This is a genomic window from Agriterribacter sp. (assembly GCF_035445465.1).
Taxonomy (GTDB): Bacteria; Bacteroidota; Bacteroidia; order Chitinophagales; family Chitinophagaceae; genus Agriterribacter.
The window spans coordinates 1-52,930 of the sequence record NZ_DAOMQT010000031.1 but is presented as its reverse complement, the minus strand read 5'-3'; the positions used below and the strand labels follow the sequence as shown (position 1 = coordinate 52,930).

36 protein-coding genes are annotated in these 52,930 nt (G+C 42.4%); 21 read left to right on the top strand and 15 right to left on the bottom strand.

Translation table 11 applies throughout. The features are described 5' to 3' along the window. The 6 genes from PLE34_RS14765 to PLE34_RS14740 form a co-directional block, all read left to right on the top strand. Positions 1-984: hypothetical protein (locus PLE34_RS14765; RefSeq protein WP_324558183.1), on the top strand; the 984-nt coding region annotated here is incomplete at its 5' end. 484 nt (positions 985-1,468) lie between these two features. Continuing rightward, positions 1,469-1,912 (top strand): 50S ribosomal protein L13, encoded by a 444-nt coding sequence (gene rplM, locus PLE34_RS14760; RefSeq protein WP_324558182.1) that lies wholly within the window; start codon positions 1,469-1,471, stop codon positions 1,910-1,912. Between the two features lie 51 nt (positions 1,913-1,963). Next, entirely contained in the window at positions 1,964-2,353 is a 390-nt protein-coding gene (gene rpsI, locus PLE34_RS14755; protein WP_324558181.1) for a 30S ribosomal protein S9, read from the top strand. 84 nt (positions 2,354-2,437) lie between these two features. Continuing rightward, entirely contained in the window at positions 2,438-3,376 is a 939-nt protein-coding gene (rpsB, locus tag PLE34_RS14750) for a 30S ribosomal protein S2 (protein WP_324558180.1), read from the top strand. 51 nt (positions 3,377-3,427) lie between these two features. After that, positions 3,428-4,267, top strand: a complete 840-nt coding sequence (gene tsf / locus PLE34_RS14745) for a translation elongation factor Ts (RefSeq protein WP_324558179.1) — start codon at positions 3,428-3,430, stop codon at positions 4,265-4,267. A gap of 177 nt (positions 4,268-4,444) precedes the next feature. Next, entirely contained in the window at positions 4,445-6,172 is a 1,728-nt protein-coding gene (locus PLE34_RS14740) for an FAD-dependent oxidoreductase (RefSeq protein WP_324558178.1), read from the top strand. Positions 6,173-6,185: 13 nt separating this feature from the next. On the opposite strand, the gene PLE34_RS14735 is transcribed toward PLE34_RS14740, so the two are convergent. Further along, positions 6,186-6,362 (bottom strand): helix-turn-helix domain-containing protein, encoded by a 177-nt coding sequence (locus PLE34_RS14735; RefSeq protein WP_324558177.1) that lies wholly within the window; start codon positions 6,360-6,362, stop codon positions 6,186-6,188. A gap of 107 nt (positions 6,363-6,469) precedes the next feature. Here PLE34_RS14735 and PLE34_RS14730 point away from each other — a divergent pair, with 107 nt between their 5' ends. The 8 genes from PLE34_RS14730 to PLE34_RS14695 all read left to right on the top strand — a co-directional run bounded on the left by PLE34_RS14730 (position 6,470) and on the right by PLE34_RS14695 (position 24,138). Continuing rightward, the gene (locus PLE34_RS14730; RefSeq protein ID WP_324558176.1) at positions 6,470-7,066 is read left to right on the top strand and encodes an RNA polymerase sigma-70 factor; all 597 of its coding nucleotides are present in this window, start codon (positions 6,470-6,472) and stop codon (positions 7,064-7,066) included. 227 nt (positions 7,067-7,293) lie between these two features. Next, entirely contained in the window at positions 7,294-8,523 is a 1,230-nt protein-coding gene (locus PLE34_RS14725) for a FecR family protein (protein WP_324558175.1), read from the top strand. A gap of 218 nt (positions 8,524-8,741) precedes the next feature. Further along, positions 8,742-12,170: a SusC/RagA family TonB-linked outer membrane protein gene (locus PLE34_RS14720; protein ID WP_324558173.1), complete on the top strand. Its 3,429-nt coding sequence runs from the start codon at positions 8,742-8,744 to the stop codon at positions 12,168-12,170. Between the two features lie 11 nt (positions 12,171-12,181). Then, positions 12,182-13,714, top strand: coding sequence for a SusD/RagB family nutrient-binding outer membrane lipoprotein (locus tag PLE34_RS14715; RefSeq protein ID WP_324558171.1), 1,533 nt, complete (start codon positions 12,182-12,184; stop codon positions 13,712-13,714). Positions 13,715-13,957: 243 nt separating this feature from the next. Further along, positions 13,958-17,233 (top strand): glycosyl hydrolase, encoded by a 3,276-nt coding sequence (locus tag PLE34_RS14710; RefSeq protein WP_324558169.1) that lies wholly within the window; start codon positions 13,958-13,960, stop codon positions 17,231-17,233. A 378-nt stretch (positions 17,234-17,611) separates the two neighbouring features. Beyond that, positions 17,612-19,009: a neutral/alkaline non-lysosomal ceramidase N-terminal domain-containing protein gene (locus tag PLE34_RS14705; RefSeq protein ID WP_324558168.1), complete on the top strand. Its 1,398-nt coding sequence runs from the start codon at positions 17,612-17,614 to the stop codon at positions 19,007-19,009. A 153-nt stretch (positions 19,010-19,162) separates the two neighbouring features. Then, a complete protein-coding gene (locus PLE34_RS14700) occupies positions 19,163-22,198 on the top strand; it encodes a PVC-type heme-binding CxxCH protein (protein WP_324558166.1) in 3,036 nt (1,011 codons plus the stop codon). 200 nt (positions 22,199-22,398) lie between these two features. Then, positions 22,399-24,138, top strand: a complete 1,740-nt coding sequence (locus PLE34_RS14695) for a neutral/alkaline non-lysosomal ceramidase N-terminal domain-containing protein (RefSeq protein ID WP_324558164.1) — start codon at positions 22,399-22,401, stop codon at positions 24,136-24,138. A gap of 52 nt (positions 24,139-24,190) precedes the next feature. Here the strand turns inward: PLE34_RS14695 and PLE34_RS14690 are convergent, their stop codons facing one another. From PLE34_RS14690 to PLE34_RS14680, 3 genes are all read right to left on the bottom strand, one after another. Further along, positions 24,191-25,486 (bottom strand): M28 family metallopeptidase, encoded by a 1,296-nt coding sequence (locus PLE34_RS14690; protein ID WP_324558163.1) that lies wholly within the window; start codon positions 25,484-25,486, stop codon positions 24,191-24,193. Positions 25,487-25,562: 76 nt separating this feature from the next. After that, positions 25,563-26,309, bottom strand: a complete 747-nt coding sequence (locus PLE34_RS14685) for a LytR/AlgR family response regulator transcription factor (RefSeq protein ID WP_324558162.1) — start codon at positions 26,307-26,309, stop codon at positions 25,563-25,565. A 108-nt stretch (positions 26,310-26,417) separates the two neighbouring features. After that, on the bottom strand, positions 26,418-27,479 hold the full coding sequence (locus tag PLE34_RS14680) for a sensor histidine kinase (RefSeq protein ID WP_324558160.1): 1,062 nt from the start codon (positions 27,477-27,479) through the stop codon (positions 26,418-26,420). 206 nt (positions 27,480-27,685) lie between these two features. Here PLE34_RS14680 and dxs point away from each other — a divergent pair, with 206 nt between their 5' ends. Both dxs and PLE34_RS14670 read left to right on the top strand, forming a co-directional pair. Further along, positions 27,686-29,623 (top strand): 1-deoxy-D-xylulose-5-phosphate synthase, encoded by a 1,938-nt coding sequence (dxs, locus tag PLE34_RS14675; protein WP_324558159.1) that lies wholly within the window; start codon positions 27,686-27,688, stop codon positions 29,621-29,623. 107 nt (positions 29,624-29,730) lie between these two features. After that, on the top strand, positions 29,731-31,914 hold the full coding sequence (locus tag PLE34_RS14670) for a S9 family peptidase (RefSeq protein WP_324558157.1): 2,184 nt from the start codon (positions 29,731-29,733) through the stop codon (positions 31,912-31,914). A gap of 9 nt (positions 31,915-31,923) precedes the next feature. On the opposite strand, the gene PLE34_RS14665 is transcribed toward PLE34_RS14670, so the two are convergent. Next, on the bottom strand, positions 31,924-32,547 hold the full coding sequence (locus PLE34_RS14665) for a transposase (protein ID WP_324558156.1): 624 nt from the start codon (positions 32,545-32,547) through the stop codon (positions 31,924-31,926). 113 nt (positions 32,548-32,660) lie between these two features. On the opposite strand from PLE34_RS14665, the gene PLE34_RS14660 reads away from it, so the two are divergent. Next, positions 32,661-35,189, top strand: coding sequence for a ligase-associated DNA damage response DEXH box helicase (locus PLE34_RS14660; protein WP_324558154.1), 2,529 nt, complete (start codon positions 32,661-32,663; stop codon positions 35,187-35,189). Between the two features lie 3 nt (positions 35,190-35,192). Here the strand turns inward: PLE34_RS14660 and gdhA are convergent, their stop codons facing one another. Genes gdhA through PLE34_RS14645 form a run of 3 tightly spaced genes read right to left on the bottom strand, consistent with a single transcriptional unit; the run spans position 35,193 to position 39,023 of the window. Next, on the bottom strand, positions 35,193-36,533 hold the full coding sequence (gene gdhA / locus PLE34_RS14655) for an NADP-specific glutamate dehydrogenase (RefSeq protein WP_324558152.1): 1,341 nt from the start codon (positions 36,531-36,533) through the stop codon (positions 35,193-35,195). Between the two features lie 56 nt (positions 36,534-36,589). Further along, positions 36,590-37,018: a hypothetical protein gene (locus PLE34_RS14650; RefSeq protein ID WP_324558151.1), complete on the bottom strand. Its 429-nt coding sequence runs from the start codon at positions 37,016-37,018 to the stop codon at positions 36,590-36,592. Between the two features lie 7 nt (positions 37,019-37,025). Then, positions 37,026-39,023 carry an FAD-dependent oxidoreductase gene (locus tag PLE34_RS14645; protein ID WP_324558149.1) on the bottom strand — a complete coding sequence of 666 codons (1,998 nt, stop codon included), beginning with the start codon at positions 39,021-39,023 and terminating at the stop codon, positions 37,026-37,028. Positions 39,024-39,171: 148 nt separating this feature from the next. On the opposite strand from PLE34_RS14645, the gene PLE34_RS14640 reads away from it, so the two are divergent. After that, positions 39,172-40,521 (top strand): Y-family DNA polymerase, encoded by a 1,350-nt coding sequence (locus PLE34_RS14640; RefSeq protein WP_324558148.1) that lies wholly within the window; start codon positions 39,172-39,174, stop codon positions 40,519-40,521. A 24-nt stretch (positions 40,522-40,545) separates the two neighbouring features. Then, positions 40,546-41,637, top strand: coding sequence for a metallophosphoesterase (locus tag PLE34_RS14635; protein WP_324558146.1), 1,092 nt, complete (start codon positions 40,546-40,548; stop codon positions 41,635-41,637). Here PLE34_RS14635 and PLE34_RS14630 read toward each other — a convergent pair. Continuing rightward, the gene (locus PLE34_RS14630; RefSeq protein WP_324558145.1) at positions 41,634-42,269 is read right to left on the bottom strand and encodes a DUF4230 domain-containing protein; all 636 of its coding nucleotides are present in this window, start codon (positions 42,267-42,269) and stop codon (positions 41,634-41,636) included. The genes PLE34_RS14635 and PLE34_RS14630 overlap by 4 nt on opposite strands. A 2-nt stretch (positions 42,270-42,271) precedes the next feature. Then, positions 42,272-42,832, bottom strand: a complete 561-nt coding sequence (locus PLE34_RS14625; protein ID WP_324558143.1) for a DUF4230 domain-containing protein — start codon at positions 42,830-42,832, stop codon at positions 42,272-42,274. A gap of 237 nt (positions 42,833-43,069) precedes the next feature. Here PLE34_RS14625 and PLE34_RS14620 point away from each other — a divergent pair, with 237 nt between their 5' ends. Together PLE34_RS14620 and PLE34_RS14615 are read left to right on the top strand one after the other, a co-directional pair. Continuing rightward, positions 43,070-43,750 carry a 2-C-methyl-D-erythritol 4-phosphate cytidylyltransferase gene (locus PLE34_RS14620; protein ID WP_324558142.1) on the top strand — a complete coding sequence of 227 codons (681 nt, stop codon included), beginning with the start codon at positions 43,070-43,072 and terminating at the stop codon, positions 43,748-43,750. A gap of 86 nt (positions 43,751-43,836) precedes the next feature. Further along, complete coding sequence (locus PLE34_RS14615; protein ID WP_324558140.1) at positions 43,837-44,655, top strand: FkbM family methyltransferase; 819 nt, start codon at positions 43,837-43,839, stop codon at positions 44,653-44,655. Here PLE34_RS14615 and PLE34_RS14610 read toward each other — a convergent pair whose 3' ends face one another. The 5 genes from PLE34_RS14610 to PLE34_RS14590 all read right to left on the bottom strand — a co-directional run bounded on the left by PLE34_RS14610 (position 44,656) and on the right by PLE34_RS14590 (position 52,551). Continuing rightward, complete coding sequence (locus PLE34_RS14610) at positions 44,656-45,585, bottom strand: GNAT family N-acetyltransferase (RefSeq protein ID WP_324558139.1); 930 nt, start codon at positions 45,583-45,585, stop codon at positions 44,656-44,658. Positions 45,586-45,597: 12 nt separating this feature from the next. Beyond that, positions 45,598-48,369 (bottom strand): M1 family metallopeptidase, encoded by a 2,772-nt coding sequence (locus PLE34_RS14605; RefSeq protein WP_324558137.1) that lies wholly within the window; start codon positions 48,367-48,369, stop codon positions 45,598-45,600. A 67-nt stretch (positions 48,370-48,436) separates the two neighbouring features. Further along, positions 48,437-49,855, bottom strand: coding sequence for a sugar transferase (locus PLE34_RS14600; RefSeq protein ID WP_324558135.1), 1,419 nt, complete (start codon positions 49,853-49,855; stop codon positions 48,437-48,439). A gap of 20 nt (positions 49,856-49,875) precedes the next feature. Further along, positions 49,876-50,853 (bottom strand): Gfo/Idh/MocA family oxidoreductase, encoded by a 978-nt coding sequence (locus PLE34_RS14595; RefSeq protein ID WP_324558134.1) that lies wholly within the window; start codon positions 50,851-50,853, stop codon positions 49,876-49,878. A gap of 183 nt (positions 50,854-51,036) precedes the next feature. Beyond that, on the bottom strand, positions 51,037-52,551 hold the full coding sequence (locus tag PLE34_RS14590; protein ID WP_324558132.1) for an HAD-IB family phosphatase: 1,515 nt from the start codon (positions 52,549-52,551) through the stop codon (positions 51,037-51,039). Positions 52,552-52,930 lie beyond the last annotated feature (379 nt).

Below are 52,930 nucleotides of genomic sequence, written 5' to 3'. Positions count from 1 at the left end.
TGCCGGGCAGTAAAATTCAATACTTGTAAAACAGACCCACCCATGCAGGGAAAGAGAATTATAATTATAGTTTTAACGGTGCTTTTAACAGCGCTAATTCTGGTGCTGATCATTCCCATGCGTCGTACCTATCACGCTACAATTGTTGTAAGCTCAGATGCACTTATTACGTACCGCACCCTGCAGGATACTGTTAATTGGAAGAAGTGGTATGCCGATAATGAAATTGTGCAGCCCCAACCTGCTTCCCTAACTATGCGGCCCGACAAAAAAAGCACCGTATTTGAATATCAGTTAAAAGATCAGAATGGCTATGAAAAAGAAGGCCGGATTCAGGTATCACAGAAGAACCGGTGGAATATGCAAATCAACTGGTCGGAGGAGTTTGTATTTAAAACTAATATGCTTAAAAAATTTAAACTGCTTTTTAATCCCTCTGAGTTCAGAACGGCGTTTTTGCAAAATATGGTACAGTTTAAAAATGCGATAGAGCATCCGGATAATACCTTTGGCGGTTTAACTTTTGAACGACAAGAAATGCCTGCCATTAAGCTCGTAACCTTGTCTGATACCGTGGCATTAAACGAAGTGAAAGATCAGATTGCTTATTTGCACAATAAAATAAGCGCTCACTTACCTGCGGAAGAAATAAAATATCCGGGAACCTTTTTAAGTCAGCATGAAGCGCTGAATGATTCCACAATAATACTATGTGTAGCCGTAGCCGCAACGGATGCACTACAGGATGTTGACGAGCCTTTTGAAATGATAGAAATGGATAAGCATCCGGCAGTGATTATACAAACAACAAAAAGTTATACTGATATGGATGAAGATATAAGTATTATGTATGAATGGCTGAAAAAAAACGACAAACGCCCGGCAACAAGCTACTGGATTAAGCACACCCCATCTGCCGACATTGCAAAAGCAACAGGTAAAAACAACTTTACCATCATCCAGGAAGTGTATTCCATAAAATAAGACGCTTAAAAAACCGGATAACAAACCTGCACTTTTACTATCGCGCTATCGTTTGCGGGTAATGGATCGCTGAAGAACTTTTCATAGCTCAATGCAATTTTTCTTAAAGACTTATCCCTGATATTTTTTGCAAATCTAAAATACAATCCTGCGATCGCCTGTAAAATGAATGAACAGGCATTTCTTACCCGTTTAGTGGCATTGCAACTTCGTTCTCAATATAATCAACCGGGAGGGAAGAGGAGCTTTAAAGTAAAGTTTTCATGCATAAAAGTTGAGTTTTCTCTTTCGGTTTATAATTTGATTCAAAATTTTTACTGATTATCAATCTATTACAAAGGAGCCTTTAAAAATAATAGCCTTAAATTTTGGGAATCTTATTTGATTCCTCCTACCTTTGCGCTCCAATTTTTAACCGGTAACCGAAGGGATGGCAACGGTACCAACTCCTTGTTTGTATGAACGGGAGTAAAAAAAGATAAGAATGAGTAAATTACATTTCACTACAAAGCATGCGAATGCGGCTTCCGTGCAACATAACTGGTATGTTGTAGACGGCACCAATCAAACTGTTGGTCGTATGTGTGCCCGCATTGCAGCGGTACTGCGCGGCAAAAACAAAGCTTATTATACTCCTCATGTTGATTGTGGGGATTTTATTGTAGTAATTAATGCCGACAAGGTAAAATTCACAGGCAATAAAATTGAAGACAAAACCTATATCAACTTTTCCGGATACCCCGGAGGCAAAAGAGAAGAGACAGCAAAAAGTTTGCTGAACCGCCGCCCCGAAGTGGTGATAGAAAGAGCCGTAAAAGGGATGTTGCCTAAGAATCGTCTGGGACGCAGCATGTATAAAAAATTATTTGTGTATGCGGGAGCACAACATCCGCATTTTGCACAGCAACCTAAAGAGTTAAAATTTTAATTAGTAAAACTGCTAATAGCGGTTTCGCTAATAGCCTAAAGCTTAAAATACATGGAAAAGCAAAAAAATGGCGTTGGTCGTCGTAAAGAAGCAGTGACCCGTGTTTTCCTTTCTAAAGGAGAGGGCAAGATCATTGTAAACGACAAGGACTACAAGCAGTATTTTTCTCTGATCTACCTTCAAAATAAGGTTGAACTTCCTTTAAAAACTATTGAAGGATTAGATAAGTTTGATGTAAAAATTAATGCTTCAGGCGGCGGCGTTAAAGGTCAGGCCGAAGCTGCAAAGCTGGGTATTGCACGTGCTTTGCTGGAAGTTAGTGCAGACTATCGTCCTGCATTAAAAGCTGCCGGATTGCTGATGCGTGATCCAAGAGGTGTTGAACGTAAAAAGTTTGGTAAGAAAAAAGCAAGGAAGAGCTTCCAGTTCAGCAAACGTTAATCCATTATTTCCCCGGAAAGGGATATTGGAAATTTTCAAACCAGCCTGCCAACCAGCAGGTTCTCAAATTCTAAAATCAGATAAATGGAAAATAATACTTCCCTTCAACAACAACTCCTCGAAGCCGGTGTTCATTTTGGTCACCTGCGCAAGAAGTGGAATCCAAAGATGCTGCCTTACATCTTTGCTGAAAAAAAAGGCATTCATATTATTGACCTGAATAAAACGGTTGAGCACCTGCAGGAAACCGCCGCAGCATTAAAAAGCATTGCCAGGAGTGGCAAAAAAATAATGTTTGTAGGTACCAAAAAGCAGGCAAAGGAAATTGTTACCGAATGCGCAAAGCGGGTTAATATGCCCTTTGTAACGGAAAGGTGGCTGGGTGGCATGCTAACCAACTTTAACACGGTACGCAAGAGCGTAAAAAAAATGCAAAGCATTGAGAAAATGCTCAATGACGGCACTTTTGACAGCATTACCAAAAAAGAAAGGCTAACGCTTAGCCGGGATAAAGAGAAGATGGAAAAGGTGTTAGGCGGTATTGCCCAGTTAGGACGTGTTCCGGCTGCATTATTTATTATTGATATCGGCCACGAGCATATAGCGCTTGCAGAAGCCAAACGTTTGGGTGTTGCTACTTTTGGTATGGTAGATACCAACTGCGATCCGAATAAAGTGGATTTCGCGATTCCTTCAAATGATGATGCAACAAAATCTATTGCTATAATAACCAACTATATTGTTGCAGCCATAGCCGAAGGTTTAGCCGAACGTCAGAACGAGAAATCGGAAGAAGAATCGGAAGAAGAAGTGGTAGATAAAGGACCAAGGCTGGATATAGATGAAGCAGGCGGAGCAGATAAGGAAAGAGGTGGCAGAACGCCCGGAAGCCGTCCCGGACCTGGTGGTGGAAGCCGTCCCGGCGCCGGTGGTAACAGAGGAGGAGGCGCTCCCGGTGGACAAAGAAAACGTACAACCGGCGGACCCGGTGGACCTGGCAGACGTCCTGGTGGCGGAAGATAGGAGGAGGGTGTGCCCTCGTAATTTTATTTCTAACTTAAATTATTGGCTGATATGTCAACAATAACAATTACAGCAGCAGATATTAATAAGTTGCGCCAGATGACCGGCGCGGGTATGATGGATTGCCGTAAGGCCTTAACTGAAACCAATGGCGATTTTGAAGAGGCGATTGACTGGTTGCGTAAAAAAGGTGCAAAAGTGGCTGCATTGCGTGGCGACAGGGAAGCAAAAGAAGGTGTGGTAATTGCCCAAACCACTGCAGATAATAAAACAGGCATTGCGGTTTGTATTAGCTGTGAAACGGATTTTGTAAGTAAGAATGCGGACTTTGTTGCCTTTGCTCAAAGCATTGCCGATGCCGCCATTCAGCATAACGTAAAAAGCGCGGATGAACTGAGCGGTGTTGCTATTAATGGCGCTAAAATTGCCGACCTGGTAAATGATAAATTGGCCAGCATTGGTGAAAAAATAGGTATCAGTAAGTTTGAGCGTTTGGATGCTCCTTTTGTTGCATCCTATATTCACGGCGCCAACCGCATAGGTGTGCTGGTAGGCTTAAATAAAGAAGCGGCTGATGCCGGAAAGGATGCGGCTATGCAGATTGCCGCTATGAATCCTGTAGCAGTGGATCCCGCTTCAGTACCTGCTGATGTGGTAGCGCGTGAAAGAGCAATTGTAACAGATCAAATTAAGAATGATCCTAAAATGGCCGGCAAGCCCGATGCGATGATTGATAAAATTGCAGAAGGTAAACTGAATGCATTCTTTAAAGAAAATACATTAACCGCACAGCCTTTTGTAAAAGATGGCGGAAAAACTGTTGGTGATTACCTGCTAAGTGTAGACAGTGAGTTGAAAGTAATTGATTTTAAAAGGGTAGCTTTAGGGTAAAATCATTTTCAGTTTACATTATATGAATTCCCGGCAAATTTTGTTTTGCCGGGATTTTTTTGTGCTGTATTGTTTTTTCGCTGACTATTGAAATCAATTCTATCTTTAAAGGATTACAACAACTGCTTCAGCTGATACGGCAATCGTTAACATCAGCAATTCATAAAATCTTTTGAGGTGAGAAGAAGAAATTTTATCAGGTCGCTCAGTATTGGCAGTGGCGCCATTGTTGCCACTCCGGCTATCAGCATACCTGCTGTAGCCAATACAATCAGTAAAACCAGAACGGCAAAAGAATTGCCGGCAGATGTAATAATAGCAGGCGCCGGTATGGGTGGCTGTGCTGCGGCAATAGCAGCTTTGCGCAACGGACTTCGTGTAGTCATGACCGAAGAAACCGACTGGATTGGCGGGCAGCTTACCCAGCAGGGGCTGAGTTGCCCTGATGAACATCCCTGGATAGAATCTTTTGGCGCCACCCAACTTTACAGCGATCTGCGTACTGCAGTCCGCGAATATTATGTGCGTCACTATCCGCTTACCGAAGCGGCTAAAACCAATAAAAACCTAAACCCAGGCTCGGGAGCTGTTTCCAGGCTATGCCATGAACCGCGTGTAGCCTTAGCCGTGCTGAATAATATGCTGGCGCCTTACCTTGCATCGGGAAAATTAACCCTGCTGCTGCAGCATAAAATTGAGGGTGCAGATATTAATGGCGATAAAGTGAAAGCATTAAAAGCGCACTCCCTGCAAACGGGAGATAAGATTATACTTACTGCCCCTTATTTCATTGATGCTACGGAGTTGGGCGACTTATTGCCATTAACAAAAACGGAATATGCAACGGGGGCAGAGTCCCGCCAGAATACACATGAACTCCATGCAGCCGAAAAAGCAGAGCCGGACAATAACCAGGCATTTACCTGGTGCTTTGCTATGGATTATCTGCCCGGCGAAAACCATTTGATAGATAAACCTAAGGATTATGCCTACTGGCAGAAGCTTGTACCGGATTTGACGCCTGCCTGGCCCGGAAAATTATTGTCATTATCGTATTCAAATCCATCCACACTGCAACCTAAAGCACTGGGGTTTGATCCAACAGGTAAGCCCACCGGGCAAATGCTCAACTTGTGGAATTACCGTCGTATTATTGACAGAAATAATTTTAAACCGGGATTTTTTTCGAGGGATATCAGTATGGTGAACTGGCCGCAAAATGATTATTTTATCCGTAATATCATTGATGTTACTGAGCAGGAATTTCAGGCCGCGCTTGAGCAGGGCAGGCAGCTTAGCCTCTCGCTTTTTTATTGGTTGCAAACTGAAGCTCCGCGTGCTGATGGCGGAGTGGGCTGGCCGGGATTACGGCTACGCGGAGATATAGTAGGAACAGATGACGGGTTAGCAAAATATCCGTACATCCGTGAATCAAGGCGCATCAAATCTGTTTTTACAATTTTGGAAGAACATGTTGGCAAAGAAAACAGAATATTGGTAGCTGGAGAAAAAGCAGGAAGTAAAGCGGCTGATTTTTTTGATAGCATAGGTATAGGATATTATCATATTGATCTTCATCCCGGCACTACCGGAAATAATTATATTGATTTTGGGTCATTGCCTTTTCAGATTCCTTTGGGCGCTCTTTTACCCCAGCGAATGCAAAACCTGATTCCAGCCAATAAAAATATCGGTACTACGCATATCACCAATGGTTGCTACCGTTTGCATCCGGTTGAATGGAGTATTGGTGAAGCCGCTGGAATGCTCATTGCCTTTTCACTTGGTAAAAAGCTGACACCACATGCTGTCAGAGATAAAAAATCTGTATTGGAGGATTTTCAGCAATTTATTCGTACACAGGGCATAGCCACACATTGGCCGGAAGAGATTAGTATATCCTAAAAGCAGTAAAAAATTATAATTCTGCAGCAATAAGTTCTTTACCTAAATTATGAAGAGCTGTTTCAAATTTTTTTGCCATATCAGGTCGTGGTTTGCGATGCCCTGTAGCATAATGATGTATTTGTTTTTCATTGATCCCCGTTAGCTTAGCTAAAGCAGGAGCCTTGAAAACTCCTTTAAAATAATTCAAAAGGCTTTCTGCATTACCTGATAAGTTTGTATACTGCCGGGTATTTTTGATTCAAGATGTTGTTTGTATGCTTTTTCCTTACCTTCATCTTCCATTTACTTACAGCCTTGAGACAGTATACAACATATACGATTGATCATGCCATGTTTGACCGGCTTGCCCAGGGAGATGAAGAATCCTTTGAAAAGTTGGTGCATACGCTGTATAAAAAATTGTTTCCTTTTACCGTTTCTCTTATCAAATCAGAAACTGAGGCCAACGATGTGCTTCAGGAAGTCTTCCTGAAAATATGGCTGCACAGAACTTCCTTTTCCACCATTGAAAACCCCATGGGATGGATATATACCGTGGTAGCGAACACGGCTTCCAATTTTTTAAGAACAAAACTCCGCCACGAACTCCGGATTAAAGCGTACCAGAATCGTTCTGTTACTTCTGCAGATATGGAAGAACAGTTAGACGCGAATTTTACCCAATCTCTTATTAACGAAGCGGTGAATAAACTGCCTGCAAAAAGAAAACAGGTGTTTTTACTGAGCCGCAAAGAAGGACTCTCCCGCAAGGAAATAGCCACACGCCTGAATGTATCTGAGAACACGGTACGTAATCAGCTTGTGGAGGCCCTGCAATTCGTAAGGGAGTATCTTACACAAAGAGGAGGGTTGACTATTCCAGCCATATTGATTTTAATGGATATTCTTTGAGAAAATAATTTTCTCCGGTAGTACGCCAGGAGGATTTGCAATCAGCTTTGAGGGTAATAGTTATCATTTTAAAATGAACAATCAATTACCTGTTAGTACAAAGTCTTTATCTATGTTTTCGACCTATACACCTAATCCTAAAAATTAATTTGGCAGTCGTTACGCAACTGAAAAAAAAATTCCCTGACTGATGGTACAATAACCCCCGGTGCGGTGTCAATCATTACGTGAAAGACAAAATTGATTTTGACTATTTATTGCAGAAACGCATCCGGGATATCCTTTCTGATGAAGAAAAGACGCAATTGCTTGAAGCATTGAACGACCCGGCTAACGTACACAAACTTAGCAGGATTGTGGAGGAATGGTATCATAAGGAACTACCGGAATTGTTTGTGTATGATGAGGCAAAGCTGAAAGAAATGATACGGGTCATTGTGGCAAATGACGCCGGATCAATGGATCCATTTGTTTTGAAAGAAAGCGATCAGAAAATGGAGACAAGCGGTATAGATGAGGATGAAGCTAAAGAATATATGCCAGGCGGTGGCAGTAAAATCCGTTTCCTGAAAGCCCCATGGATACGTTATGCTGCGGCTGCGGCGCTGTTTATAGGTGCAGGCTTTTTTTACTATAACATAAAAAAAGATACCCCTGGCCAACAGGCAACAGTTACGGCGCCCGTGCTGACAAGGGATGCAAATGATGTACTTCCAGGTACTAACAAAGCGGTGCTTACCTTAAGCAATGGGGAAAAAGTGGAATTAGATGACAAGGGGCAGCAGGTTATTAATGATGGCGACTTAGCTATTCGTATCAGCGATGGGGCTTTGGCATATAGTAAAACGGATGTGGTAGTATATAATACCATGACCACTCCTAAAGGCGGGCAATACAAATTAATGCTTCCGGACGGTACTACCGTTTGGCTGAACGCTTCCAGCAGTATTACTTACCCCACAGCTTTCCCGGGAAACACCCGCGCGGTAGCAATTACAGGGGAGGCTTATTTTGAAGTGGCTAAAAATCCGTTGAAGCCCTTTACGGTAAGAACTTATGAAGATGAGATCACAGTAAAAGGAACTTCGTTTAATGTAAACAGTTATGACGATGAAGCAGGTATAAAAACTTCGCTTTTAGAAGGATTGGTGCAGGTGAACGGTATGTTGTTAACGCCGGGTAATGCATATATGGGAGGTAAGGTAACCCGTACGGATGTAGACAAAGACCTGGCATGGAAAAACGGGGTGTTCAATTTTCACCAGGTAAAACTTAAATATGCTATGCGGCAGATTGCCCGGTGGTATGATGTGGAAGTGAAATATGAAGGCAATGTTGACCGTATAGAATTAGGCGGTGAGATTGGCAGAAATCTCACTTTACAACAAGTATTAAACGGATTACAGGATAGGGATTTACATTTCAAATTAGAAGGAAAAACTTTGACAGTGTATTAAAAAAAATTATTCCTGCATTCTGTACAACAAAAGAAAAGGTAGCCACGAATTCACGAATGGATAATCAACTTAAGATAGTATTATTGGTGTATTCGTGGCTATTTAAATAAAAAATCCGGGCTCTGCTCGCAACAGAAACCCGGCAAAAGTTTCAGGCTAACCTAATAAATGCCGGATCAACAGACAATCTATTCATTAACCGAAAACTGAGCAAAAGTATGCAATTCATTGCTTTTAACCACCGGTGCCGGGGCGCCCGTGGAATTTTACCCAAAACTTTGCGCATCATGCAAGTTACCACTGCAATGCTTTTAGGGCTCTGCCTGCAGGCTGCAGCCACAGGGTTTGCCCAAACCATTACTTTTTCCGGAAAGGATGTTCCCATGGAAAAAGTGTTTACTGTAATAAAGCAGCAAACCGGTTATTTTGTGAGTTACAAATCCGGACAGCTTAGTAAGGCAAAACCTGTTACCGTTCAGGGCGAAAACATGCCCTTAAAACAGTTTTTAAACGAAGTGTTCCGTAATCAGCAATTGGATTATTCCATCGAGGAAAATACCATCTTTATTAAATGGAAGAAAGAAATCTATCAGATTACTCCGCTTGAGTCCATTTCGGGTACGCTCTCCCCGCCTGCCGATATCAATCTGAGCGGAAGGGTAACTAACGAACAACAGGAACCCTTAGAAGGGGTAAGTGTAACCGTTAAAGCCGCCCAAAACGGTACCACCACCAATGCCGACGGTAGATTTCTGTTGTCTGTTCCTTCTGCCAACAATGTGGAACTGGTCTTTTCTTTTGTTGGTTTTGAAACGCACACAGTAAAAGTAGGTACCCAAACAGTATTCAATATTGTATTGAAAGCATTTGTGGCGGGGATGGAGGATGTGGTTGTGACTGCATTAGGAATAACGAAAGAAAAAAGGAAAATAGGTTATTCCTTAACTGAAGTATATGGAGAGGATCTACTAAAATCTAGATCAAATAATTTAGTAAATAGTCTTTCAGGTAGAGTACCAGGACTTAATGTTTCTTCTTCTGCAACTGGCGTAGGCAGTTCATCAAGACTAGTTTTAAGAGGAAATACATCTTTGTCCGGAGAAAACCAGCCATTATATGTTATTGATGGTATTCCAATAGATAATTCTAATCGAAGTTGGGCTGGAATGTATGGCGGGCGCGACGGAGGTGATGGAATACAAATGATAAACCCTGACGATGTTGAATCAATTAGTATTTTAAAAGGTGGGGCGGCTGCGGCATTATATGGGTCGAGATCCGCTACAGGAGTGATTCTAATAACAACAAAGAAGGGATCGAAGATGAATGGTTTCGGAATTGAAATAAATTCGAATTTAGTTGTGGAAAAAGTAAATGATTTCACTGATTGGCAGTATGAGTACGGTCATGGTATTATGGGAAACGCACCTTCAAGTGCTCAAGAGGCCAATGGAATAAGTCCTAATAGTTGGGGGAGTAGGTTGGATGGGAGTATGGTTTTTCAGTGGGATGGAGTTTTAAGACCATACATTGCACACAAAAATAATATATCTAAGTTTTATAAAACAGGAACAAATATTAATAATTCAGTATCAATTTATGGTAGTGGAGATAAATTCAACTACAATTTCAATATGACTGATTTGCAAAATAGGTCTGTTGTTCCCAATTCAAATTTACAAAGGAATAATTTTAGTTTGAACATTGGTGTTACGCCATTAGAAAAATTAACATTAAACATTATAGGAAAATATGTTAGAGAACGAACTAAAAATAGACCACGTGTATCAGATTCACCAGGAAACGCTAATTATTCTATCACTACAATTCCAACTAGTTGGGAAGAGTCAACATATTGGGACAAAATGGTAGATTCTATTACCAAAGGTGAAAGGAAATTCAATTCAGTTCCTTATGTTACAAATCCATACTGGGCTACCTATAGATTTGATCAAAGTGATGGTCGAGATCGATTTATAGGGGCTATACAAGGAAAATATTCATTCAATCATTGGCTTTATTCACGGGCAAGAATATCGACCGATACGTATACACGCAATAATCTTGATATTACTCCAATGGGGACTCAATATAGTTCGGGTGGTCAAATAAATATTCAAAGTGTTGAAAAGTTTAGAGAGTTCAATAGTGAAGTAATTTTTGGAGCAAGAGTAAATTCTAATAAGCTGGAGATAGACGCATTCACTGGAGGAAATATCATGAAGTCTTTTACTGACGGACAATTTCTTGCTGGTAATAATTTTTATGCACCAAATTATTATTATATAAATAATTTGAGAGATAAATGGATGGATTATAGTTACAGAAAAGTACAAACAAACTCTTTATTTGCATCTGTAGATCTTACCTATGATAGGTTTTTAGCTTTAAATTTAACAGGTAGAAATGATTGGTTCTCGACATTATCACCCAATAATTGGTCTAATTTTTATCCTTCTGCAAGTTTAGGTTTCATTTTCTCTGAAGTTATTAATTTACCAAGCTTTATTAACTACTCAAAAATACGATCCTCGTGGGCTAAGGTTAGCGGACAAAGAGACCCATATGGACTTAACCTCCAATATTCATTGAGTGCTAACTCCTATAATTCCTTGCCAGTAGGAGGAATTTCTGGCACTACCATACCTAATAAAAATCTTAAACCTTTTACAGTTGAAACTGTAGAAATAGGAATGGAAAACAGATTTTTTTCAAATAAGGTAAACCTTGATTTAACTTTCTATACGAAAAAGACAAAGAACGATATTGTTATAAGCCAGATCTCGCAGACTTCGGGATTTAATAGCGTACTGATTAACGCTGGAACCATTACAAATAAAGGGGTAGAATTGCAGATTGGGGCAACACCATTAAATAGAATGCTGAGATGGACTCTTACATATAATTTTTCTTACAATGATAGTAGAGTCACAAAAATTTCTGATCAGCTAAATTCCATCCAAATCGATCAAGCACGGTCTATGACGGCCTTTATAGCAAATATTGAAGGTACCCCATATGGTCAAATACAAGGTTATGGATTTAAAACAAATGAAGAAGGCAAATTATTATTAAATGATGGAGGATTTCCACAGCGAGGTGAACTAAAAACTTATGGAACCGGTGTTGCTCCACTTTTGATGGGGCTAACAAATTCTATTTCTTATAAGGGTTTTGTATTCGAATTTTTAATAGACAGTAGATTTGGAGGCTATTTATACTCAGGAACAAACGATGGGTCAACATTGAGGGGGTTGACAAAGCAGACTTTATATGGACGTGAAGACGGAGTGATTGTAGATGGCATTATAGAAAGTAGCGGACAAAAGAATAATCTCAAATTAAATGCACAGAGGTATTGGCAATCGATAGCAATGAATATTTCAGAACCGTTTATTTTTAAATCTGATTTTATTAAACTAAGAGAACTTACTTTGGGTTACACTTTACCTTCAAAGTTAATATTACGATCTCCTTTCAAGAGTATAAACATTTCTCTTGTTGGAAGAAACCTTGCTGTTTTGCTGAAGAAAGTTCCCAATATTGACCCTGAGTCTTCGTATAATAATAGTAACGCGCAGGGTCTTGAATGGTTTGGGGTGCCTTCTGTTAGATCAATGGGATTAAATTTAAATTTTAAATTCTAAAATTTATAATAATGCTTAAATATATTTATAATAGTGTTTGGATAATAATTCTTTTCCTGACTTTTACTAGTTGTACTAAGAATTTTAGGGATATCAATATTGATCCAACGAAATTAACCGATTTAGAATCCGAATCATTATTTACACAAGCGATTATTCAAACATCCGGAGGTGAATACGAGTCTTTTCGTGGCAACTTAATTTATACCACTCAATTTGTACAACAATTTGCTTCTACGACATATCAGGCAGGGGATCGATATTTATTCGATGAAGGATACAATTCAGCCTTATGGGATGGATATTATGGAAAGGCAATACAAAATCTTGTTAACTTGATTGAAAAGACGGCAGGTAAAGAAGAAGAAATTAATTATCATTCTGCTTCAAAGGTCCTAAAGGCTTTTATTTTTTTAAGGCTCACTGATATTTATGGAAACCTCCCCTATTTTAATGCTGGCAAAGGCTTCCTGAATGGAATATTTACGCCAGATTATGATGAACAAAGAATTGTTTTGTTAGATATCGCGGATGAGTTGGAAGTCGCTGCGAAATCGTTTCGCACAGATAAACCCCTTAAGGGAGATATAACAAGTTATAACGGTAATGTAGAACTTTGGAAAAAAGCAGCATACTCACTCTTATTAAGAGTGGGTATGCGTTTCTCCAAAATTGATCCAACTACGGCGACTTCTTTAGTTTCAAAGGCTTACACCAATGGTTTAATAAGTAGTAATGATGAAACTTTTAGAATAAATCATACTTCTGGAGTCTATGATAACCCTAACAGTCATATTCTTGGATTTTACCCAGGATCTAGATCAGAATTATATCAAAATAATTTCAAATTTTCAAAAACATTTATAGATATTCTTAAATTAAATAATGACGTTAGACTGAAAATTCTGTCCGTGATAAGAACCGGAGGTTCGCCAACAGATCCAGGGAATGAAAATGATGATACTTTTATTCAGAAGGGTTTACCAAATGGAACGGATATAAGTCATGTAGCAGGTTCTTTACATACCTTCTCACAATTAAGATCCTCATTTGCTGATGCTAATGATCCGAATGTAATTGTTTCTTACGCACAGACGATGCTTCTGTTAGCGGAAGCACGAGAAAAAAACTGGATTCAGACAGGACCATCCGGCGAATTTTATTATAGGAAAGGAGTTCAAGCAGCAATAGATCTCTTAAGATTATATAATCCCTCTTCGAGTATTTTTGAAAGTGAAAAAATAGAAACTTTTTTAACTGGATTAGTTTATCCGAATAATTTAGAAGAGAGACTGGAATCTATCAATACTCAGTATTATATAGCTTCTTTACTTGATGGCTATGAAGCTCATGCCAATTGGAGAAGATCAAATTATCCAACTTTAATACCAGTGAACTTTCCTGGCAACTATACGGGAGGAGTTATCCCTCGGAGGTTTCAATATCCCGCAAGTGAAGGAGCATTAAATACTAATAATTTGGATGCAGCAATTTCAAAGCAAGGTTCTAATAATTGGTTAACTAATGTTTGGTGGGACAAATAATTGAAAATATCGAAAGAAATTCTTAAATAAATACTGAAGATATGTATTGATCTTATCACTGGCAAATAGTTAATGCAGTCCGATTGGATAGCCCAATTTATAGGGGGTTTAGAGATCACATATTCCCTAAACCCCTTGGTTTTTGGTGATTGTTACATTCAAGGATGAAAAGAAACCTGTATTCAATTACCGATTAACCAAAAAATTCAACACATAATTTTATCCTATCTTAAAAAATCTGAAATGAACTCAAATTTTCTTCTTATTAGCATAATAATGGCACTAAATCAATTCAGCTGCAAGAACAATATTCCTATTAATACCGATTTTATATCTGCTCATGAATTGGAACAGGGTTTTAAAAATTCTCCTGATTCCGTTAAGCCATGGGTTTATTGGTATTGGATAAGTGATAACAATACAAAAGATGGAATAACAAAGGATCTTGAAGCGATGGCGGAAGTGGGAATTGGTGAAGCAATGATAGGCAATATTGGTTATGAAGGCATGCCTTATGGGGAAATAAAGACTCTGAGTGAGGAATGGTGGCAGTTATTAGAACATGCAGTACGAGAGGGTAAAAGGACCGGCGTTAATATTGGACTATTTAATAGTCCTGGCTGGAGCCAGTCAGGTGGCCCATGGGTTAAACCTGAACATTCAATGAGATATCTTTTATCTCATGAAATAGAAATTGAGGGCGGGAAGAAAATAGCGCAAGCGTTTGAGAGATATTCAGATACATATCAGGACGTAAGAGTTCTTGCGTTTCCGGTTCCAGAGAATGATAATCTAAAAATTTCATCACTAAACCCAAAAATAAAAGTTACTCCGGATTTAAAGGACGCATTAAATCTAAGTGATGGAAGCCTAGAAACTTTCTGCCTGTTTAAAAATGCAGGTTCTGCGAAACAAATAGTCATAGACTTTGAAATCGAAGAGTTGTTTACAGCACGTAGTCTAAGAGTTTTTCATGCAGGAATAGAATTTGCTGTAGATATTGACGTTCATATTTTGGAAAACGGGTCTTATAAGAGCATAAGGAAATTTAGGTATGACAGAAGTAACTCAAGGGTAAATGTTGGCCCCATGAGGTTTGGTCCAGTAGCCATCTCTCTACCTACGGTGTCTTCCAAAAGCTTTAGATTTATATTAAGTGATTTTAATCTTCGCAATTATTTTTCTATTCAAAATGGAGATATTTCTGACGTTGGATTTGCAGAAATTGAGTTGTCCGCTGTACCAAGAATTGAAGACTATGTAGAGAAACAACTTGGAAAGATGTGCCAAATTCCTTTCCCAACGTGGTTTGAATACCAATGGGAATTAAGAGAAGAAGGTAGTGATACTTTAGCTAAAATCAGTCCGGAAAATGTAATTGATATCAGCAAATATGTTAAAGAAGATACCCTTACATGGAATTCCCCTCCTGGCAACTGGATTATAATGCGCATCGGATCAGACCTCACAGGTGCTCGCAATGCGCAAGCTGCCCCATACGCAACAGGATGGGAGGTTGATAAGATGAATAAAAATCATCTAAGACATCATTTTAATCAATATGTTTTAAAACTTCTTAAACGATTGTCAATAGAAGAACGAAAAGCGTTTAAGCATGTTGTACTTGATAGCTATGAACAAGGATCACAGAACTGGACTGATGATATGATAGAGGATTTCAGGGCAAAATATAGCTATGATCCCTTACCATGGCTACCTGTACTCTCTGGAAGAATAGTAGGTTCAACTGATCAATCAGACAGATTTCTTTGGGATCTTCGCAGATTTGTTGCTGATAGAATAGCCTATCATTATGTTGGTGCTTTTCGTGACATCTGCCAGGAAAATGGGTTAAGGATTTGGTTGGAGAACTATGGCCACTGGGGGTTTCCGTCAGAGTTCTTGCTTTATGGAGGACAAAGCCATGATATTGGTGGTGAATTCTGGAACGAAGGGGAGCTAGGAAATACAGAATGTCGTGCCGCGTCATCAGCTGCCCATATTTACGGTAAAAGAATAGTATCAGCAGAATCGTATACATCTGCAGGACTAGCATTTCAGAGACACCCCACATTACTTAAGAAACGAGGTGACTGGAGTTTTACTGAGGGTATAAACCAAGTCGTGCTTCACTTATATATACATCAGCCTTATGAAGAAAGAAATCCAGGTATAAATGCATGGTTCGGAACCGAGTTTAATCGAAAAAACACTTGGTTTAAACAATCAAAATATTGGATAGATTACCAACGTAGGTGTATGTTTATGTTACGTAGGGGGCTTCCCATTAATGACCTTTGCTATTTCATTGGTGAAGATGTTCCCAAGATGACTGGTGTTCGAATACCTGAGGTGCCAAAGGGCTATTCATTCGATTACATAAATGCCGATGTCATCCTAAACCATCTTTCGGTAATTGACGGTAATTTGGTACTTCCGGATGGCATGAGTTATAAAATGCTTGTTCTGCCACCTGTTGAAACCATGCGGCCAGAACTTCTTGAAAAGATCCAACTTCTATGTAAGCAAGGTGCAGCAATATACGGTGCTCCTCCCTTTCGCTCACCAAGTCTGAAAAACTTTCCTACAGCAGATAAAAAGGTAGAAACGATAGCTAATGAGCTTTGGACAAAGAATAAAGGACAAAAGGGAAGTAAATATAAGGGGGGCATAATAGATGGTGTAGACATTCAGGATGCTTTAAATCAAATCAAGACTGAGCCAGATATAATCTTTCCCGATGATCTTCCCCTGCTATGGGTACATCGAAGATTAAATGATACTGATATATATTTCATTTCTAATCAGAGTGAAAATAAACTTAAGTTTGACGCAACATTCAGAGTGAATGGGAAACAACCTGAATTTTGGGACCCCATTGATGGTAATATCCGAGATCTTGAAGTGTTTAGTAAGAAAAAATCTGGTACCGAAATATCTCTTGAACTACCTCCCCAGGGAAGTGCTTTTATTGTATTTAGAAAACCTGTTCGCTATCGAGAGGAAATTGGAGATAATTTCCCACTACCTACAAAGATTGTTAAAGTAGAAAAACCATGGCAAGTAACATTTGATAAGATTAAAGATGGCTCCAAAACACCAATTTATATGGCAGACTTAAAAGACTGGACTGATTTTGAAGAGGAGCAAATTAGGTATTATTCAGGCCAGGCATCTTATAAAAACAGTTTTTATTTGAATAACATTTCACCTGAGTATCAATTTTTTATTAATCTTGGGAAAGTTAATGTTATGGCGGAAGTAAAAGTCAATGGAGTTGTTGCGGGAGGAGTATGGACTGACCCATGGAAGTTGAATATCACTAATTTGGTAAAAGCAGGAAATAATACGATAGAAATAAATGTGGTGAATAACTGGATAAACAGACTTATAGGTGATACCAAATTACCCACTGAAAAACGGACAACTTGGGTAAATGAAAATCCAGCAAAACCAACGGATTCGCTTCAGCCTTCTGGGTTGGCAGGACCTGTAGCGATCGAAATAATAAAATATTAAAATATGATTTCAGGTGAGTATCCTGATTGACATCTATTTGAGGTTAATTCTGATTTGGGGAAATAGCGGCCACTCATGTCCACCGAAAACTTGAGATATTCCCATGCTCTATTAAGCACTCAAATTCCTTACCTTAGTCCATAATCTCTGAGCATATAGACTGCCTAAAAATAACTCTGAACCGGATTTCAAAAGGACATGCACCTCTTTTAACATATTGCTTTTTAATTGCTGCTTACTGCTATTGGTGGCCGCGGTGGGTAGTGAAGACACTGCCCACATGAAGCAAAGGAATGCCACACCTTCGAAAGGCACCCCGAAAATATAGTCGGTATAAAAGAAGACCTTTCGTCTCTATTATTTAAAATGGTAATCTTAATGTATAAGTTTAAATCAGCCGGTACGTTAATCCAAATGGTTTTTTATAAGTCATGGAAAAAGGATATACCTTTTTCTATATACTGTTTATTCATCTGTAGTGCATTCATTTTGCCCCACAGCACCCACGCCCAACTCAAAGCCGCCGTTGTCAAAATTGATATTACTCCCTCCGATTCACAACACCTGCTCGGATACCAGGAACGCAAATCCACGGGTGTGCTGGATCGCATTTATCATAAGATTGTTGCTTTAGATGATGGTACTACTCAGTTCTATATCATCTCATCCGATGTGTGCCTGTATTCTCCGTCAGAATATGATAAGGTGGCTGCATTACTCAACAAACAATACGGAATAAATCCGTTAAACGTATGGTGGACTGTTACGCATACACATTCTGCACCGGAGTTTGGCGAAACGGGATTATATGGAGTTTATATGGGAGATCGCATAAAACACACGGTAGATGCAGCCTACACCGCAATGATTGAACAGAAGCTGATTGAAGGTATTGGTGAAGTACGCAGTAAACTTACTGAAGCCCGGCTGAGTGTAGGCTGGGGCTTTTCGCAAGCCAATATGAATCGCAGGGCAATTGATGTTAATGGTAAGGCCTCTCTGGGTATGAATCCTGACGGGCCGGTGGACAGGCGCATCGGGTTATTGCGTATTGACAAGCCGGATGGCAAACCAATGGCGTTGATTGCCAACTATCCCATACACGGCACCGTTATGAGCGGGGCCAACCTGAAGATCAGCGGAGATGCACCTGGTATTGTGGCTGAATACGTAGAAGAAAAAATTGGCGCACCCATGCTTTTTATTAATGGTGCGGCGGGCAACCTTGCGCCTATCTACAGCGTTTACCCCAATGCAAGAGCAGGTCATCTAAGTGAATTTCGCGTTTTGCTGGGAGATAAAATTCTAGAGGCAAACAGTAAAATAAAATATCCGGTTGATGAAGTAAAACTCCGGGCAGATGAAATTGTTGTAGAAACCCCAAAAAAACCGGGCTTGGCATGGTCAGCCGATTTAAGCAAATACACCGTTACCACAAAATCCGGCGATACATTAGTTCGCCTCCCGGTACGGTTGCTGAAAATAAATAAAGATATTGCGATATGGAGCGCTCCGTTGGAATTGTTTTGTGAAGTATCTAACGAAGTGCGAAGCCGCTCTCCTTTTCCATACACTTTTTATTTCGGCTATACCAATGGATGGTTTGGGTATCTGCCCACGGAGGCAGAATGGAAACACGGTGGCTATGAAGTAGAAACGGTGTCGCCTTTCACACCCAGAGCAGCAGGTGATCTTACAGAATCTGTGCTGGATTATTTGCAGGGCAAAATGAGGGCGCCGCAGACGATAACGGAAAAGCCCAGGCGAAAAAGATAGTAGGAATGAATGCCTTTAGCCCCTCTCCGATAGGAGAGGGGTTGGGGTGAGGCGACATTCGCAAGCAATCTCATTTACAGGTTTTGCGAAAAGATAATAGTTCAAATAACTCATATCTACTTTTAGGCACTTTTAAATTCTAAGAATACAAACATGTTATATTTTTTCAAATTCCCGATCAAATATTTTTTGCTATCGTTTTTGATTTTTTCCATAAGCTGTAATCAGCCATCTTCTCAAACAGAAATATCCGGTGGCGTTAAGGCCGAAGATGCCCTGGCAACCATGCAGGTAGCCGACGGATTTAAAATTGAAATGATCGCCGCCGAGCCGATGATTACTTCTCCGGTAGATATGGAGATAGATGAATATGGCCGCATGTTTGTAGTGGAAATGCACGGTTATCCGTTAGACAAAAGTGGCAGCGGAAATATTGTGATGCTATCAGATACCAACGGAGATGGCATCATGGACAAGCGCACACTTTTTAAAGAAGGACTGCTGTTGCCCACAGGCATCCTCCGGTGGAAGAAGGGATTTGTTGTAACCGACTCACCCAATATCTATTATCTCGAAGATTCGGATAACGATGGTAAGGCCGACATCATGGATACACTGCTGACGGGTTTTGCACTCACCAATCCGCAGCACAATTTAAATAATCCCGTGTATGGTATTGATAACTGGATTTATGCCGCACATGAGGGCATTGTAAAATCAAGGGATTATGGAGAAGAATTTGGAGATGAAGGAACCGAAATTTACTATCCCGCTAAGCCGGATGCGGTTCGCCTGCCGCAAAATGCCAGTGGAAAATCCGTTCGTTTTCGCCCCGAACAGTATCAATTAGAAGAGTTAGCAAGCCGTTGCCAGTTTGGTCATACTTTCGATAAATGGGGGCATTGGTTTGGCAGCAACAACTCTAACCAGGGATACCAGGAGATTATTGCAGAGCGCTATTTAAAACGTAATCCCCAACTACCGCCTACAGATCCTAATCATTCTATGTCGGATCACCTGAATGCGCCGGAGGTATTTCCTACTACGCTCAACCCGGACAGGCAGATATTTACCGATGTGGGAACCATGACTTCCGGTAGCGGACTAACCGCCTACCTGGCGGAAGACTTTCCTGCACCCTATCATAATGCCACCTTCATTGCCGAACCGGTGAGTAACCTGGTGCATGTGGATATTTTAAGAGACAGTAGTCTGAGTTATACGGCAAGCCGGGTATTTCCAAATAAAGAATTTTTTACTTCCACCGATGCCTGGTCGCGTCCGGTGAATATGTATGTTGGTCCCGATGGCGCTTTGTATATTCTGGATTATTACAGACGCGTAATTGAATCACCCGAATGGATGTCGGAAGAAGCTATTGCCGCAGGGAACTTATATGATGGTATTGATAAAGGAAGGATCTACCGCATTACTCCGGTTGATGGAAAAAAAGCAGACTGGATGAAGGGTTTGCAACTTGGTGACGCTTCTGTTGATGAATTAGTGAAAGAATTAGCAAATACCAACGGCTGGTGGCGCATTAGTGCACAACGCTTATTAGTTGACAGAGCAGATAAAAATGCAGTGTCGGCACTTGTAAAGATGGCTTCAAACCCTGAATCTGCAATGGGGCGGCTGCATGCGTTGTGGACTTTGGAAGGCATGAACGCGCTGCCAACTGATCTTATTAAAAATGCATTGAAAGATACGGTTGCAGGAATAAGAGAGAACGCCGTTAAATTAGCTGAACTGCATTTGAAGGATGATCCGGCATTAGGCACAGCACTCTTAGCTTTACAAAATGATGAAGCAATAAAGGTGCGCTTTCAGCTACTGCTCACATTGGGATATGTAAATACCGCTCCGGCATCCGATGCACGTAATGGTTTGTTGTTTCAGGATATGGAAAACAAATGGTTCCAGGTAGCTGCCCTGTCTGCCGCTTCGTTAAATGCAAATTCACTGCTTAACCTGATGCTGGCAAAATACAAAGCTGATATACCGGCATACGGCTCAATGGTACAAAGACTTGCAGGAATTATTGCGGCAACAGAGGGTGAGGCAAAGGTTCATCATCTCATTCAAAAAGCCATTGTTGCGCAAACTTCACGTGAGCAGGAATCGCAGACAGCAATGCTACAAGGGGTGGCACAGGGACTGCGTTACCGGAAAAACAAGCTCTCTATCAGTGAAGCTGAGCAGCGTTTGCTGCTCAACACTTTTTTTGACAGCCCTTCAGATGGGTTACGAAAATCGGCTTTACAATTTTTACAGGCTTCAAAAATCAGTAATGATACCTTACGCACCTCATCAGTTGCCAGGGCAGCATCTATTGCACAAGACACTGCTGTTTCAGATTTAAAAAGGGCAGATGCTATTGATTTTCTCACTTTTGGTAACCCGTCAGATTATCTTACCATGCTCCAGGGCTTACTTACTCCACAGGAGCAACCTGCCGTGAAATTTGCCGCACTGCGGGTATTGAATGTGATTCCCTCAACTGCGGTGAGTGAATACCTTGTGGATTTGTGGCCGGGGCTTACCAAAGAAATAAGAGATGCCGCCATTCGTGTATTTATGCATGATACTGCCAGGATGAGAATACTCATTACCGCAATGGAAGCGAATAAGATTCCTGCCAGTAATGTAAGTTTTTGGACCGGTATTAGTTTGATGCAGGTGGCTGATGACAAATTACGGGAACGTGCCAGGGCAGTATTTACCAAAAATGCGGAGGAAGCAAAAAAGATCAATAAGGAATACCAGGCTGCGCTTGAATTACCGGGAGATCCGGAAAAGGGGAAAGCAATATATATGCAAAGCTGTGCAGTTTGTCATCAGGTAAAAGGTGAAAATGGAATTGCTTTCGGGCCTGATCTCGCTACTATACATAATTGGAAAAGAGAGGATATACTGGCTAATATTCTTGATCCCAATCTTTCCATCATGGCAGGATATGATCTTTGGGAGATTAACTTAAACAATGGAGAGTCTTTGCAAGGTATTATTGCGGCTGAAACATCTTCAGCAATTACCATTAAAAATATGGGCAACTTTGAAAAAACAATCAGCCGGCAGGATATTAAATCTTTACAATCCCTGAGTGTGTCTGCCATGACAGTGGGCTTAGAAAAAAATATCAGCAAGGAAGCCATGGCCGACCTGATCGCTTTTTTGCGGCAGAATTAGGGGAAGGGTGAATGGCCTGGAAGAGCTGATCTTTTTTTGTTTCTTTTTTTGGGCAGGCAAAAAAGAAAAAACAGATTTCTTCATACCAAATAATAAGCATGAAACTACCAGGAAATTACTTTGTCCACCAGACAATAACCCAATATAAGTGCACCCGCACTGTGTATATGATCGCAATGATCATCTTGTGTTGTTCCGCAATGCCTTCAGGTTCTGCACATACATTTGGTAATCTGCCCGGGCCACAAAATACAGGCATCTTTCGTGCAGCAGTAGTTAAGATAGATATCACGCCCGACCAACCAAAAATGCTGCTGGGCTACAATGCCCGTCAATCTACCGGCGTACACGATCGCATTTATCATCGGATAGTGGTATTGAATGACGGAACCACAGAGTTCTGCCTGGTATCTTCTGATATCTGTGTTATTTCTCCTTCCGAATACGATCATCTGGCATCACTCCTGTATCAGCAATTGGGTATTGCTCCTGAAAATTTCTGGTGGACGCTTACCCATACCCATTCTGCACCTGAAGTTGGCGTACCGGGGTTACCCGAAGTATTTATGGGAGAAAGATATAAGCATCCGGTAGATACTGCCTATACCCATTTTGTAGAGCAAAAGATAATAGAGGGAATAAAACAGGCCAGGAAACAATTAGTGAAAGCAAAGCTGGGAGTTGGTTGGGGACATTCCAACGCCAATATCAACCGGCGGGCAATTGACGTTAACGGGAAAGCAGGGCTGGGAATGAACCCTGATGGCGCGGTAGACAAAAAAATTGGATTGATCCGGATAGATAAAGAAGATGGATCGCCTATAGCACTGATATCAAACTATGCCATACATGGCACTGCACTGGGCGCTCCTAACCTTCAAATCAGTGGTGATGTGCCCGGTATTGTTGCAGACTATGTGGAAGAAAAATTAGGCGTTCCCATGCTTTTTATAAACGGAGCAGCAGGAAATATCGCCCCTATTTACAGCACCTATCCTAATCCCGGGGCTGCACGCTTATCACAATTCAGGGTATTACTGGGTGATAAAATTCTGGAAGCGAACAAATCTATTACAGCTACCATTGACCAGGTGAATATTTTTGCCAGCAAGCTCATCATCGAAACGCCACGAAAGGAAAATTTAAACTGGCCTTCCGATCTGGGCAACTATTCCCGGAGCATTGGGAATGGGAAGAACCTGGTAAGACTGCCGGTCGGCTTTTTGAAAATCAATCATGATATCGCTATCTGGAGTTTGCCGGTTGAACTGTTTTGTGAAATATCCAATGAAATCCGTGACAAATCCCCGTATCCCTATACTTTCTATTACGGCTACACGAACGGATGGTTAGGCTACCTGCCAACTGCCGCCGAATTTAAACATGGCGGTTACGAAGTGGAAACCGTATCTCCATACACTGTTGAAGCGGAAGCAGATGTTATTGAAGGGGTAATGAATTATCTGCAGGGCGAATTGAGAAATAAAATATCAGCAGACCGGGTTTCTGTTAACCGGCCGTCATTGATTGTGCCTGATGAAACAGGGGTGCTTGAATTGACTGCTGAGAAAGGTAAAGGTATCGGTACAGATATAAAATATATGCCGGAATGGAAAGCATTTGGCTGGTTCCGCAACAAAGACAAAATAGAATGGGAAATAGCTCCACGCGAAGAAAAGGAGTATTCCGTGATATTGGAATGGTCGGTATCCGATGAAGACGCGGGAAAATCATTTATACTGGAAAGCAAAAAGGACAGGATAATAGGTGAAGTTGGAAAAAGCGGTTCCTGGGAAACCTTTGCATCTGAAAAAATAGGTACCATAAAATTGAAGCCGGGAAAGCAAAAAATTATTTTCAAACCGTATAAAGATTTTGATCCTAAGCAGGCGTTGCTGGATTTAAGAAAAATTATTTTCGTGCCGGTTGGACAAAAGTAATATGGAACTGGTCAGGCGATGGTAATTGATGGCGGATACACTGCGCAGTGATTTACCTGAGTTGTGTGGTATCTACCCGCGAAGGCGAATCCGTTCCGTTTACAATGCTTGCCGAGCTTAGCGCTATCGCTTTAATGATTTCCGTCATGTTCTTCAGATCAAGTGTTTCAATTTCGTCGCCCTGTGTATGATAATAAGGTTCATTATCCATTTTTGAAGTGGAGATGGTATGCGCGGGAACACCCAGCCTAGCAAGCGTAGCATTATCGGAACGGTAAAATAATTGCTGGTCGGGATAAGGATCCGGGTAAAATGTAAAAGCGGTGCCCTGCAGGTTTTTTGCCAGTATTTCACCCATGTCTGTTTTTTCGTAACCGGTTATGTAGGCTGAATTTTTCCCCCATTTGCTGTCGGTGCCTATCATTTCTATGTTGAACATCGCTACAACTTTTTCAGGGTTAAACTGTTTGCTGAAGTACTGCGACCCGAACCCGCCGATCTCTTCGGCAGTAAAGGCAGCAAACACAATGGTGCGTTCGTTATTTTTGATTTTCGAAAAATAGCTGGAGAGCATCATTACGGCCGTAGTGCCTGCCGCATCATCATTGGCTCCGTTGAAAATGCTATCGCCCTTATTATCTGCCTGGCCGATGCCCAGGTGATCGTAATGCGCCGAAAAAATCACATATTCATCTTTCCTGTCAGACTGGCTTTTCCCGGGAAGCATACCGACTACATTCTTCAGCTTTTTTTCGGAGATGGTATGCTGAGCAGAAAAGGAATAAGTAGCGGGAGCTTTTCCGGTAAGTACAAACAGTATGCTCCCGTCTGATTTAAAACTTTCGCGCTTAAACCGGAGCAGGTTGCCAAAGCTTTTTGAATGGGCAGTGTCAACCCATACAATATAATTTTTCCCGGAGTTGATATAGCCGTATGCTTTATTGAACAGGCGGTCGTTAGCGTCAATCGTTCCTGTTTCGTATCCTGATTGTTCGTTTACGGTTAGTGTTTCTTTTGTGGTAAGCACTACCATATTTGATTCGTTTATTGCATTCCCATCCGCGTTGCCGCTCACCGCTGTTTGTGTGGCTTCCACCAATGCAAATTCCTGGAAATAACCGTTGCTTCCTTCTGCAGGCAGGAGCTTGTTTTTTTTAAATGCTGCGGCAATAAAATCAGCGGCTTTATCTATGCCGGGCGTAAAAGTGGCTCTGCCCTCCATATCATCTGCCGATAAGGTTTTTTCTATTTTACTGACTTTTTTAACGGTAATGATCCTGTCAATCTTTTGTGCTGAAACGTAAAGAACCGCTAATACCAGCATTAGGGATAAATAAATATGCTTCATAATTCTGGAACTGTTTAGTGCCCAATTTAGCTATAAGGCTCAAAGCGTTCAAAACAATTTTACCGGATTAACGCTGCTACAGGCTCATCATTTCCTTAAATTTAACCGCCTGCCTGCGGCTTACTTCAATTTTTTCTCCTCCTTTTATTTCAAGCAGTAAACCACCGTTGAAGTAGGGTTCCACCCTTTCTATCATACGCAGGTTTACAATATGTTTGCGGTTGGCGCGAAAGAAAACTTTTTCATCTAACCGTTCTTCCAGTGCGTTCAGCGATTTTAATATAAGAGGTTTATGCGTGCTGAAAAATACTTTGGCGTAATTACCTACGCTTTCGAACAACCTTATTTCGTTCAGTTTTACAAACCAGCATCTTTCGCCGTCTTTTACAAATACCTGGTCGTTCTCACCCAGAATACCCCTGTTTACAGCCTGCGGGCTTAATGCAGTGCCTATTGTTTCCTTTTCTTCAGTAATATACTCCAGCTTATGTAAGGCATCTGCCAGCCGCCTGGGTTCCACAGGCTTTAGTAAATAATCCAGCGCGTTTACTTCAAATGCTTTCAGGGCATATTCATCGTAAGCCGTAGTAAATATAACCTGTGGCAACCTGTCTAATTCGGTTAACAAATCAAAACCCGTTTTGCCGGGCATTTGGATATCTAAGAAAATCAGGTCGGGCGCCATATTCCCGATCTTTTCTATACCTTCATTGGCATTGGCCGCCTCTGCTATCACTTCTATTTCGGGATGATCCTGCAACAGCTTTTTCAATTCGCTTCTCGCTAATCTTTCATCATCAATTATAATGGCTCTTTTTGTCATACTATTTAGTGTTAAGTCAAGCAAATTATATTATTGTGAAACGGTAAAAGAGAGATGATAAAGGTAAGAGATCCTCTCACCATTCACCCATTTCACACACCAATATGTTTATTTCGCCAGGCTGTTATATAGCGGCATTACCACCTTTGCTTCCACCATATTGCCTGGTATGTCCTTAATCTCAAATGTGGCTTTTGTGCCAAATAAAAGATTGAGCCGATCCTGCGTGCTTTGCAGCCCAAAGCCCATGTGCCCTGCGTTGCCGTTTAAAAATCCACTGTTGCGGATAATGATCTCATGATGATCATCTACAAAATCCGAAGTAATAGTAACCACTCCGCCATTTACCTGTTTACTGATGCCGTGTTTAATGGCGTTTTCCGCGAGAGTTTGCAGCATCATTGGTGGTATGGGCTGGCACAGCGTATCTTCATCAATGTGGAACTGTACTTTTAAGCGTTCTTCAAAGCGCATTTGTTCCAGCGCTAAGTAGTCCTTTACTATATTCAGCTCCTGTTCTAAGGGCACCGTCTCCATTTTTTCCGTTTGCATGCTGCTGCGCAGGATATTGCTCAGTTCAGTGATCGCCCGCCTGGCCCGCTGGGGATTTTCATCTACCAAAGCCCTGATACTGTTCAACGAGTTAAAAATGAAATGCGGGTTGATATGCGATTTAATGGTTTTAAGCTCCAGTTCCTTTACCAGCGACTGCAGGCGGAAAGTATCTACTTCCTGCTTTTTATTTTTCTGGAAGAAATGATATACATAGTAGATAAGTACCCATACCATTAAAATGAGAGAGCTGTCGAAGGTCCTGAGCACCAGTATGTTGATAAAAGCCACTTTCTTTTTGGGATCCGTTTCAGACAAATTGAACAGCTCAAAAAAAGTGAGCAGGCTAAGCGAGTAAATAAAGCTGGCTATAACAATGCAGATAAAAAGCCGCGGAACAATTTTTTCAACAGGTAATACTAACCAGTTGCGTTTAATAATAACGTTACGCAGAATATGGGTAATGGGTATACCCAGCGACAAAGCGATAAGGAGACGGATAATTAATTTTTCTGATATTGTTTTATCATAGGTGTAGGCAAAAAAGATATTAATGAGCGCAAATATCCCCCATCCACAAATCTGGCACCACCAGTATCTTGATATTTTAGATAGCATATATCAAATCTAAACATTTCTCCCTCTTACCGGAAATATTGTATTACTAGTGGCGAAAAATGCGGGTTAACGGCGGAGGTGAAATGGGAATATGTTCAGTTTACTTATTGATTATCAACCTGTCGTGGCTGATATCGCGGCCGGATAATTCCTTCACTTAAAAAGCATTTATATCTTACTTTTGTTATTGATTCAACATGTTTTACATGGATATAACACCAGGGCCGCTTTTACAACAAATCAACGATCCGAAAGATCTTAAAACATTAAGCCGGGAGCAACTCCACCAGGTATGCAGTGAACTCCGTCAATATATTATTGACGTGGTAAGTGTACATGGCGGACATTTTGGCGCCAGCCTGGGCGTGGTAGAACTTACTGTTGCCCTGCATTATGTGCTGAATACGCCTTTCGACCAGTTGGTATGGGATGTAGGGCACCAGGCTTATGGGCATAAAATTTTAACAGGCCGGAGAGACGCCTTTTATACCAACCGTAAATACAAAGGGCTAAGCGGCTTTCCCCGGCGCGCGGAAAGCGAATACGACAGTTTTGGCGTTGGGCATTCTTCCACTTCTATTTCCGCGGCGCTGGGCATGGCCATGGCCGCCAAATACAAACATGAAGACAGGAAATCCGTGGCGATCATTGGAGATGGAGCCATGACTGCGGGTATTGCTTTTGAAGGCATGAACCATGCTGGTGTGACGGATGCCGATATGCTGATCATTCTCAACGACAATTGCATGAGCATTGATCAGAACGTGGGGGCGCTGAAGGAATATCTTACAGACATTACTACTTCCCAAACCTATAATAAGTTAAAAGATGATATCTGGAATGCGTTAGGTAAGTTACCGGTAGGCAAACGCTTTACCCGGGAAATGGCCAGCAAGCTGGAGCATAGCATTAAAGGATTCGTGAGCAAGAGCAGCAATCTTTTTGAATCGTTAAACCTTCGCTATTTTGGTCCTATAGACGGGCATAATATCAACAAGCTGGTAGATGTTTTACAGGACCTGAAAAAAATCCCGGGGCCCAAGCTGCTGCATATTTTAACGGTAAAGGGCAAAGGCTATTCCCTTGCCGAAAAAGATCAAACAAAATGGCATGCACCGGGTTTGTTCGATAAGATAACCGGCGAGATCTATAAAAAGAAATTTGATCTGCCACAGCCACCCAAATACCAGGATGTTTTTGGTCATACCATTATAGAACTGGCAGAAAAAAACAGTAAAATATTAGGGGTTACACCCGCAATGCCCTCAGGCTCATCATTGAAATTTATGATGGATAAAATGCCGGATCGCGCTTTTGATGTAGGCATTTGCGAGCAGCATGCCGTAACCCTGAGCGCGGGTATGGCCACGCAGGGTATGAAAGTATTCTGCAATATCTACTCTTCTTTTATGCAAAGGGCCTACGACCAGGTGGTGCACGATGTAGCTATCCAGGATCTGCCCGTTATCTTTTGCCTTGACCGTGCCGGATTGGTAGGGGAAGATGGTGCCACGCATCATGGCGCATACGATATAGCTTATATGCGCTGCATTCCTAACATGATTGTAAGCGCGCCCCTGAATGAAAGTGAATTGCGCAACCTCATGTATACAGCACAGTTAGACGAAAATACCCATCCTTTCGTCATCCGCTATCCCCGCGGCGAAGGCGTAATGCCTGAATGGAGAACGGAGATGAAAGCAATTAAGCCGGGAACCGGAAGGAAATTAAAGGACGGTGAAGCGATTGCCATATTATCCTTTGGTCATCCCGGAAATTTTGCAGCCGCAGCCATACGTGAATTGAGAGCGGAAGAGCTGAATCCTGCACATTATGATATGCGCTTTGCCAAACCGCTGGATGAAAATTTACTGCACGAAGTATGCAGTAAGTTTAATAAAATCATTACCGTGGAAGATGGCACAGTGCAGGGAGGATTTGGAAGCGCTGTACTGGAGTTTATGGCACTTCATCAATACCATGCACAGGTAAAAATATTAGGAATACCCGATCGCGTAATAGAGCAGGGTACCCCCAGAGAGCTGCAAAAAGAATGCGGCTATGATGCCAACGCCATAGCTTTTGCCGTAAGGGAAATGATGAACCAAAAGCTGAGCTCTCCCGCAAAAAAAGGCATTCTTTAGAGCCGTCCTCTGTAATAAAGTTTTCATTGGCGTGCCGGATATCATTGTTTGGCAGCGATAGCTGTTGATTACATTTTTTATATAACATTTATAAAAAAGGTGTTTTTATGAGAATGCATCTTCCCCTCTTTATTTTTGCAGCATTCGTTTTTACGGTTGCATGCCATACACAAACAAAAGACGAAAAAAAAGACTATATGTGGAACATGGATATTAAACCGCCGGTAGCTGCCATTAAAGAACATCAGCGTACGTTACATGGCGATACCATAACAGATCATTATTACTGGATGATTGATTATTTTAAGAAAGGACCAGACAGTACGGAAGTGATAAATTATCTGAATGAAGAAAATGCCTATCTGGATACCATGATGAGCAGCTCAAAAGTTTTAAGAGAAAAGCTATATGAAGAGATGAAGGGCAGAATAAAGGAAAAAGATGAATCTGTTCCTGTTCTTAAAAACGGGTACTTCTATTATACCAGAACAGAAGACGGGAAACAATATTATAAGTACTGCCGGAAAAAAGGAAGCCTGGATGCACCGGAAGAAATTCTATTGGATGTGGACGAACTGGCAAAAGGGCATCCTTACTACGCCGCCACCGGGTTTAATGTAAGCGAAGATAATAAGCTGCTGGCTTTTGGGGTAGATACCGTATCGCGCCGGCAGTTTACGATTTATATAAAGAATTTAGAAACCGGCGAACTGTTTAAAGAGTCCATAAAAGGCACAACTGGTAGTTCTGCCTGGGCCAATAACAATAACACATTGTTTTACACCCTTAATAACCCCAATACCCTCCTTACAGAAAAAATAAGGCGGCACAAATTAAATACCAGCGAAGCACAGGATGTAACAGTGTACGAAGAAAAAGATCCTACGAATTATATTGGTGTGGGAAAAACGAAATCGGGTAAGTTCATATTTATTGTTTCCCAGGCTACGCTTTCCACGGAGATGCGTTTCATCAAAGCCAACGAACCCGATGCAGCGTTTATGGTTTTTCAACCCCGCATGAAAGAAGTATTGTATGATGTGAGAGACATCGGTGATAAGTTTTATGTTGTGACCAACTTAGATGCCAAAAACTTCAGGTTGATGGAATGTCCGCTGAACAAAACAGACAGCAGCACCTGGAAGGAAGTTATTCCCCACCGTCCTGATGTATTGATCGAAGATATTGATGTATTTAAAGACTACCTGGTTGTTACCGAACGTAAAAACGGACTGATCCAATTGCGTGTACGCAATATGCCTTCGGGGCAGGAGCATTATATTGATTTTGAGGAACCGGCTTACAGTGCTGCCACCGGCACTAACCCCGAATTTAATACCGCTGTACTGCGCTATACCTACACTTCTTTGGTAACGCCCAATACTACTTACGATTACAATATGAGCACCGGAGAAAAGAAGCTCATGAAACAACAGGAAGTGTTGGGTGGCTACGATACGAAAGAATACACTTCGGAAAGATTGTATGCTATGGCGAGAGACGGATCTGCAATCCCTGTTTCTATAGTATATAAAAAGGGGCTGGTAAAAGACGGTAAAGCGCCTTTATTGTTATACGGCTACGGATCGTATGGCTATAGTATGAATGCCACTTTTAACAGCAGCCGGATTAGTTTGCTCAACCGCGGTTTCGTGTTCGCCATAGCGCATATCCGTGGGGGTGAGGAAATGGGGAGGCAGTGGTATGAAGATGGCAAAATGATGAAGAAGAAAAATACGTTTACGGATTTTATTGACTGTGGTGAATTTTTGATAAAAGAAAAATTTACTTCTGCGGCACATTTATATGCGCAGGGCGGCAGCGCCGGTGGCTTGCTGATGGGTGCAGTGGTAAATATGGCGCCCGATCTCTGGCATGGCGTTATTGCACAGGTGCCCTTTGTAGATGTGGTGAATACCATGCTCGATGCCGGCATTCCCTTAACTACCAATGAATATGATGAATGGGGTAATCCGGAAAAAAGTAAAGAAGCTTATGATTACATGAAATCTTACTCGCCCTATGAAAATGTTGAAAAAAAAGATTATCCCAATATGCTGGTAACTACGGGGCTGCACGACAGCCAGGTACAATATTTTGAGCCCGCAAAGTGGGTAGCGAAACTCCGGGCGATGAAAACAGACGATAATATTCTATTGCTGCATACCAATATGGATTTTGGGCATGGAGGCGCTTCCGGCCGGTTCGATTACCTGAAGGATATAGCGCTGGAATATGCATTTTTGCTCAGGCTGGAAGGGGCAGATCTCACAGGTCTGCAAGACCTGTGAGATCTGCCCTTAGTTATCATCATTCTCATGTTCCAGGAAATTTCCCCACCCTGTTATTTCGTTGGTATAATTTTTAATATAGTTGATAAAAGCCATTCTGTTGCCGAACCATTGGGTCAGCTCATCTCTTAATAAACCGGTGGGCTTATCAGATACCAGGTTATGGTAAGCCGACCAGGGATAGGCTTCAACGTTAGTACAATACCCGTGCTTTACCGCGTTGGTGATGATGTAGCCAATGATGGTAGTGCGATAATCATCGCTGTCAATTTCCTTTCTTCTGAACCTTTCCTGGAACAGGCTGCCCGTGCGGTTATACCTTTTATTGATGGCTTTGGCGTAAGCGTTGAAAAGGTTGGAGAAGTGCTGTTCGATGGGTTTGCCGGGCTGCAAGGTCTCACAGGTCTCGCAGATTTGCGGGACCTCCCTTACGCGAATAAAAAAATGAAAATGATTGGGCAGCAGGTTATAGCAAAAGGTTTGGGCAACGGGTTCTATATACTTTTCCCAGAGCGTTAAAAAATAAGCATAGTTGGCCGGTTCTTTAAAAATGGTTTCCCTGTTGTTACCACGGTTGTAAATGTGGTAGTATCCTCCGGGGTGGAGTTTCTGAATGGTGTTTTGGTGTGTCATAGTGGTGTTAATTTAATTTATTTTTGGGAAAATTTAAAGATTTTTTGGGCTGCGCCAACCTCACAGGTCTTAAGACCTGTGAGGTTGGCGAGGTTGGCGCTAAATAATCCTCCATGCAATTGCATCAGTCAGCAGGATATAAGGTAATACAGCAATGGTTGGCTAAAAAGGATTTTAAACCTTTTACCTTCCAGGAAGAAACCTGGCAGCATATCATTAATGGCAAAAGCGGGTTGGTAAACGCGCCTACAGGGTTTGGTAAAACATTTTCCGTTTTCCTGGGTGTTGTAATAGATTTCATTAATCAACACCCGGCTGATTATAAAAGCAGAGCAGGCAGTAAGCTGCAGTTGCTATGGATCACGCCTTTACGCGCACTGGCTAAAGATATAGGCAGGGCTATGGAAGAAGTAATAACGGAGCTGGGTATGCGCTGGCGCATAAGCATACGCAATGGCGATACCTCCGCGGCCGAACGGCAGCTACAGAAAAAGCATCCTCCCGAAATATTGATCATTACGCCCGAAAGCCTGCACCTGCTGCTGGCACAAAAAAATTATGCTGAATTTTTCGCTTCCCTAAAGATCATCGCGGTGGATGAATGGCATGAGTTGCTGGGCAGCAAAAGAGGCGTACAGGTAGAGCTGGCCGTCAGCAGACTGGTAGCGCTGCGCACTCCAACCATTCACCATTCACCACTCACTATTCACCACTCATCTTTCCCCCTTATCTGGGGCATCTCCGCTACAATCGGTAATCTGAAAGAAGCCGGGGAAGTATTGCATGCTTCGCTTTCGCGTAAAACGCAGCCGGTAATTGTTCGTGCCCGACTGAAAAAAAATATTGAAGTTGAATCTATTTTCCCCGATGAAATTGAAAAATATCCCTGGGCAGGACATCTGGGAATAAAACTGATTGATAAAGTAATTCCTATTATTGATCAAAGCCGCACTACGCTCATCTTCATTAATACCAGGGGCATGAGTGAAACATGGTACCAGGGGCTGTTGAATACAGCGCCGGAATTAGCGGGTGCTATTGCTTTGCACCATGGGAGCATTGAGCCCGAGTTAAGAACATGGGTAGAAGAAGCATTGCATGCCGGCATTCTGAAAGCAGTGGTTTGTACGGCAAGCCTGGATCTGGGCGTTGATTTCAGGCCGGTGGAAACGGTTATACAGGTAGGTTCGCCCAAAGGTGTAGCACGTTTTTTACAAAGGGCTGGCCGTAGTGGTCATCAACCGGATGCGGTAAGCAAAATATACTTCTTACCTACCCACTCCCTGGAACTGGTGGAAGCCTCGGCATTGAAAAGTGCCATAGCTGAAGATTTGATTGAAAGCCGCGAACCCATGCTGCTGTGCTTTGATGTATTGATTCAATATCTCTGTACGCTTGCGGTTTCGGATGGCTTTGATCCGGACATCATTTATAAAGAAGTACTGGCAACCCATTGTTATAAAGATATGACGCGGGATGAATGGCTGCAGATCTTACAATTTATTACTGCTGGCGGGGTAGCACTGCAGCAATATGATGAATTTAAAAAGGTAGAGATCATTAACGGGCTGTATCGTATTACCAATCGCCGCGTAGCTATGCGTCACCGTATGCATATAGGTACTATTGTAAGTGAAGCCATGCTGAAAGTAAAATTCATGTCGGGCGGGTATATCGGGGTGATTGAAGAATGGTTCATATCAAGACTGGAGCAGGGAGCTGTGTTTACGCTCGCCGGCAGGAATGTGGAACTGGCAGGAATAAAAGATATGACCGTGCTGGTAAAAAAGTCTAACTCAAAAAAATCCATTGTTCCTAGCTGGCAGGGCGGCAGGATGCCTTTATCGGCCAACCTGGGAAAAAAGTTGAGAGAAGAATTGAATAAGGCCGGAAGGGAAAAAACAAATCACAAAAGGCAAATCACAAAACAGAACGATAGTGAAATAGATGTGTTAAGGCCCCTGTTCGATTTGCAGGAACAGCTATCGCATGTGCCCAAACACAACGAACTGCTTATTGAGCATATTGAAACAAAAGATGGTTACCACCTGTTTGTTTTTCCATTCGAAGGGAGATTGGTGCATGAGGCTATGGCCGCTATTCTTGCATGGCGGATCAGCCGGATCACATCCATCACTTTTTCTTTTGCCATGAATGATTACGGCTTTGAATTGCTGAGTGATCAACCCATACCGGTAGATGATACGAATGTATACGAGCTCTTTTCGCCCGACAACCTGTTAAATGATATACAAAGAAGCGTAAATGCCACAGAAATGGCTATGCGCAAATTCAGGGATATTGCTGTTATCGGCGGGCTGGTCTTCCAGGGTTTCCCCGGGGAGCAAAAAAAGGCGCGCCACCTGCAGTCTTCGGCCTCCCTGCTTTTTAAAGTGTTTAATGAATATGATGCAGGTAATGTGCTGATACGGCAGGCTTATCGCGAAGTATTGGATCAGCAGATGGAAGAAGTCCGTTTACGCAATATGCTGGAACGGATACAGCAATCCCATATCGTTATCACTTTCCCCTCTCAGCTTACCCCTTTCTGTTTTCCCATTAAAGTGGATAGCTTAAGGGAGAGTCTGACCTCCGAAAAATTAGAAGACCGGGTGCGTAAAATGCAGCAGCAATTAGATTGATATTTAAACCAGTCCCTGGGCCAGCATGGAATCGGCAATCTTAACGAAGCCGCCTATATTGGCGCCTTTTTCGTAATTAATATGCCCGTTTTCTTCTTTGCCGTATTTTACGCATATCCTGTGGATCTGTTTCATAATATCCTTCAGCTTATTATCTACCTCGTCTCTTGTCCATGAAAAGCGGAGTGAATTTTGCGACATTTCCAGTCCTGATACCGCTACGCCACCTGCATTGGCGGCTTTACCCGGGGCGTAAAAAACATGCGCCTGGTTAAAGGCGGCCACCGCTTCCGGTGTGCAGGGCATATTGGCGCCTTCTGCCACACAAAAGCAGCCGTTTTCTATGAGTGCAATGGCATCATCCCCGTTCAGCTCATTTTGAGTAGCGTTGGGCAGGGCAATATCACATTTAATTTTCCAGGGGCGTTCCCCTTTAAAGTAGCCGCAATTGAATTCGGCTGCGTATTCACTGATCCTGCCCCGCTGGTTATCTTTGAGGGTTTTAATAAACTGCAGTCGTTCCAGGTCAATGCCATCGGGGTCGTATATAAATCCATCCGAATCCGACATGGTAAGTACTTTAGCTCCTTTGGCAATGCACTTTTCGGCAGCATACTGGGCTACGTTACCGGAACCGGAAATAGTAATTTTTTTACCTACCAGTGTATCGCCGCGGGTTTTTAAAATTTCTTCCACGAAATACACCAACCCGTAGCCGGTGGCTTCAGGGCGTATCAGGCTGCCGCCCCATTCGTATCCTTTGCCGGTTAGCACGCCGCTGAACTCTCCTTTAATACGCTTATACTGTCCGAATAAATAACCAATTTCGCGCTTACCCACGCCAATATCTCCCGCGGGAATGTCTATATCGGCGCCTACATGGCGATACAACTCCGTCATAAAGCTCTGGCAGAATTTCATTACCTCATTATCCGACCTGTTTTTGGGATCAAAATCTGAACCGCCCTTGCCGCCCCCCATAGGTAAGCCGGTAAGACTGTTTTTAAATACCTGTTCAAAAGCGAGGAATTTGAGCACACTCAGTGTTACGGAAGGATGAAAACGAAGTCCGCCCTTATATGGGCCAATGGCGCTGTTCATTTGTATTCTGAAGCCCCTGTTTACCTCCACTTCGCCCTTGTCGTTTAACCACGGTACCCTGAATATGATTACCCGCTCAGGTTCAACAATACGCTCCAGAATTTTATTGTTTCTGTATTTAGGATGCTTGTCAATATAGGGAATCAGCGATTCCGCTACTTCCGCTACCGCTTGTAAAAATTCCGGCTCTGCTATGTTGCGCTGCTGTACTTTTTCTATAAACTGCCTGAGCAAATCATTCATATATTATATAAATATGTAAGTTTTAGGGTATAATATTTCGGAAATTACTGAATTATTCAGTGAAGCATCTTATTAAATTTTTGTAATTCACTTAATTCCACTACGGAAAGGGTTTCGTTATTGTCGTACTTTGCTTTTAAAAACAATACTCTTTTATGTTGCGGATATTTTGCCAGTATGGCTTCCAGCATGCGGCCTGCATTTTCATCTTTAATATAAAGCGGAGCAGGTGGTGGCAGGCTGGATTTATAGCGGGTGGGCTTTTTCTTTATAATTGCCTCTAAAGTGGTAAGTCTGTTTTCGGGAATGGTTGCTATTTTAGCAGCTTTATGGTATAACCCTTCTAATTGTTTTTTACTTAGCCCTCCGCGTTCCTGGTATTGAAACAGTAAACTCCGGATAAAAGAAGAATCGGGACTGGCCTCCAAAACAGCTTTCAGCAAATCGCTCACAATATCTACATCGGGCTTTATTCTGTTCATCATAAAAATCTTATTCAGGGATAAATAAAACAGCGTCTGCTATTACTATACCATCGGCTCCTTCATTGGTTATTTCAACATATCCCTTTTTGCCCGCAGGCAATCTGTAGGCGCCGAGATCAATCCATCCACCCGAGGTTTGTCCTTCTACTTTCAATTCGGCAGAAGATACCGGCACGGATTTTATCGTTTGTCCGTTAAAAATTTTAACCTGTGTGCTGGTGGATGGCTTTTCTGAAGTGGTGAGATAGTAATATATTTTATAACCGCCGGCTTTAACGATCGTTGGTGTAAAGCGAACGGATTGCCGTACACTATTGTCTGCATTCCTTAGTTTGGATGACCCATAAGCGCCCTGGGTTACAGCCTCCCACTTACCATCAATGGTTACATGGGCGGTATCATCATTATCAACTAAAATTTCAGGCGCAGCGCTGTTCATCAGCGGGTTGGCCTGTAATGATTGCTGTAATTTTTTTACATCCACATCCTGTACAGCCTTTCCCGATTGTATAGCCATGCTTGCCGCCACTGCGGCAGATTGGGCAAGCACCATAAAAACAGGCTCCATACGTATGGAGCCATAGGCAATATGGCTGGCAGAAAGGCAAACCGGAACCAGCAGGTTTTTACATTCGCCGGGTTGCGGAATAATAGACCGGTAAGCAACCGGGTAAGGCCCCCCGCCACGCACCTGAACATCTCCTTCATTTTTAACCATACCGTTTACCACTATGCGCTGGCAATTGTGCGAATCCATTGTATAGGCCGCCATCCCCACACCATCTGCCACTGTACGTTTCCCCTCGCAGTTGTCCTGTGTCATTACATAAGCGCCAATCATCCGGCGCGCCTCTCTTATATACATTTGCGGTGTAAAATTCCCGTTATCTGTATATTCATCTTTCGGGTATCCCCATTGCAGCATTTCCTGACGGAGGTGTACGGGCACTCTTTCATCATTTCCCAAAAAGTATAATAAACCTTTTGTGTAGCTTTCATGCGCTTTCGCAATTTTTTGCCTCGTGGTAAAATCCGCTTCAGCATAATCGTAATTCATCCCAATCATATCGGTTGAAAAAGGTCCATTGTTATTGATATCGGTTTTGTGATTAGGCATGAGGTCTATTTTCAAATGCGGGTTCAGGCTGGCAGACTTGTTCTTTTCAATTACCCGCAGCAGCAGCTCGTACTTAGAAGCGTCATAATCATCTGGTTTTGTAATGGGGATACTGTTGGCAGGCTCGTTGGTGAGGCAAAGCCTGTAATTATATGCCTGCACTTTACTGTCGCCTGTTCCCCGCTCTGCCAGTGCTTTCCCGCTAATACCCCACAATAAGCCGCTTTTCGGATCACCGGGTATAACGTATGGGTCTATATCATCGGGGAACTGATGTTTATCCATCAGTTGTACGCCATTATAGGTTTCGTTGTAAACACTGTTGGCTTCGCGGCCTACTATATAAGATACGCCGGCTTTCGCCATAAGGTCGCCTTCATAAGAGCAATCAATGAACATGCGGGCTTTGATGGTTTGATCGGCTTGTTTACCATTGGGGCCTGTGTATCTTAGTGTTATTTCGCGGATATGTGCCGTTTCTTTTTTTACGGTAATCACTTCATGTTCGTACAATACATTCACTTTTGCGGCTGTGATATACTGCATTAAAGTTGCTTTGGCTACATGAGGCTCAAATATCCATTGTTCAAATTTGCCATAATGCTTACCCACCCGACGGTAAAAATCTCTTGAAATGCCGGACACCACATACTTATTTCCTATATCCGTATAGCCTAACCCACCCGATGTTAATCCGCCGATATGCTTCCCTGCCTCAATCAGTATTACCGACCGCCCCATTTGTTTGGCGGTATATGCAGCTACAACACCCGCCGCCGTACCTCCATAAACACATATATCTGCTGTTTGAACATTTTTTTGCGCGAATACCATACTGCCACACAGGCAAAATAAAATAAAAAGCGGCATGTTACTTTTTATCAGCATAATTTGAAGGAATTGAATACTATAATTTGTAGTAGCCGGCATCTCCGGCCAACAGGAGCACGTAAGATACTATAAATACTCAAAACCAGGCTATGCAAAAAGCATTAGCAATACTAATTAATTTAGTATTTTATGCTATATTTGCTATATGCAGGATATTTCAATAGCAGCAAATGCAAAAAATACATTATTTAAAGATGTTCCGGAAAGAAGGAGCTTTAAAGCAATTATAGATTGCAATAGTTTTTATTGTTCCTGCGAGCGGTTATTCAGACCTGATTTGAAATATAAGCCCGTTGTGGTGCTCAGTAATAACGATGGCTGTATTGTTTCACGCAGCGATGAAGCTAAGGAGATAGGAGTGAAAATGGCAGGCCCTTATTTTGAGGCCAAATCCCTGATACAGCAGCATGATGTGGCAGTGTTTTCTTCTAATTATAATTTATACGGCGACCTGAGCTGGCGCGTGATGGAAACATTAAGGATATTGTTAGGGGCATCCCGTGTGGAAGTATATTCGGTAGATGAGGCATTTGTAGATTTGCCGGAGATGGAGCAAAAAGAAGTGCAGGATTACGCATTGTATATCCGGCATACCGTTGAGCAATGGACGGGGGTTTCCGTTTCGGTAGGCGTTGGCCCAAGCAAAACCCTGGCTAAAGCAGCTAATTATATGGCTAAGGAGGATAAGCGGGTTTCCGGGTGCGTAAAAGTATTGCTCTCGCCGGAGCAGCAGATGCAGGCACTGCAATCCATACGGGTCAACAATCTCTGGGGCGTGGGCAGCGCCTATGCCGGCAAGCTCATTAATATGGGTATTACCAGTGCATGGGAACTACGTAACATGTCTGCTCAGTGGGCTTATAAAAACCTCGGTGGTGTAACGGGTGTGCGGTTAATAAAGGAATTACGCGGGGAACAGTGTATAAGCATAAAAGATCCGCTGATAACGAAAAAGATGATTGCCACCACCCGCATGTTTGGTTCTCCTGTAAATAATATCGGTGATATCAAAGAAGCCGTTGCTACCTATACTTCCCGCGCAGCCGAAAAATTGCGCCGCCAGCACAGTGCGGCCAATACGGTTAGCGTATTTATTGTTTCCAAAGAACAGGGTCATTCCGTTGATTTCCACCACGGCCCAACCATAAGCACCTATACCATATTACCTGCCGCCACATCCATTACCCATGAACTGATAAAGCCCGCGGTTCACATGGTGGATCAATTATACGAGGAAGGGAAATCATATAAAAAAGCAGGTGTGATGCTTAGCGGCTTGGTTCCTGACACGGCTATCCAGGGCAACCTGTTTGTGCCGGAAGCGCAGAACCGTAACCGTTATCTTATGGATACGATGGATAATATCAACTTCAGTATGCGGGATGATATGCTGAGGTTTGCCGCTGCGGGAACCCAAAAGAACTGGAAGATGCGCCAGGAACTGCGTAGCCACCGCTATACTACCCGCTGGGAAGAAATGTTTGAGGTGAAGTAAAATTTGTAGTATTGCTTTTTTATTATGAGCCTTCGTACATTCCTGCAGCGCATACTTAAAAAGCCGGTAGCAACATTAGCCAACAGGTTTTCTTCCCGCCCCAACAGGCAAAAGGTGCATGATGCGCTTACCAGACTGTATATGCAGATCAGGAAAAAACCCGGTAAAAAAGGAATGGTCATTGATTTAAATGCATCACCTCAAAAGATCATTATCTTCTCTGATCTTCATAAAGGCAATAAAAAGCGTTCTGATGATTTTGCCCCCGCGGAGCAAAACTATATTGCCGCGTTACATTATTATAACACAAAGGGATATACTTTGATTGTGCTGGGAGACAGTGAAGAACTTTGGAAGTTTAACCTGTTCACTGTAAAAAAGCACAATCATGCTTCCTTTGAGCTGGAAAAGCTGTTTCAGCAAAGAAAAGCGCTGATCAAGGTTTTTGGCAATCACGATGTGTTCTGGAATAACGATCCTTTTGCACCGTTGCAGCTTATCAGCATTTACGGTGAGCCGGTGCATATGTATGAGGGCGTATTGCTGAAGTATAATACAGGGGAAAAGGCAATAGATATTTTTTTAACACACGGGCACCAGGGCGATGGGCAAAGCGATGGCAATAAGTTCAGCGCCTGGTTCGTAGCTAAGATATGGGCCCCATTGCAGGCGTATTTAGATCTGAACATCAATACGCCCGCTTTTAATGATATCCGCAAAACGGAGCATAACCAGTTTATGTATGAATGGAGTTCGGAGCAAAAAGACCTCATACTCATTACAGGGCATACGCATCAGCCCGTATTTGAATCCATGACGCACCTGGAGCGTTTATACAAACAACTGCTGATTGCCCGTCAAAAGGGAGATGAGCATGCGATTAATCATTTACAGGATGAAATTGCTTTTCGCCGGCAGGAATATGATCATGTGTCGGAAGATTACCTGCATCTGAAACCCTCCTATTTCAACAGTGGTTGCTGCTGCTTCAGTGACGGCGACATTACCGGGATAGAAATAGAAGCGGGCGAAATAAGGCTGATAAAATGGAAAATGGAAGATACCGCAGCTCAAAGAACCATACTGGAACATGCCGCATTGAAAGATATGGGCTAACCCGCCGTTTGTACCCGCACCTTCTTAAACCCTAACCCCCGTAGGAAATTTTCAATAAGCACAATGCTCCGGGCATTGGCCCTGGTGAGTATACCCTGCTCAACCGATCTTTCTATCATTTTTGTTCTGGCTTTTATTTTAACTGCCGTAACGGCTTCGCTGCTCCATTCGCCGGTTTCACTAAAAGTTTCAAAGTCTGCCGGGTTCATGATCGCATCCAGTATTTCCGCCGCCGGCAGTATTATGGAAACAGAATCGCCCTCAGCAAAAACAGATTGCTCATTTAATTTTCTAAGGTCAACACCTGCAATGATCTTTCCTTTTCCAATGAGCACAAGGCGCTTCCCGGTAACCGGTAAATTACCAAAACCCGAAAGATCCGGAAGTAAGGTTTCTATCGGGGATTTCATCTTCATAACAACAGAATCTGCAACTACTTCATCAAAAGCTGTGATGGTGCATAGCTGGGCCAGTTCGTTGATTTCCTTAATCAGTATAGGTGTATTTTCTATAGTAACGGGCTGCGCCTTAAATATGCTTTTAAATGAGGGCAGCCATTTCATATTCAGTAAGGTGAGCACCACCAGTACCAGGGCGATAAGAAAAACATACCTGATCCATCTCTTTCGCATGATCAATTGAGTTTAACGGGGGCATTTTCAAATTGAATAATAATTTTTTCATATCCCATGTTGCGCAGGAAATGGCTAACAAATAAACTGGCATTGGTTTCTGCGGTCTGCAGCACACCCAATGCGTCTGCAGCGTTGCCAATCTGCTCTTGTGCCTGTGCTGCCAGCATATCTCTTTCCTGTGTTGAAAAGCTGCTTCTGAAAGCACCTGTTTCTTCATAAGCCACCCGAATGTTTTCGGGTTTTATATTAACAGAAAATAAAGTGGCATGCGGCAACATTAGGGTAACTTCCTTACCGTTTATCTGAATATGCTTTGCGGTAATAGCCGAAAAATCAATACCCGCTTTAAGGGTAGCTTCACAGGTCATTAATATTTTCCGGTCGCCAATTTTATACCAGGTTTTATCATCGCTGGCCTTGATGATCTTGTTTACCACGTATTCAACGGTAACCAGCTCATTGATCTCTTTTAAAGCCAGTATGTCCTGCTCTTTTTTATACGAGCCTGCCTGGCAGCTCACCATTATGCAGAGCAGGAAATAAATGATTTTTTTGAACATATTGCAATTTACGCATCCTGTGTCATCTGTAAGAAACTGTCTAAAAATGATTGCTGTTACGCATACCCAATAAAATCTGCGCATCTGCGGCAAAAGATTAAATGTATTATTTAAAGCGTAATGGCAGACACATGCCAAGTTTTATATTTGTTATGGGTGCTGATACAATTGATACCATAAAAATTTTATCAATGGAGCTTTCAGTGGTAATCGTTAATTTTCATCCGAAATTATACTATGAAGAAATATGCGGTAATAGTAGCAGGGGGTAGCGGAACGAGAATGGGAGGACTTGTTCCCAAGCAGTTTTTACAGCTAAAGGGAAGGCCGGTGGTATGGCATACGCTGGAAACATTTCTGCGCGCCTTTGAAGACCTGAAGATCATACTGGTGGTGCCGGCTAATTTTGAACAGGAAGGTGATGCGCTCATCCGGCAAACAACCGCGCCATGGCGTATTCAAATGGTTGCGGGTGGCGCAACGCGTTTTCATTCTGTGCAAAACGGGCTACAAAAGATAGAGGAAGAATCGGTTGTTTTTGTGCACGATGGCGTAAGATGCCTGGTTACTGAAAAGCTGATCCGGCGTTGTTATAACCAGGCGCTTGAGAAAGGAAGCGCTATTCCCGCGGTAGCGGTAAGCGACAGCATAAGAATGATGGAAGGGGATAGCACCAGGGCGATAGACAGAAGCCGGCTGCTTGCTGTTCAAACACCTCAAACCTTCAGGAGTGAAATTATTTTGCCGGCATTTGAGCAGCCCTATAGCGAAACTTTTACCGATGAAGCCACGGTAGCAGAAGCCGCGGGATATGAAGTGTTTATGATAGAGGGAGAGAAGGAAAATATTAAGATCACGCTGCCCGCTGACCTGGTAATAGCAGAGCAGTTGTTTACAACCAGAAACCACAAACTATAAATCACAAATAAAAAGCCCAAGGCCGGAAATTCTAAATCCGAAGGGAATGCGATCTCAGATTTTTAATTTCAAATCTCAAATCCTGCATGATTGAAAGACTTACCACAGCGGTTCAAAAATTTATTTTCTGCTATACCATTACAGCGGGTCTGCCTTCTTTTATACGGTTACTGATCAATACAAAAAAATATCGTTATGCTAAAAGCAGTACCAGGTATTCCTCCATTCCTGTTCCTTATCATTTACGGTTGAATGGGAAAAGAAAAACTATTTTTTTAAGGACCTATACCGGGGATATTGAGATATTCTATGAAGTGTTCTGGAAAAAAGTATACCATCTCCCCCGGCAATATAAATTGAAGCCTGAAATCGTTGTGGATCTCGGGGCAAATACAGGTATGGCATCTTTATTTTTTTCTGTGTATTATTCCACACCAGGGATATATTCCGTGGAAGCAGATAAACATAACGTGGATATACTTTTAAGCAATCTTTCCGCTGAAGTATCTGCAGGCTCTGTTAACGTAATGCACGCGGCTATTTACAATGAAGATACTACGGTATATATGCAGGTGAAGGAAAAGGCATATAATACTGCCATTGCCCGGGAAGTAACAGGTATGCCTGTACGTGCTATATGCATGGATACGTTATATGCTATGTTTAAGCTCGATAAAATAGACCTTCTTAAAATAGATATTGAAGGGAGCGAAGAGGCGCTTTTTTCTGAAAATACCGGGTGGCTTGATAAAGTTAACATGATTGTTATGGAAATTCACGCTGTTTCGTACCGGAGCACGTGTGAAGCTATATTACGTAACAATGGGTTTGTTATTGATGAGCCGGGTAAAATCACTTCTTCTTCAAATTTATTGTGGGCAAGAAAGCCAACGGTAATGCAATAGCTATTTCTTGAAAAATTTCACCGGAAATGGCAAACGGTTCATTCTCACATGCCAGTAATAAACAGGGGTTGAGCCAAACTGCCGGTTAAAAAAAGCAATGCCGGAAATATCGGATCCTTCAAAACGAAAGGTTTTATTTGTGCCTGCATGATCCTGTATGGCGGCATCGGTGAGCAGGTAAAACGCACCCATTGATTTTCCCTTCGCGGTACTTCCTCCTACCAGTGAGTACACGAAGCTGTTGTCGTAAAGCACAATGTAAAATGCCACAGCTTCACCCTCCGGCGTATGTGCGGTATAGGTTTTAAGATGATGCTTCCCGGCTGCAATATTACAGCAGGCCAGGAGTGCATGGTAGTCTTTCGCTGTAATGCCGGGATGTTCCGTGTGATATGTTTTCCGGTATAAAGTAATAATATCCTCGGGGGTATCATTGCGTATGATTACCAGGTTATGTTTATGCGACTTTTCTAATGAGCGTTTTGCGAGCCTGCTGTATTGGCTGGTTAAAGCGGAGGTGGTCTTTTTTAAATCCAAAAATAGGTTTAGCCGTTTGTGAACATTGAGCGCGGCAACAGGGTTCGGTTCAGTTAAATTATGGGTTTCGTTGATATCAATATCCCAAAAGGTAAATTTGGGCGGAACGGCCCGTAAAAAATCAGCTATGCTAACAGCCTGTGAATTAGCGAAAAGGCCCAGCGATGCCGTAAAAAAGGGTTGGTACAGGTAATAAAATCCATACTTTTTTCTCCAGGTAAGCGGCATTACCGCTTCATAATCGTTTAATACCAGTGCGTCCCAGTTATCCGCCATATTGTCTAAATACCACGAACGGGCATAGATTAATCCGTTACCAGCCCCCGCAATACATTGATCCCATTTTACAATGTCAATTTCATTTCTTTTCAGGTATTGAATGGCGGTAGTCATGAACAGGATTGCTTAAAAAGGAATAAGCGGACTGATCTTTTTAAAATTAATGTTTTGAATGTCTATGCTGAATGCTATGCGCTGCCAGAAATTATTGCCGGGTGTTGATCTGAAGTAATCGTGGTATACTTTGCTGTACAACAACGGCACATAAACATTTAAGATGTCTTTGCATAAAGACAATTGCAGCCCTGCATCAAATAATATTTTCGGTTGTTCTGATCCGCTTGCCCATCCTCCATTATACGTTCCCATGTCTAGAAATAGTTTTACAGGGATGTTGTGATGAATTGTGGAAGTAAAATTAAGCGCCATCAGCCAATCATCCGTTTTGCCTACTTTATTGCTCAGCAAATCTGTTCGTACTTTAAATCCGCCGTCTCTCATCATTACCTGTTGGGAAAAGAAGCCGTTGTATTCGTTGCGGCCCATAAAGTAATTACTGTAGGTGTAGTCTTCATAGCCCTTAGGCGCGCTCATGTTAAGATGATAGGAGTCTGTATCAAATCGCTTGCGGGATGTTTTATCCCCCTTGTAAAAAAATTTTCCCGCAAACCAGCGGGCATTTAGTCCTCCCCCTTTGGGGTAATTAAAAAAATAATTTCCCGTATAGGCAATTCTCCCAAAATCTTTCGAAAGCTCAAACTGTAATGTATAACCGTAAGGGTATAAGGCCCGGCTGTTTTCCGTTACAAAACGCAGTTGCCCAATGGTGCTGGAATGGGCATTAACGGAGTACAGGCTCTTCTGTAAAACGGAATCCCATGAAAACTGCAGGGCGTCTGTATGAATAAAATGCGTTTTCAACTGCACAAAACGGCTAAGCCGGCTGAGCGGATCCTTATTCCGGAAAGTGAACCGGATCTGCGGGCTGAGCTTTCCATACCGCATAGGAGTGGTATGGTTATCTTCGTCTGTAAAAGCATCTCGCGAAAACCGTGCAGCGCTTAAGCCTGCTTCAATGTTATCAAAAATATTTTCCGGGTACCAGGTATAGGTTGCCCGCCCAATGCCATTGAACTGTTTACTGCCTGTAGCATATAGTGGTACCGTAATAAAGCGGAACCGGGTAAACGGAAGCGAATAGTTGTGAATAACAGCTCCTGCCATCAGTTTATCGTAGTAGTTAAAACCCAGGGCAGGAGCTATACCTATATAGCGATATTTTTGATCACCTGCTTTCCCTATCCAGGCAAGCCGCGTTTTCTTAGGAGCCGCTGCTAACAGGCTTCCCGTGGTGTTCAGCAAATGGAAAATACTATCCATATTCTTTCCGCTTACCGATGAAACTACCTTCCTGAAATCTTCGGGATAAGGATGTTTGAACTGCCATTGATGGTAATAAACATGCATACAGGAATCAAATAATTCCTTTCCCAGAAAAGATTCTAATAGCTGCATCCATTGCGCCGCTTTATAATAAGCAGATAAGTAATAATTAGCCGGAGAAAATGCAGGAGCAGGCAGCCCCGCCGGCTGGTCTTTTTTTACGGCAGCCACCGATTCAAATGCAATTTTTTCAAATGCAGATGTAGTGAATGGTGCGAAATTGGTTTTTTCTTCACCGGCTGTATATCTTTTTTCGTAAAAAATATTCATGCCTGCGGCCATCCAGGGGTGCTCCCGGCCGTTGGAAGCCAGTATGCCGTAAAACCAGTTTTGTCCAGCACCATGAGCGATGTGCCGTTCTGCCAACTCCCCTTTTTTGGGAACCGAAAGCGCTGTAATGGCAGGATATCCCCCCTCCATAGCAGGCGGAACTTCCGCAATGCTTAAGGTAGTAAAAGGGTATGTGCCCACTGAAGCGGAGTAAAACCGAAGCGCTTTTTTCGTATGTGCTATGCTGTTATTCCATTGCTTTTGCGCGGCAGGGGTATAGAAGGTATACACGTCAATGATTTTTCCGGATGGCAAAGCACAGGTATCATAATTTACGATGAATCTTTTGTCGGCAAACCAGGCAAAGTCCTGTACGTTATTTTGTTTGAAATGAAGTGTTTTGGTTGCAGCGGCAGAGGGAGGAAATGTCTCGCGGATCGTTTTATAGGAGCCGCCTTTTATCTTCTTTCTGTACCGGGTTGCTTTCCAGGTATATGAAGCGCGTGTTTTCAGCCATGCTTTCTCGTTTTCGTTTTGTAATTCACCTGTTGCGGCTACCACGTAATTTTCGGGAAGGGTAATGGTTACGTCGAAGTTGCCCGGTTCGCTGTAAGGCGGTCCCTGCTGCAGGTAAGGCATGGGGTGCCATCCTTTGCTGTCGTACACCGCTGGTTTGGGATACCATTGCGTTACCTGGTACGATTGACCTGTGTGCCCGCTCCGTGAAAAACGATCAGGGAGCTGTATATGAAACGGAGTGGTGATTGTAATTTGCTCACCGGGTAAAAGCGGGGCAGGCAATATCACGCTTATGATATCCAAATGAAGGGGGTGATCCGTTATGGTTGCCCGCACATCATTCACCCTGAAGTCGAGCTGGTTGATATAGCCCTTTTGTTCGGGCAATGAAAAGTAAAGCCGGGTATCGCCATTTTGCAGCATTTGCTCACTAAAAGCCGTCTGGTCGTTTTTAAAGGCATTTGGCCATAAATGAAACCAGATATACTGTAAGGTATCCGGTGACTGATTGCGGTAAAGTATTTTGATAAAACCATCGAGGGTATGTTCCTTGTCATTAAGGGAAACATTGATGGAATAATCCATCTGTTGCTGCCAGTAGCTTTGTTGCGCGGAACCCGCGGCTATAAAACCATTGATGACGATGAGCAACAGAAACTTTTTCACGAATGTGACCGGTTTTTTCAAAAATAATGGAAATCAATAACAAAGTTCTTTTTTAAACCTGCTTCCGCTATCGTCCTTTTCCCTTTAAAATAATACGCAGGGTGTGCACGAGTATTTTAAAATTAAGTGCAAGGGAAATATTTTCAATATATACGAGGTCATACTGCATCCGCTCAATCATTTCATCCACGTTTTCGGCATAGCCAAATTTTACCATACCCCAACTGGTGATGCCGGGCTTTACTTTCAGCAAATATTTAAAATAAGGTGTTTTTGCATTGATCTGCCCAATGTAAAATTGTCTTTCCGGCCGCGGCCCCACCAGGCTCATTTCTCCTTTTATTACATTCCAGAACTGGGGTAATTCGTCAATGCGCCATTTGCGCATGGTTTTGCCCCAGGCGGTAATGCGCGGGTCGCCATGCGATGATAAAGCCGGCCCGTTCTTTTCCGCGTCGGTATACATGGAACGGAACTTGTACATGAAAAACGGACTGCCTTTATAGCCAATCCGTTGCTGTGTAAAGATCACGGAGCCGGAGGAAGAAAATTTTACCCTTATGGCTGCATACAGCATAAGGGGCAACAGTATAATGAGTGCGGTTGCCGAAACCAAAACATCGCTTAGCCGTATAAGGTAGAGCTGCCACTCGGGCATCAGCCCGGTTTTGATATCAATGAGTGGCGCATCCAGTACATTCCTGGTGCGTACAGAGCCGGCAAGAATATCGAGGTTGCTGGGCGTGATCTTTATTTCTATATCTCTTTCACTTATGCGGTTAATGATAGACGTTATTTCATGCGGCAGCGCATGCTCTATGGCAATGATCACCTGGTCGGGCTGTTCCGATTCCAGTATGTCTTCCAGCCCATCCATATCTCCCAGTAAAGGAAGATGATGATCTAAAGCGTTGTGCGGGGCATGAGCGTTGATAAAGCCGCTGAATTTGTAACCCAGGCGGTTCTGGTTTTTTTTGATTTCCTTAAACAGGTAAAGGGCAGTGGGGTTATTGCCCACGATGATGGTATTGAACCATACCCGGCCGTTGAGCAATTGTTTTTTAGCGATATCAAGCAGTATCACCCGGCCGGTCCAGATTAAAACAAGGTGCAGTAAGAACAGGGAGAAGAACGCCTTATAGTAATATGGATAGCTGGCTTCCTTATCATCAAGCACCAGCAGGAAAAAAAGCACCAGGCAGCCTGAAAGCGCGCTGATAAAGGTTACGGTAAATTCCAGGAGGCGCGATTTGGTATATAAGGACTGGTGATAGCTGCCCAGGAGCATGAAGAGCGTCAGCCACCCGCAGGGGATAAAAAAAATGCTCAGTTGTAATTTGGTGTTATATAAAAGTTCCGCTGCAATGTTCAGCTCAAAACCGGTTAAGTGTTTTCGTATAAAAAAAGCGATAGCCCACGCAATTGCCGTGGCGATATAATCACTTACCGCATACCAGGAAGTATTTATTTTATGCTGGTCTTTCATTTGGATATTTACCCCGTTTATCATTTAACGAGGTAATTGGCTGACTGTATTTTTTGCAAAATGTGATGCGCCACATCCATCGCTATTAAGCCGTCTACCTCCGAAACCGCCGTGAGTTTGTTTTGTAATACGGATTGGGTAAACGCTTCCAGTTCTAATAAAATGGCATTCGCTTCCGGAACTGCAGGGTTGGCTATGGCAATTGTTTTTTTGCCCGATGGCGTTTCTATGTCAAACGTAAAGGCGTCTTTGTCTTTGTCATCTTTTAACTTGATGATCTCCGTTTTTTTCTCCAGGAAATCAATGCCTATATACGCGTCTTTCTGAAACAGGCGCATTTTACGCATTTTTTTCATGGATATCCTTGATGAGGTAAGATTGGCCACACAACCGTTGTTAAACTCAATGCGTACATTGGCAATATCGGGTGTATCTGTCATTACCGCTACGCCGCTGGCAGAAATATTTTTTACATCGCTTTTAACTATACTGAGGATGATATCAATATCATGGATCATCAGATCGAGGATTACACTTACTTCCGTGCCGCGCGGGTTGAACTGCGCCAAACGGTGTACTTCTATGAACATAGGATTTAGTTCATATCCTTTTAAGGCCAGGTAAGCCGGGTTAAACCGCTCCACATGTCCAACCTGAACTTTTACATTTGCTTCCTTTGCCAGCTTAACAATTTTATGCGCCTGTTCCATGCTGTCGGCCAAAGGCTTTTCCACAAAAACATGCTTGCTTTTACGGATGGCTTTTTCACACAGTTCATAGTGCAGGGTAGTGGGGGCAATAATATCTACCGCGTCGCAGGCTTCTATTAATTCATCGGGGTCAGTGAACCGGGTTAGCTTATATTGTTTGGAAACGGCTTCCGCCACCTCATCACCGGGGTCGTAAAAGCCTACCAGCTCAGCATCTTTAATTTTCAGCCAGTTACTGATATGAAATTTCCCAAGATGCCCGACGCCGAAAATGCCAATTTTAAGCATGTGTAACGATTTAGGGATCAAAGATAAGATTTGCTGGTTTGTGTAGTAAGATAAGTAAACGGCCTCCTTTCTTTCGTTTATCCGGCACGGAAAAATTTTTACCCTGAACACCTTATGCCTGTCATTGCAGGAACAACTTAATTATCCAAAAGGCGGCCGGTGGCAACAGGGAAGCAGGTAGGCTCATGAATAGGGTATTCCGGCTTTTTTTTTGCTCTTTGAATACAAATAATAGCCGGCAAATGCTGTAGCAGCGATTATGCCTATGCCTGCCAGGTATTTTACAGAATTGTTTTTCAATGAACTGCCTTTTTCATTACCGGTAAGTAAACCCGGAAGTGGTTTTAATGAACCGGCAGGCAATATTTTGTCCGCCCATAGTTTAACAGATACCGGTGCATGGGTTGTAACTATACCCATGCCGCATGCCTGCAGCATGGGTATATCCTCTGTTGTATTGCCAACAAAAACGATATTTTTTTGAGGGATATTGAATTTAACTGTAAGGTGCTTTAGTATAGCGCTTTTATCATACTTTGTGCCGGGCTCATCGGGGTCATTAAAATAATCGGGGAATTCCAGTTCTCCTGTGGCAATGCTTTTTTCCATTTTGAGGCTGTTGGCAAAACAATAATCAAAGCCAAGCTTGTTTTTAATATGGTTGGCCACAATATCAAATCCATCGGAAACCAGTATGCATATATAACCATTTTGCTTCATTTGCAATATGGCTTCCCGCGAATAGGGTACAAAAGAAATGGTATCTGCGATTGCCTGTAACTCAGGCAGGGATCTGCCTTTAAAAAGCGATGCCGTTTTTCTTAATTTTGATTCCTTATCTGTGTAGGTATTATTGAGCTGCATTAAACGATGCTCCATGTTATAGAGCGCAGCGGCTGTATGATTAAAGTCAACGGTGAGAATAATATTGATATCAATTATTATTATTTTTTTTAGCTTCAGGATAGATTCCCTGATAGCGAAATCCATCTCATCGCTGATGGTTTGGATATCAGACAGGGTTTCTAAATTGCTGCCGGAAAATAAAGTAGCTTTCTGTAATATGGTTCTCGAAATTTGCCGCGACATTTTCCCCAATGCTTCAAGCGTTTGCATATCGTTTCTGATGAACCCGATATTTACTTCCTTTATGCGCATTTTTTTTGCAAAAGCATCTATAAGTAAAGCGATATCTACTCCATAGTCGTTTTCGAATTCAATCTCCTGCAAAAAATCTTTCCGGGCGGCGATCATACCACTCAGCGGCTGGGTAAATTTTTCGAGCTCAGGAAAGAAAATGCTTAAAAGCGGTTTTGCAACAAGCTGGGTAACCCTGCCTGCCTGCCTGTCGAAAAATGATTTTACAAAATCAGCTTCCCCGTTTATGATCGGGTCAGACAGAAGGGCTATAATATTTTTGGGATAAGTAAGAATATCTGCATCGAGGTAAACAATGGTATCATAGCGGGCAGCCACCATCCCTTCATGCATGGATATCCCTTTTCCTTTCTTTGAACTGGTAATAACCCTGTCGGCTTCTTTTAATGCTTCGCTCACGGTATTGTCAGTGGAATTATCATCCACCACAATAATTTCCAGCGGCACACTGGTTTGTTTGATGCGCTGAATCACTTTCCTGATCGTAGCTCCTTCGTTCAATGCGGGTATAATTACACTAACCATATTGTTTTCCTCCAAAACAAAAATAACGGAATTTTTCAGCGCCGGAAAATGAGGGGTGTTAATTCAGGAAGATCAAAAGCAATATCCCTTACTCCCGAACCTCTTTATATAGTTTTCGTATATACTTTTACGTTATGTAACAATTTGCCCCGTTTTGTGTTACGTGCCCGGATTGCGGCAATGTAAAAAGGGCCTGCTTCCATTTTGAGCAGGCCCTTTTGCATATTTTAACGTGAGTTTTGGATGTTATTGAACCACATAGAAACAAAGGCAGATAGATTTCACATAGGCATTAGACAACACACTATGTGTTTTTCTTTGTGTACTACGTGTCTATGGTTGTGCCATGCAAGTTCTTTCAAAGATGGAGAAGAGAGTCGTAAAGATTTTCGGC

What these genes read in the sequence shown, in the direction of transcription:
- PLE34_RS14635 (WP_324558146.1), top strand. Translation starts at nt 40,546, where the DNA reads ATGAGCCTTCGTACATTCCTGCAGCGCATACTTAAAAAGCCGGTAGCA.
- PLE34_RS14695 (WP_324558164.1), top strand. Translation starts at nt 22,399, where the DNA reads ATGCCTTCAGGTTCTGCACATACATTTGGTAATCTGCCCGGGCCACAA.
- PLE34_RS14710 (WP_324558169.1), top strand. Translation starts at nt 13,958, where the DNA reads ATGAACTCAAATTTTCTTCTTATTAGCATAATAATGGCACTAAATCAA.
- PLE34_RS14680 (WP_324558160.1), bottom strand. Translation starts at nt 27,479, where the DNA reads ATGCTATCTAAAATATCAAGATACTGGTGGTGCCAGATTTGTGGATGG.
- PLE34_RS14720 (WP_324558173.1), top strand. Translation starts at nt 8,742, where the DNA reads ATGCAATTCATTGCTTTTAACCACCGGTGCCGGGGCGCCCGTGGAATT.
- PLE34_RS14665 (WP_324558156.1), bottom strand. Translation starts at nt 32,547, where the DNA reads ATGACACACCAAAACACCATTCAGAAACTCCACCCCGGAGGATACTAC.
- dxs (WP_324558159.1), top strand. Translation starts at nt 27,686, where the DNA reads ATGGATATAACACCAGGGCCGCTTTTACAACAAATCAACGATCCGAAA.
- gdhA (WP_324558152.1), bottom strand. Translation starts at nt 36,533, where the DNA reads ATGAATGATTTGCTCAGGCAGTTTATAGAAAAAGTACAGCAGCGCAAC.
- PLE34_RS14685 (WP_324558162.1), bottom strand. Translation starts at nt 26,309, where the DNA reads ATGACAAAAAGAGCCATTATAATTGATGATGAAAGATTAGCGAGAAGC.
- PLE34_RS14595 (WP_324558134.1), bottom strand. Translation starts at nt 50,853, where the DNA reads ATGCTTAAAATTGGCATTTTCGGCGTCGGGCATCTTGGGAAATTTCAT.
- PLE34_RS14615 (WP_324558140.1), top strand. Translation starts at nt 43,837, where the DNA reads ATGATTGAAAGACTTACCACAGCGGTTCAAAAATTTATTTTCTGCTAT.
- rpsB (WP_324558180.1), top strand. Translation starts at nt 2,438, where the DNA reads ATGGAAAATAATACTTCCCTTCAACAACAACTCCTCGAAGCCGGTGTT.
- PLE34_RS14705 (WP_324558168.1), top strand. Translation starts at nt 17,612, where the DNA reads ATGTATAAGTTTAAATCAGCCGGTACGTTAATCCAAATGGTTTTTTAT.
- PLE34_RS14640 (WP_324558148.1), top strand. Translation starts at nt 39,172, where the DNA reads ATGCAGGATATTTCAATAGCAGCAAATGCAAAAAATACATTATTTAAA.
- PLE34_RS14610 (WP_324558139.1), bottom strand. Translation starts at nt 45,585, where the DNA reads ATGACTACCGCCATTCAATACCTGAAAAGAAATGAAATTGACATTGTA.
- PLE34_RS14630 (WP_324558145.1), bottom strand. Translation starts at nt 42,269, where the DNA reads ATGCGAAAGAGATGGATCAGGTATGTTTTTCTTATCGCCCTGGTACTG.
- PLE34_RS14660 (WP_324558154.1), top strand. Translation starts at nt 32,661, where the DNA reads ATGCAATTGCATCAGTCAGCAGGATATAAGGTAATACAGCAATGGTTG.
- PLE34_RS14645 (WP_324558149.1), bottom strand. Translation starts at nt 39,023, where the DNA reads ATGCTGATAAAAAGTAACATGCCGCTTTTTATTTTATTTTGCCTGTGT.
- PLE34_RS14700 (WP_324558166.1), top strand. Translation starts at nt 19,163, where the DNA reads ATGTTATATTTTTTCAAATTCCCGATCAAATATTTTTTGCTATCGTTT.
- PLE34_RS14600 (WP_324558135.1), bottom strand. Translation starts at nt 49,855, where the DNA reads ATGAAAGACCAGCATAAAATAAATACTTCCTGGTATGCGGTAAGTGAT.
- tsf (WP_324558179.1), top strand. Translation starts at nt 3,428, where the DNA reads ATGTCAACAATAACAATTACAGCAGCAGATATTAATAAGTTGCGCCAG.
- PLE34_RS14625 (WP_324558143.1), bottom strand. Translation starts at nt 42,832, where the DNA reads ATGTTCAAAAAAATCATTTATTTCCTGCTCTGCATAATGGTGAGCTGC.
- PLE34_RS14650 (WP_324558151.1), bottom strand. Translation starts at nt 37,018, where the DNA reads ATGATGAACAGAATAAAGCCCGATGTAGATATTGTGAGCGATTTGCTG.
- PLE34_RS14690 (WP_324558163.1), bottom strand. Translation starts at nt 25,486, where the DNA reads ATGAAGCATATTTATTTATCCCTAATGCTGGTATTAGCGGTTCTTTAC.
- PLE34_RS14670 (WP_324558157.1), top strand. Translation starts at nt 29,731, where the DNA reads ATGAGAATGCATCTTCCCCTCTTTATTTTTGCAGCATTCGTTTTTACG.
- PLE34_RS14620 (WP_324558142.1), top strand. Translation starts at nt 43,070, where the DNA reads ATGAAGAAATATGCGGTAATAGTAGCAGGGGGTAGCGGAACGAGAATG.
- rplM (WP_324558182.1), top strand. Translation starts at nt 1,469, where the DNA reads ATGAGTAAATTACATTTCACTACAAAGCATGCGAATGCGGCTTCCGTG.
- rpsI (WP_324558181.1), top strand. Translation starts at nt 1,964, where the DNA reads ATGGAAAAGCAAAAAAATGGCGTTGGTCGTCGTAAAGAAGCAGTGACC.
- PLE34_RS14715 (WP_324558171.1), top strand. Translation starts at nt 12,182, where the DNA reads ATGCTTAAATATATTTATAATAGTGTTTGGATAATAATTCTTTTCCTG.